General features: G+C 70.7%; 39 protein-coding genes, 2 tRNA genes and 1 pseudogene (1 of these 42 cut by a window edge). 7 read left to right on the plus strand and 35 right to left on the minus strand.

Going from position 1 to position 48660, the window contains the following annotated elements:
- The 5 genes from ACFY0T_RS05100 to leuS form a co-directional block, all read right to left on the minus strand.
- Nucleotides 1–1185: the 5' end (the start) of a ComEC/Rec2 family competence protein gene (locus tag ACFY0T_RS05100; RefSeq protein WP_388864757.1), read on the minus strand. Its footprint begins 1326 nt before the window's first position; the window shows 1185 of its 2511 coding nt (coding positions 1–1185); its start codon is at nt 1183–1185; its stop codon lies off the left edge, out of view.
- Between the two features lie 125 nt (nt 1186–1310).
- Nucleotides 1311–2225: a helix-hairpin-helix domain-containing protein gene (locus tag ACFY0T_RS05105; RefSeq protein WP_388864660.1), complete on the minus strand. Its 915-nt coding sequence runs from the start codon at nt 2223–2225 to the stop codon at nt 1311–1313.
- Between the two features lie 690 nt (nt 2226–2915).
- Complete coding sequence (locus ACFY0T_RS05110) at nt 2916–3761, minus strand: DegV family protein (protein ID WP_388864662.1); 846 nt, start codon at nt 3759–3761, stop codon at nt 2916–2918.
- Nucleotides 3762–3833: 72 nt separating this feature from the next.
- Entirely contained in the window at nt 3834–4565 is a 732-nt protein-coding gene (locus ACFY0T_RS05115) for a hypothetical protein (RefSeq protein WP_388864663.1), read from the minus strand.
- Between the two features lie 176 nt (nt 4566–4741).
- Nucleotides 4742–7633, minus strand: coding sequence for a leucine--tRNA ligase (gene leuS, locus ACFY0T_RS05120; protein ID WP_388864665.1), 2892 nt, complete (start codon nt 7631–7633; stop codon nt 4742–4744).
- 456 nt (nt 7634–8089) lie between these two features.
- Between leuS and ACFY0T_RS05125 the strand changes: the two genes are divergently transcribed.
- Both ACFY0T_RS05125 and ACFY0T_RS05130 read left to right on the plus strand, forming a co-directional pair.
- Nucleotides 8090–9400 carry a cytochrome b/b6 domain-containing protein gene (locus ACFY0T_RS05125; protein WP_388864667.1) on the plus strand — a complete coding sequence of 437 codons (1311 nt, stop codon included), beginning with the start codon at nt 8090–8092 and terminating at the stop codon, nt 9398–9400.
- A complete protein-coding gene (locus ACFY0T_RS05130; RefSeq protein WP_388864669.1) occupies nt 9401–11020 on the plus strand; it encodes an NADH-ubiquinone oxidoreductase-F iron-sulfur binding region domain-containing protein in 1620 nt (539 codons plus the stop codon).
- Between the two features lie 72 nt (nt 11021–11092).
- Here the strand turns inward: ACFY0T_RS05130 and ACFY0T_RS05135 are convergent.
- Nucleotides 11093–11165, minus strand: a tRNA-Ala gene (locus ACFY0T_RS05135).
- Between the two features lie 138 nt (nt 11166–11303).
- On the opposite strand from ACFY0T_RS05135, the gene ACFY0T_RS05140 reads away from it, so the two are divergent.
- On the plus strand, nt 11304–12488 hold the full coding sequence (locus ACFY0T_RS05140) for a glycosyltransferase 87 family protein (protein ID WP_388864671.1): 1185 nt from the start codon (nt 11304–11306) through the stop codon (nt 12486–12488).
- Here the strand turns inward: ACFY0T_RS05140 and ACFY0T_RS05145 are convergent.
- The 3 genes from ACFY0T_RS05145 to ACFY0T_RS05155 all read right to left on the minus strand — a co-directional run bounded on the left by ACFY0T_RS05145 (nt 12457) and on the right by ACFY0T_RS05155 (nt 14301).
- Nucleotides 12457–12690 carry a hypothetical protein gene (locus tag ACFY0T_RS05145; RefSeq protein ID WP_010986886.1) on the minus strand — a complete coding sequence of 78 codons (234 nt, stop codon included), beginning with the start codon at nt 12688–12690 and terminating at the stop codon, nt 12457–12459. The two genes, ACFY0T_RS05140 and ACFY0T_RS05145, sit on opposite strands and share 32 nt — an antisense overlap.
- A gap of 3 nt (nt 12691–12693) precedes the next feature.
- The gene (locus tag ACFY0T_RS05150; RefSeq protein ID WP_388864673.1) at nt 12694–12867 is read right to left on the minus strand and encodes a hypothetical protein; all 174 of its coding nucleotides are present in this window, start codon (nt 12865–12867) and stop codon (nt 12694–12696) included.
- 69 nt (nt 12868–12936) lie between these two features.
- The gene (locus ACFY0T_RS05155) at nt 12937–14301 is read right to left on the minus strand and encodes an MFS transporter (protein ID WP_388864759.1); all 1365 of its coding nucleotides are present in this window, start codon (nt 14299–14301) and stop codon (nt 12937–12939) included.
- A 224-nt stretch (nt 14302–14525) separates the two neighbouring features.
- Between ACFY0T_RS05155 and ACFY0T_RS05160 the strand changes: the two genes are divergently transcribed.
- Nucleotides 14526–15398 (plus strand): helix-turn-helix transcriptional regulator, encoded by an 873-nt coding sequence (locus ACFY0T_RS05160; RefSeq protein ID WP_388864675.1) that lies wholly within the window; start codon nt 14526–14528, stop codon nt 15396–15398.
- A gap of 55 nt (nt 15399–15453) precedes the next feature.
- On the opposite strand, the gene ACFY0T_RS05165 is transcribed toward ACFY0T_RS05160, so the two are convergent.
- The 7 genes from ACFY0T_RS05165 to ACFY0T_RS05195 all read right to left on the minus strand — a co-directional run bounded on the left by ACFY0T_RS05165 (nt 15454) and on the right by ACFY0T_RS05195 (nt 19948).
- Nucleotides 15454–15526, minus strand: a tRNA-Ala gene (locus tag ACFY0T_RS05165).
- A 119-nt stretch (nt 15527–15645) separates the two neighbouring features.
- A complete protein-coding gene (locus tag ACFY0T_RS05170) occupies nt 15646–16308 on the minus strand; it encodes a histidine phosphatase family protein (RefSeq protein WP_388864677.1) in 663 nt (220 codons plus the stop codon).
- Nucleotides 16305–16748: a ribosome silencing factor gene (gene rsfS, locus ACFY0T_RS05175; RefSeq protein WP_388864679.1), complete on the minus strand. Its 444-nt coding sequence runs from the start codon at nt 16746–16748 to the stop codon at nt 16305–16307. The genes ACFY0T_RS05170 and rsfS overlap by 4 nt, the downstream gene beginning before the upstream one ends.
- 176 nt (nt 16749–16924) lie before the next feature.
- Nucleotides 16925–18700, minus strand: a complete 1776-nt coding sequence (locus ACFY0T_RS05180) for an LCP family protein (RefSeq protein ID WP_388864681.1) — start codon at nt 18698–18700, stop codon at nt 16925–16927.
- A 16-nt stretch (nt 18701–18716) separates the two neighbouring features.
- Nucleotides 18717–19427 (minus strand): nicotinate-nucleotide adenylyltransferase, encoded by a 711-nt coding sequence (nadD, locus tag ACFY0T_RS05185; protein WP_388864683.1) that lies wholly within the window; start codon nt 19425–19427, stop codon nt 18717–18719.
- Nucleotides 19428–19496: 69 nt separating this feature from the next.
- Nucleotides 19497–19658 carry a hypothetical protein gene (locus tag ACFY0T_RS05190; RefSeq protein WP_327428662.1) on the minus strand — a complete coding sequence of 54 codons (162 nt, stop codon included), beginning with the start codon at nt 19656–19658 and terminating at the stop codon, nt 19497–19499.
- A gap of 131 nt (nt 19659–19789) precedes the next feature.
- Nucleotides 19790–19948 (minus strand): hypothetical protein, encoded by a 159-nt coding sequence (locus ACFY0T_RS05195; protein ID WP_189185108.1) that lies wholly within the window; start codon nt 19946–19948, stop codon nt 19790–19792.
- A gap of 103 nt (nt 19949–20051) precedes the next feature.
- Between ACFY0T_RS05195 and ACFY0T_RS05200 the strand changes: the two genes are divergently transcribed.
- Nucleotides 20052–21218 (plus strand): M48 family metallopeptidase, encoded by a 1167-nt coding sequence (locus ACFY0T_RS05200; RefSeq protein ID WP_388864685.1) that lies wholly within the window; start codon nt 20052–20054, stop codon nt 21216–21218.
- 49 nt (nt 21219–21267) lie between these two features.
- Here the strand turns inward: ACFY0T_RS05200 and ACFY0T_RS05205 are convergent, their stop codons facing one another.
- The 19 genes from ACFY0T_RS05205 to ACFY0T_RS05295 form a co-directional block, all read right to left on the minus strand.
- The gene (locus ACFY0T_RS05205) at nt 21268–22335 is read right to left on the minus strand and encodes a hypothetical protein (protein WP_388864687.1); all 1068 of its coding nucleotides are present in this window, start codon (nt 22333–22335) and stop codon (nt 21268–21270) included.
- Nucleotides 22336–22448: 113 nt separating this feature from the next.
- The gene (locus ACFY0T_RS05210) at nt 22449–23090 is read right to left on the minus strand and encodes a hypothetical protein (protein WP_388864688.1); all 642 of its coding nucleotides are present in this window, start codon (nt 23088–23090) and stop codon (nt 22449–22451) included.
- A gap of 93 nt (nt 23091–23183) precedes the next feature.
- Complete coding sequence (locus tag ACFY0T_RS05215; protein ID WP_388864690.1) at nt 23184–24470, minus strand: glutamate-5-semialdehyde dehydrogenase; 1287 nt, start codon at nt 24468–24470, stop codon at nt 23184–23186.
- 115 nt (nt 24471–24585) lie between these two features.
- Entirely contained in the window at nt 24586–25074 is a 489-nt protein-coding gene (locus ACFY0T_RS05220) for a hypothetical protein (RefSeq protein WP_388864692.1), read from the minus strand.
- Nucleotides 25075–25251: 177 nt separating this feature from the next.
- Entirely contained in the window at nt 25252–26403 is a 1152-nt protein-coding gene (gene proB / locus ACFY0T_RS05225) for a glutamate 5-kinase (RefSeq protein ID WP_388864694.1), read from the minus strand.
- 156 nt (nt 26404–26559) lie between these two features.
- Nucleotides 26560–27702 (minus strand): glycosyltransferase family 2 protein, encoded by a 1143-nt coding sequence (locus ACFY0T_RS05230; RefSeq protein ID WP_388864761.1) that lies wholly within the window; start codon nt 27700–27702, stop codon nt 26560–26562.
- 229 nt (nt 27703–27931) lie between these two features.
- Nucleotides 27932–30052 (minus strand): hypothetical protein, encoded by a 2121-nt coding sequence (locus ACFY0T_RS05235; RefSeq protein WP_388864695.1) that lies wholly within the window; start codon nt 30050–30052, stop codon nt 27932–27934.
- A 156-nt stretch (nt 30053–30208) separates the two neighbouring features.
- Entirely contained in the window at nt 30209–31708 is a 1500-nt protein-coding gene (locus ACFY0T_RS05240) for a D-ribitol-5-phosphate cytidylyltransferase (RefSeq protein WP_388864697.1), read from the minus strand.
- Between the two features lie 197 nt (nt 31709–31905).
- Nucleotides 31906–33093: a hypothetical protein gene (locus ACFY0T_RS05245; RefSeq protein ID WP_388864699.1), complete on the minus strand. Its 1188-nt coding sequence runs from the start codon at nt 33091–33093 to the stop codon at nt 31906–31908.
- Nucleotides 33094–33230: 137 nt separating this feature from the next.
- Nucleotides 33231–34781, minus strand: a complete 1551-nt coding sequence (locus ACFY0T_RS05250) for an alkaline phosphatase D family protein (protein ID WP_388864701.1) — start codon at nt 34779–34781, stop codon at nt 33231–33233.
- 264 nt (nt 34782–35045) lie between these two features.
- Complete coding sequence (locus ACFY0T_RS05255; RefSeq protein ID WP_388864702.1) at nt 35046–35792, minus strand: FG-GAP repeat protein; 747 nt, start codon at nt 35790–35792, stop codon at nt 35046–35048.
- Nucleotides 35793–35967: 175 nt separating this feature from the next.
- The gene (locus tag ACFY0T_RS05260; protein ID WP_388864704.1) at nt 35968–37401 is read right to left on the minus strand and encodes a VCBS repeat-containing protein; all 1434 of its coding nucleotides are present in this window, start codon (nt 37399–37401) and stop codon (nt 35968–35970) included.
- Nucleotides 37402–37632: 231 nt separating this feature from the next.
- The gene (gene obgE / locus ACFY0T_RS05265; RefSeq protein ID WP_388864705.1) at nt 37633–39069 is read right to left on the minus strand and encodes a GTPase ObgE; all 1437 of its coding nucleotides are present in this window, start codon (nt 39067–39069) and stop codon (nt 37633–37635) included.
- Between the two features lie 104 nt (nt 39070–39173).
- Nucleotides 39174–39428 (minus strand): 50S ribosomal protein L27, encoded by a 255-nt coding sequence (rpmA, locus tag ACFY0T_RS05270; protein WP_362508206.1) that lies wholly within the window; start codon nt 39426–39428, stop codon nt 39174–39176.
- 14 nt (nt 39429–39442) lie between these two features.
- Complete coding sequence (gene rplU, locus ACFY0T_RS05275) at nt 39443–39763, minus strand: 50S ribosomal protein L21 (RefSeq protein WP_028802589.1); 321 nt, start codon at nt 39761–39763, stop codon at nt 39443–39445.
- A gap of 287 nt (nt 39764–40050) precedes the next feature.
- Entirely contained in the window at nt 40051–44094 is a 4044-nt protein-coding gene (locus ACFY0T_RS05280; protein WP_388864708.1) for a ribonuclease E/G, read from the minus strand.
- A gap of 261 nt (nt 44095–44355) precedes the next feature.
- Nucleotides 44356–45171 carry a TIGR03936 family radical SAM-associated protein gene (locus tag ACFY0T_RS05285; protein ID WP_388864710.1) on the minus strand — a complete coding sequence of 272 codons (816 nt, stop codon included), beginning with the start codon at nt 45169–45171 and terminating at the stop codon, nt 44356–44358.
- Between the two features lie 48 nt (nt 45172–45219).
- Nucleotides 45220–46560, minus strand: a complete 1341-nt coding sequence (locus tag ACFY0T_RS05290) for a hypothetical protein (protein ID WP_388864711.1) — start codon at nt 46558–46560, stop codon at nt 45220–45222.
- A 15-nt stretch (nt 46561–46575) separates the two neighbouring features.
- Nucleotides 46576–47124, minus strand: coding sequence for a GNAT family N-acetyltransferase (locus tag ACFY0T_RS05295; RefSeq protein WP_388864713.1), 549 nt, complete (start codon nt 47122–47124; stop codon nt 46576–46578).
- A gap of 341 nt (nt 47125–47465) precedes the next feature.
- On the opposite strand from ACFY0T_RS05295, the gene ACFY0T_RS05300 reads away from it, so the two are divergent.
- Both ACFY0T_RS05300 and ACFY0T_RS05305 read left to right on the plus strand, forming a co-directional pair.
- Complete coding sequence (locus tag ACFY0T_RS05300; RefSeq protein ID WP_388864714.1) at nt 47466–48164, plus strand: RNA polymerase sigma factor; 699 nt, start codon at nt 47466–47468, stop codon at nt 48162–48164.
- Nucleotides 48161–48660: pseudogene (locus ACFY0T_RS05305) on the plus strand (hypothetical protein); the annotation flags it as partial. The gene ACFY0T_RS05300 and the pseudogene ACFY0T_RS05305, both read left to right, overlap by 4 nt.

Below are 48660 nucleotides of genomic sequence, written 5' to 3' on the forward strand. Positions count from 1 at the left end.
CGGGTCGTACAGCACCAGCAGCAGGACAGCCGTGGCCAGCGCGGGGATCAGCGATCTGCGGCGTCCGGTCGCGATGGCGAGCAGCGCGATCGATCCGCAGGCCGCGGCCCGCAGCACGCTCGGGTCCGGCCGGCACACGATCACGAAGGCGAGCGTGAGCGCTCCACCGAGCAGTGCGGTCGCCCGGAGCGGGACGCCGAGCCGCGGTGCGAGACCACGCCGCTCGGCACGCTGGGCGAGGCCCGGCGGTCCGATGAACAGGGCGAGCAGGATCGTGAAGTTGCCGCCGCTGACAGCGAGCAAATGTGTGAGATCGGTCGCCTTGAACGCATCGTCCAACTCCGCCGGGACGCGCGCCGTGTCCCCCACCACCAGCCCCGGCAGCAGCGCCCGCGCATCTGCCTCCAGCCCGTCGGTGGCCTGCCGCAGACCTTCACGCAGCCGACCGGCGAACCGCTGCGGCCCGGACGGCTCTCCCACCACTTCGGGCGGCCCGCTGCCCCGCACGCGCAAGACGGCCGCGATGTCGTCCCCACCCGACAGGGCGGGCACGAGCCGCGCCGACACACGCAGCCGTGTGGATGGCAGCAGCGACAGCCAGGGCGAGCCCGCACCTGAGAGCCGAGGCGAACCCCTCGGCGAACGTGCGTCGACGATCATCAGCACCGGCGCGCGCGTCGCCATGACCGTCCCGTCCGCGCGTGTCACCCGCGTGACCTCCGCGTCCAGCAGCACGGCTGTCGGAGCCATGTGATCCCCCTTGATCCGGGGCCGGGTGAGCCGTGGATCGGAGGTGATCTCCACCTCGGCGGTCACGTTGGCGAACTGCCGTGCCAGGGAAGGAACGGGCCCGCGCCGCAGATCCGCCCCGTGCAATCCGGCGGAGGCCGCCGCCGCGGCGACACAGAGCAGCACGGCGGCAACGGAGACCCACGGCCACGAGCGCGACCGCTCTGCCCCGTGTCCCTTCCCGCCGCCGCCTGTGCCTCTCCGCCCCGCCACCAGCAGCACGCCGGCCGTGATCAGTGAGGCCGCCACCACACCGGTGACCCAGCCCGGCGAGGCACCCACCGTCACGGCCGCCGTCACCCAGGCCGCCAGTGCGGGCGGCACGAGCCGGAGATCCGTCGGCCCTTCCTCCCGGGGATGCGAGGCCCCCAGCCGCTTGCCCGAGGCGGCATGCACGGCCCGTCGACTCGCGGCGCCGAGCACACTCGCAGGGTTCGACGCGGCCCCCGCCGCGCCCGCCGCTCCCTCCGAAACCTCTGGCCCCTCCTGCGCCTCGGGAATCTCCGGCGCCTCCGGTCCGCTCATGGCCGTACCAGATTCCGCAGGTCGGCGAACCGGCGATCCCCGATGCCATTCACCTCGCGGAGTTCGTCGACCGAGCGGAAACCGCCGTGCTGGGTGCGGTAGTCGATGATGTGCTGGGCCAGGACGGGGCCGACGCCCGGGAGGCTGTCGAGTTGGTCCACGGTGGCCGTGTTGAGGGCGACCGGGGCGGAGGGTGCCGCACCGGCGGCGGATCCACCCGTGCCGACCGGGCCCGTACCGCCCGTGCCCGGTCCCGCCGCGGACGCGGGAGTGCCGACCACGATCTGTTCGCCGTCCACAAGGAGACGCGCGCGGTTGAGGCCGTCGGTGTTCGTGCCGGGGCGTACCCCGCCCGCGGCGCGCAGTGCGTCCGCGACGCGTGAACCGGTCGGCAAGCGCTGAAGCCCTGGGCTGCGCACCTTGCCGCTGACGTCCACGACGATCGCCGTACCGGCCGCACCGACGGCGCTCGGCGCCCCGGCCGAGGCATCCGGTCCCACGTCCGACTGCTCCCCCTGCCCGGCCTTTTCGCCGTAGGGAGCCGCCGCCCTCACCACCTCGGGGGCTCGGACCGACTGAGTCCTGCCGGCCCAGAAGTGCTGCACGGCGAAGACCGCGGCGGCGACCAGTAGCACGGTGAGCGCTGCCACGCTCTTGCGTTCGAGACCGCACCTCGACTGCAGCCACAACGGCATCCGCTCCCGCATGGCAAGCCCGACCCGCTCCCGCCAGACCGCCCCCGACTCCGCAGCACTCGAAGCGACATCGGCGGACGCATCGGCGGACGCACCAACGGAGCCATCGACGGACGCGCCGACGTGAGCCTCGGCGTGAGCCGCGTCGACACACACTTCAGCGTGCGTTTCGGCGTGCGTTTCCGCGTGCGTTTCCGCGTGCGTTTCCGCGTGCATTTCGGCACCAGCAGCCACACCCGCGCCCGGTTCGAGGCGGTCCACGGCCCTGCTTGCCGGGGAGTCGGCGGAGCTCAGCAACCCGCGCGCCCAGGCCCCTTCACGGTCTAGTGCCCCTCGCGCCCGAGAGTCGGCAGAGGTGAGCGACCCGCGTACCAGGGCCCCTTCAGGCTTCAGTACCCCTTGCGCCCGGGAGCCGCCAAAGCTCAGCGACCCGCGTGCCCGGGCGCCGTCAGGGTGCAGGGTTCCCCCCGCTCGTGACCCGCCACGCGCCAAGCCCCCGCCGACCCGGTTCCCCAGTTCCCATACATCGGCAACACCCGTCACCACCGCAGTGCTCGCCCGCGGTCCGTCCCCGACATCCCGGTCCGCCCCCGGTGGCCCGTTCCCCAACTCCTGTCGCTCTCTTACTCGTTCGGCGAAGAGCGCCTCCGCGCGCAGCCGGAGGGCCTCGGCCGATGCCTCGTGGCGTCGGACACGGCTTCGCGGGTGCCGGCGGCGATGGCGGCTGCGGCCGTCGGAGACGGGACCACGGCCGGGGCCGCTGGTGGGTGTTGCTGTGCGTGAGCGTGATCGAAGTGCCATGCGACGAGGATGTGGCACCTGGCAGTCTCGCGATGATCTTGCTCAATTTCCGTGGACTACCGGCCAGTTGTGGATAACTCCATCACCCACAAGTGGTGCGCGCACTCACCGAGGTGAGACAACTGCCCCCAGCAGCCCGGGCCCCGTATGCGCCCCGATCACCGCACCGACCTCGCTGACGTGCAGATCGGCCAGACCGGGCACCCGCGCCCGCAACCGGTCCGCGAGGGCCGACGCCCGCTCAGGGGCGGCCAGATGGTGGACGGCGATGTCGACCTGGGCGCTGCCCGCCCGCTCGGCCACGATCTCCTCCAGCCGGGCGATCGCCTTGGACGCCGTCCGTACCTTCTCCAGGAGTTCGATGCGGCCGTCGTCCAGCTGCAGCAGCGGTTTCACCGCGAGCGCGGAGCCCAGCAGTGCCTGTGCGGCCCCGATCCGGCCGCCACGGCGCAGATAGTCGAGCGTGTCGACGTAGAAGTACGCGGAGGTGCCCGCAGCCCGCTTCTCCGCAGCCGTGACCGCCTCGTCGATCGTGCCGTCCGCCTCCGCGGACTCGGCCGCGGCCAGCGCGCAGAACCCGAGGGCCATCGCGACCATCCCGGTGTCCACCACCCGCACCGGCACCGGCGCCTCCCGTGCCGCGACGACGGCGGCGTCGTACGTCCCGGAGAACTCGGACGACAGGTGGAGGGAGACAATGCCGGTGGCGCCGGACTCGGCAACCTTGCGGTATGTCGCGGCGAAGACCTCGGGGCTGGGCCGGGACGTCGTGACGGGGCGCCGCTTCTGCAGCGCCTGGGCAAGGGAGCGGGCCGAGATCTCGGTGCCCTCTTCGAGCGCCTGGTCACCGAGCACCACGGTCAGGGGCACCGCTGTGATGCCGTGGCGCTCCATCGTCCGCGGCGGCAAGTAGGCCGTTGAATCGGTGACGATCGCGACATGGCGGGACATGAGCTGGAGGTTACCTGTCGGGGCGGGCGGGCGGCAGCCCGGCCCCTCCCACCTGCGGCTGGATCGGCCGGATCAAGTGGTGCTCTCGGGGCGGGGCTTCTTCTGCCAGGGGTAGGTGGGGCGTCGGCCCGGCGGGGTGATGGCAGAGCGCGTCGGCTCTTCGGCCACCTGGGACGCCGGGCTTTCCGGCCAGGTCTGCCCGTCGGAGGCGGACGCCTCCGACGCCGGCGCCTCTGGCCAGGAGGCCGCGGGCTTCGGCTCGGTCGTCCAGTGCCGCAGTGCGCCGGCCTCCACGTCTATCTGCGCGCTCAGCGCGTCCAAGTCGTCGTCCGCGAAGCGGCGGGCCCGGTCGCGCGCGGCCCAGCGCAGCGAGTCCGCCGACTGCGTGATCCGCTCGGTGCGCTCGCGCAGCCCGGGCAGTCGCGAGGCGAGCGCGCCCCGGTCGGGCTCGGTCTCCAGGCGCTTGAGCTCGTCGTCCAGTTCGTGCCCGTGCACGCTGAGCCGCTCGAAGAGGCCCAGGGACTCCTTGAGGGACTGGTCCTCCGCAACGCCCGCGTGCAGCGCGTCCTGGGTGGCCCGCATCGACGTGCGCAGCTTCAGGCGGAGCTGGGCCAACTCGCCCAGCGGGCCCGGCTGGGCAAGGGTCTTGGCGCGCAGCGTGGTGTCCTCGACCGTGCGGCGCGCCTGCGAGATCGTGCGGTCCACACCACGCTTGGCGGCCCCGACCACCTTCACCGTGGCATACGCGCCCAGCACCACGAACAGCAGGAAGAGCAGGGCGACAACTGTGATCACGGCTTCCATCACACTCCTCCTCCAACCGGTCGCGACAGCTGCCGCCGCGCTCTTCAACGGTAAACGCAACGGGCAGGTTCGGAGTTCCAGAAGAACCCCGAACCTGCCCGTAGGGGACTACCCCGAGGCGGCCCACCACACCGCCGCCAGCCTGACAAAGCAACGCGGAAACGGTGCCGAGACGGCTACGCGGTAACGATGTTCACCAGCTTCGGCGCGCGCACGATCACCTTGCGGATCCCCGCGCCACCCAGCGCCGCGACGACCTTCTCGTCCGCCAGCGCGACCTTCTCCAGCTCCTCGTCGGAGATCGACGGAGAGACCTCCAGGCGCGCCTTGACCTTGCCCTTGATCTGCACGACACAGGTCACGGCCTCGTCCACGACGTACGCCGGGTCGGCGACCGGGAAGTCCTGGTGGACGACCGAGTCGGTGTGGCCCAGCTTGCGCCACAGCTCCTCGGCGATGTGCGGGGCCAGCGGCGCGATCAGCAGCACCAGGGGCTCGGCAACGGTGCGCGACACCGGGCCGCCCGCCTTGGTCAGGTGGTTGTTCAACTCGGTGACCTTGGCGATGGCGGTGTTGAACCGCATGCCCTCCAGGTCCTGCCGTACACCGTCAATGGCCTTGTGCAGGGCACGCAGGGTGTCCTCATCGATGTCGGCGTCCTCGGTGTCGACGACCGTGACCTCACCGCTCGTCTCGTCGACGACGTTGCGCCACAGGCGCTGCAGCAGCCGGAACTGGCCCACCACCGCGCGCGTGTCCCACGGCCGGGACACGTCCAGGGGGCCCATCGCCATCTCGTACAGGCGCAGCGTGTCCGCACCGTACTCGGCGCAGATCTCGTCCGGAGTGACCGCGTTCTTCAGGGACTTGCCCATCTTGCCCAGCAGCCGGGACACCTTCTCGCCCTGGTAGTAGTAAGCGCCGTCGCGCTCCTCCACCTCGGCGGCGGGCACCGCGATACCGCGGCTGTCGCGGTACACGTAGGCCTGGATCATGCCCTGGTTGAACAGCTTGTGGAACGGCTCGGCCGACGAGACGTGGCCCAGGTCGAACAGGACCTTCGACCAGAAGCGCGCGTACAGCAGGTGCAGCACGGCATGCTCGGCGCCGCCGACGTACAGGTCGACACCGCCGTGCGGCTGGCCCTCGCGCGGCCCCATCCAGTACTGCTCGATGGCCGGGTCGACCAGCTTCTCCGAGTTGTGCGGGTCCAGGTACCGCAGCTCGTACCAGCAGGAACCGGCCCAGTTGGGCATGGTGTTGGTCTCGCGGCGGTACTTCTTGGGGCCGTCGCCCAGGTCCAGGGTGACGTTGACCCAGTCCTCGTTGCGGGACAGCGGCGTCTCCGGGGACGTGTTCGCGTCGTCCGGGTCGAAGGTGCGCGGCGAGTAGTCCTCGACCTCCGGCAGCTCCAGGGGCAGCATCGACTCGGGCAGCGCGTGCGCGACGCCGTCCTCGTCGTAGACGATCGGGAAGGGCTCGCCCCAGTAGCGCTGGCGGCTGAACAGCCAGTCACGCAGGCGGAAGTTGACGGTGCCCTCGCCGATGCCCTTGCGCTCCAGCCATTCGGTGATGCGCGCCTTGGCGTCGACGACTCCCAGCCCGTCCAGCGAGATGTCGTCGTTGGAGGAGTTGATGATCTTCGCGTCGTACGACCCGAAGGCGTCTTCCCACGTCGACGTGTCGGTGCCCCGGCCGTCGGTCGGCTCGACGATGCAGTGGATCGGCAGCTCGAAGGCGCGCGCGAACTCGAAGTCACGCTGGTCGCCCGCCGGGACGGCCATGATCGCGCCGGTGCCGTAGCCCATCAGGACGTAGTCGGCGATGAAGACGGGGACCTGCTCGCCGTTGACCGGGTTGGTCGCGTACGCGCCGATGAAGACACCGGTCTTGTCCTTGGCCTCGGCCTGCCGCTCGACATCCGACTTGGAGGCGGCCTGCGCGCGGTACGCGGCGACGGCCTCGGCCGGGGTCGCGTGCCCGCCCGTCCACGCGTCGTGGGTGCCCTCGGGCCAGGCGGCCGGGGTGAACTTCTCGACCAGCGGGTGCTCGGGCGCCAGCACCATGTAGGTCGCGCCGAACAGGGTGTCCGGGCGCGTGGTGAAGACCGTGATGCGCTCGCCGTCGATCGGGAAGTCGACCCGGGCGCCCTCGGAGCGGCCGATCCAGTTGCGCTGCTGCAGCTTGATGGCCTCGGGCCAGTCCAGCGCGTCCAGGTCGTCCAGCAGCCGGTCGGCGTACGCGGTGATGCGCATGTTCCACTGGCGCAGCTTGGCCTTGAAGACGGGGAAGTTGCCGCGCTCGGAACGGCCGTCGGCGGTGACCTCCTCGTTGGCCAGCACGGTGCCCAGTCCGGGACACCAGTTGACGGGCGCGTCGGAGGCGTACGCCAGGCGGTACTCACTCAGGACGTCGGCGCGCTCGGCGGCGCTCAGCTCGTTCCACGCGCGCGTGGAACCGTCGATGGCCGGAACGGCACGCTCACCGCTCTCGAACTGGGCGACCAGCTCGGAGATCGGGCGGGCCTTCTTGGCCTCGTCGTCGTACCAGGAGTTGAAGATCTGCAGGAAGATCCACTGGGTCCACTTGTAGTAGTCCGGGTCGATCGTGGCGAACGACCGGCGCTTGTCGTGGCCCAGGCCCAGCGCGCGCAGCTGGACCTTCATGTTCTCGATGTTGGCCTCGGTGGACACGCGCGGGTGCGTGCCGGTCTGCACGGCGTACTGCTCGGCGGGCAGACCGAAGGCGTCGAAGCCCAGGGTGTGCAGGACGTTGTGACCGGTCATCCGCTGGAACCGGGCGAACACATCGGTGGCGATGTAGCCCAGGGGGTGACCGACGTGCAGGCCCGCACCGGAGGGGTACGGGAACATGTCCATGATGAACTTCTTGGGCTTGGCGACCAGCTCGGGGTCCCCGGCCAGGTCACCGCTCGGATTCGGCGCCTCGTACGTGCCCTCGGCGTCCCAGAAGTCCTGCCAGCGTGCCTCGATCTCAGCGGCCAGGACGGCCGTGTAGCGGTGCGGCGCGGCCACCTCGGCGGTGGCAGCGGTATTCGTCTCGCTCATGATCCTCAAAGCTCCATCGATCGTCTCTGCCAGCGGCTGCGACATTCAAGAAACGAAAAATCCCCTCGCACAGGAGGGGACGCCGCGCCGATTCCGACCACGATTCTTCAGTGGTCGGGACTGATCAGCGCGGCTCGCTAAGCAGAAGGCGTACGGCACGCATGGCGTCAGGGTACCGCAGCCCCCGCGGGCGCCGCGACGAGCTTCCAGAGGTCGCTCGGCACCCCGTGCCACTCCCACGATCGCCGCGCGATCACCGCGCGATCACCGCGCGATCACCGGAAAAGCTGAACAAGATTCAAATATTACTTCGCGTAACGGACGGTAAGGGACAACACAAAGACCTCATTGCCCTTTGGTAACAACGCAATAACTCAAACCTCGTACTCCTCGGTATGTCTCGACCTAGAGTGCGGCTTCGGGACCGCTTCCCCGAACCGTTGGGAGTAACCCCCCATGAACCCTCGTCGCAACACCAGCTCGCTACCCCGCCCGGGCCGCTCGGCCTACGGGGCGCTGACGGCTGCCGCTCTGTTGCTCATACCCATGGTCGTGCTGGTCGGAGGTGACGGCCTGCGCGACTTCCTCAACTTCGGCGCCGGCGTGCTGTCGCTGGTCAGCCTCTCCTGCTCCGTGATCTGGGGGCTGGTCGCGACCGACCGGCTGTTCCTCAACACCCGCCAGCGGCTGGTGGCCCAGGCGGTGCACCGGACGACCGCGGTCTCCTCGGTCGCCTTCCTGCTGTTGCACATCACGGTCAAGCTGGCGCTCGACCACACCACCCTGATCGCCGCGCTGGTGCCCTTCGGGCTCGGCGTCACCGGAACGGCCGGGCTCATCGGCTTCGGTTCCCTGGCCGGCCTGCTCATGATCTTCACGGCCATCACCGGCGCACTGCGCAGCGCGTTCGCGTCCCCCGCGCCTGTCGCCGCACGCTGGCGCGCGGTGCACATGCTGGCCTACCCCGCCTGGTGCGCCGCCCTGATCCACGGCCTCTACGCGGGACGCCAGGCAAAGCCGATCTTCGTGATCCTGTACAGCCTGTGCCTGGTCGCGGTCATGGCGGCGCTCGCCCTGCGCTCGGCGCCCGCCCCGTTCAAGCGGAAGGTCGCCGACCGGATCCTGGCGATCATGGGGGAGGGCAACCCGCGCGGTGCCCGCCGCGAGGAGCGCGAGGCACCCCGTGCCGCCGCGACGGACTCCCCGCTGCCGGGCTTCGCGGCACGCTCGGCCGCGCCGCAGTCCCTGGGAGACACGTTCGTGCCCCCGCAGCGCACCCAGTCCCCTTCGTCGCTGTACGAGGCCGCGCCCGACCCCGCCACCACCAGCACTGGAATGTCCGGCTTCGCGGCCGCCTACCGCGCCGTGTCGGGCGCCGCTCCTGGCGGGGACGGCCTTGGCCCCACCCCGACCGAGCGCTTCCAGATGCCCCTGGACATGCAGCCGACGGAGTCGTTCCCGCGCGTCGACAACGGCAGCACGTCGGGCAGCTGGCCCATCCCCTCCCCGCCCCCCGTCGGCGAGGCGCCCCAGTCGGCGTACGACCCCCTCAACGACACGGGATACAACATCCCCGTCTACGACAATTCGGCCGCCAACGCCTACGGCACGAGTGACATGTACGACACCGGTGAGTCGAACCCGGCCTACGGCACGTACAACACCAACGACACGTACGACAGCGGTCCCACGACTGAAGTACTGCCGGGCGCCTTCGACGCTCCTGGCTCCGGTGAACCATGGAACGCCCCTTCCGGAGGCTTTTAAGTGAACGAGGCCCTGCCCGACGTCCCGGAGGTCCGCGTCGTCGGACTTCCGCAGCTCACGTCGGGTTTCGACCTGGTTGAACGGCTGGATCTCCCCATGCACCTCAAGGTGCACGGGCCGCTCGAACCGATGGGCGGTGAGCAGCTCGCGGGCCTCGCCGAGGCGATCTCCCTGAAGGGCCGCGGGGGCGCGGGCTTCCCCTTCGCCAAGAAGCTGCGCTCTGTCGCCGAGTCGGCCATCAAGAAGGGCATCCGCCCCGTGGTGGTCGTCAACGGAAGTGAGGACGAACCCGCCTGCCGCAAGGACACGGTGCTCATCAACCGTGCCCCGCACCTGATCCTGGACGGCGCCCTGCTGGCCGCGGAGGCCATGGGCGCTCGCACCCTGGTCATCGGCGTGACGCGTGCGTCCACGCAGGCCTCGATGGAAGCCGCGCTGGCCGAGCGCGGGCTGAGCAACCGGCGCGGATCGGCCCTCCGCGCGCGCGTGCAGCGCAATCCGGTGCGCATGGTGACCGGAGCGGCCGCCTCGCTGATCCGCTCCATCGACGGCGGCCCGGCGATCCCGCCCGGCCGCAAGATCAGCGCGTCGCAGAGCGGTGTCGGCGGCGCGCCCACGCTGCTGTCCAACGCCGAGACGTTCGCCCAGCTGGCCATCGCCGCGCGCATCGGCCCCGACCGCTACCGCAACACCGGCCTGTACGACGAGCCCGGCACCGTCATGCTCACCGTCTCCGGCGCGGTCGCCCGCCCCATGGTGATCGAGGTCCCGACCGGTGTGCCGCTGCGATACGTGCTCCAGCTGGCCGGCGCCCCGCCCATGCCGCAGGGCGTGCTGACCGGCGGCTACCACGGCAAGTGGCTGGACGCGGCGACGCTCAACGAGGCGATCGTCTCGCGCAACTCGCTGGACGCGGTGGGCGGCGCGCTCGGCGCCGGCGCGATCCTCCCGATCACCCAGCAGACGTGCCCGCTGGGCGAGTCGCTGCGGGTGGCGCAGTGGCTGGCCGAGGAGAGCGCGGGACAGTGCGGTCCCTGCTACCTCGGTCTGCCCGCCGCGGCGCGCGGACTGGAGGACATCCTCAACGGCGGCGGCCCGGCGGCCCTCGAGGCCGTGAAGCAGGTCGCCAAGGCCGTGAAGCGGCGCGGCGCCTGCTCGCACCCGGACGGCTCGGCGATGTTCATCGAGTCGACGATCAAGGCTTTCACGGACGACCTGGCCGCACACGTCCTCGGCAATGGCTGCGGAAGGCCCGTGGAGGGCGTTCTGCCGCTCTTCGAGGGCGGCCAGGCCCCGACGGGCATTCCGGGCGGCCAGGGGCAGCAGGAGGCCGGTCCCAGCCGTCAGAAGATCTACGTCGACTGGACGCTGTGCCGCGGGCACGGGCTGTGCGCGGACATCCTTCCGGAGGTCTTCGAGCTGGGCGCCGACGGCTTCCCGACCGTCGCGCAGGCGCCGGTGCCCCGGTACGCGGAGGCGAAGGCCATGCGTGCCGTACGCCGTTGCCCGGCGCTCGCGCTGCGCATCGAGGAGGACACCCGGTCCTCCGCTCCGGAGCGCAACAACCTGCCGGTCCTCTCCCAGGGGCGCGGCCGCCGCGCGCTCGGCAGCGGCCGCTGATGACGCGGAGCGGCGGCCACTGAACACGAAGAAGCGGGCCACCCTGATCGGGTGGCCCGCCATCAACGTCTGTGGAGCTAAGGAGAATTGAACTCCTGACCTCCTGCATGCCATGCAGGCGCTCTACCAACTGAGCTATAGCCCCTTGTGGCCACGCGGCGGAGCCGCATATTGACCGCGTCGCCCGGTTTCCCTGGCGGCGACGCCAACATTACACGGTCCCCCGGGTGCACCACCAAATCGTTTCCCTTCTGTACGGATTCGGGGGCTAGTGTCGGCCTTCGTGACCGTGATCGCGCTCCCCCGTGCCCGCAGTCGTGCGCCCGTCGCCCTGGGGGTGTGCCTGCTGTCGTTCGCGGCCTTCTGGTGCGCGCAGCGGGCCGCACACGTGTCGATGATCGACCTGATGGTGTACCGCGCGGAGGGTGAGACGGTCCGCGCGGGCGGCGACCTCTACGCGCTGCGCACGACCGAGGCCCATCTGCCCACCACGTACCCACCGTTCGCGGCGCTGCTGTTCACACCGCTGACGCTGCTGGACACGGCGGGCATGCGCACCCTGGCGACGGCCGGAAACCTGGCCCTTCTTGTGGTGTTCGTGGCCCTCTCGCTACGGCTCGTCGGCCACGCGCGCGTGGAGTGCGTCTGGTGGGTCGCCGCGGCCGCCGTGTGGTGCGAGCCGGTGTGGACGACGCTGCGGTACGGCCAGATCAATCTGCTGCTGGCCGTGCTGGTGCTGTGGGACCTGTCACGGCGGCCCGGGCACCGCTGGGCCGGGGTGGGCATCGGCATCGCGGCGGCGATCAAGCTGACGCCCGCGCTCTTCGCGTTGTTCCTGCTGGTCGCCGGTGTCGTGGAGCACACGAGGCGGGGCTCCGGAAGGCCGTATCTGCGGCACGCGCGGGGGGCCGCCGCCGCGTTCGCCGGGGCGACACTGCTGGCGGCGGCCGTCCTGCCGTACGACTCCTGGCGCTTTTGGACCCGCATGGTCTTCGAGGCGGGCCGGGTCGGGCTCGTCGAGGACACCGCGAACCAGTCGCTGCGCGGCGTCCTGGCCCGGCTGCTGCATACCACCGAGCCCGGCGCCCGGTGGGTCGCGGCGGCGGCCCTAGTGGGCGCCGGCGGACTGGTGGTCGCCGTGGCCGCCGAGATGCGCGGGCGGCGGGCCTGGGCGACGGTCGCCTGCGCGGTGACGGCGCTCCTGGTCAGCCCCGTGTCGTGGTCGCACCACTGGGTGTGGTGCGTGCCGATGGTGCTGGTCCTCGCAGCGACGAACCGGACGGCCGCCGTCTGCACGGCCCTGGCCTTCTGCACCTACGCGCTGTGGTGGGTGCCGCACGGACCGGGCAGGCTCGAACTGCACCAGACCGGCGCCGAGTTGACGTTGTCGGCCCTCTACGCAGGAGCCGGTTTCACCTTCCTGGTCCTCATCGGGGTCAGGCTGTGGCGAACGAGTAGAAGCGCTTGAGCGTGCAGTGCTCGTCGAGGAGCCGGCCGTAGATCGGCTCCCCCTCCAGCTCGCGGTACGTCTCGATCGGGTCGCCTTTTATGATCAGCGCCCGCGCGCATTCCTCACACCAGTACTGGTAGTCGTGGTTGACCGGTTCCATGTCGCGGACGATCGGCGTACCACTGCCGCACCAATCGCATTTCCGCCTGTGTGCACCCATCGATCAGCTCCAGCTGTGGCCGCAGGCCGTGCACACGTAGGAGATCCCGCCGTTGTCGCCGAGGACCTGGGCGACGTGGACCGATCCGCAGGAAGGGCAGTTGAGAAGAGTGGCTTTTCTCCGTTTCGGTGCCACTTCGAGGAGATGATCGACCTCCTCGAGGATGCTCGCAGGCATCGCTTCTCCCTCCCGTCGGGCCTCGCCCCCTTCCGGCCGTTTGATTCTGCCACGGCCGGAGCAATACGGTCAGCGACGCCTTCGTACCAGTCCGGACACAGCCCCCAGCGTGGCCGTCGCGGCCAGCGCATACGTGCACGCGAGGAGCGCGTCCGCAGAGGTATACGCCCCGGGGGCCCCAAGTGACTCAAGCCGGTTCAAGAAGAGTGTGCCGAAGGCCGCGACACCGATCAGCTGACCGAGTTGGGTGACCGTCGCGAGCAGCCCGCTGGCGTCCGCCGCGTCCTCGGGCCGCACTGTGGCGAGGGCCCGGGTGAGCGTGGGACTGAAGCCGAGCGCGAGCCCGGCGCCCACGCCCGCGAACGCGACGTACAGCCACAGGCCGCCGTCGCCCCCGTCCTTCAGTGCACCGCCGACCCCGGCAACCGAGACGGCGGCGAGCGCGAACCCGCCCGGTATCAGGGCACGTTGCCAGGAAGCCGGCCAGGTGCGCCAGGTCAGACCGACCAGGCCGAAGACCACCGCGGTCGGGGCGAAGGTGAGTCCCGCGCGCAGGGCGCTGTAGCCGAGGCCGCCCTGGATGTGCAGGGTGAGCGCGAACAGGAAGCCCGCGTTGACCGCCATCACGGCCAGCAGCCGGAAGACCGCAAGGCCGATGCCGGGATGGCGCAGCACCCTCGGCGCGATCAGCGGAGCCCCGCCGCGCCGGGCCAGCCGGGACTCGTACAGCCAGAACACGGCGAAGAGCACCGCGGCCGCGCCCAGCGACAGCCAGGACCACAGCGGCCAGTCCTCCTCCTGCCCGAGCACGAGCGGCACGGTGAAGAGGGAGACAGCGGCGGCGAGCAGCACGAGCCCGGGCAGGTCGAGGCCGCGCGAGCGTTCAAGGGCCTCGGCATCGTCGCGCGGCAGTACGCGGCGGCCGACGGTCAGGAGTACGACGCCCACCGGCACGTTGACCAGGAACACCGGCCGCCAGCCGGTGCCGAACAGATCGGCGCTGACCAGAACGCCGCCCAGCACCTGTCCGGCGGCGGCGCCGGTGGCGAGGACGGCCGCGTACGCGCCGAGGGCGCGGGCTCGTGCCTCACCGGTGAAGTTGCGCTGGATCAGGCTGAGCACCTGCGGGATCATCACCGCCGATCCGGCGCCCTGAATCAGGCGGAAGGCGATCAACTCCCCCGTTCCCTGGGCGAGTCCGCAGGCCAGCGAGGCGGCGGTGAACAGCGCGAGCCCTGCCAGATGGACCCGGCGGTGGCCTAGCCGGTCGCCCAGCCGTGCTCCGGTGATCAGCAACACGGCGTACGCGATGGAGTATCCGGCGACCACCAGCTGAAGTCCGGCGCCGGAGGCGTGGAGTTCGGAACCGATCGTGGGCAACGCCACGTTCACGATGAAGACGTCGAGCAGTGCCATGAACTGGGCCGCGAGCACGACCGCGAGCAGCCGTCCGGGCCGATTGTCAGTGCCGGGGTCTTTACTGGTCTCAGGACTTGGACCGCGTGCGGGACCTGTTCCCGCGGGGGTTGTCGTCGTCATGCCGTCGAGCGTGACGTCGGCCGGATACGGGTAACGAGAGCCCGCCGATGCTGGTACTGACAGCACCTGGCAGCGGACGGGTTCGGCACGGACGATGAGTGACGGGGGATGTGAAGCAGATGAACACGACACAGCGCCGCAGGCCGGAGCTGGCCGCTTTTCTGCGCAGCAGGCGGGCGCGGGTGACACCGACCGACGTGGGGATGCCGCCGGGCTTTCGGCGCCGCACGCCGGGACTACGCCGCGAGGAGGTCGCGCAACTCTCCGGCGTGGGCGTCACCTGGTACACGTGGCTCGAGCAGGGACGCCCGATCAACGCGTCCGCGCAGGTCCTGGACGCGGTGGCGCGCACGCTGCGTCTCGACCAGCCGGAGCGCGAGCATCTGTACCACCTGGCCGAGGTGCCGTACGAGCCGGATCCCCCGGTCACCGCGAGAGCCGTCGGCCCGGAAGTCCAGGGTGTCCTCGACGCCCTCGACCCGCATCCGGCGGTGGTCTACAACGCGCGGTTCGACATCCTCGCCACCAACCGCGCCTACCGCGACGTGTTCTTCACGTCCCGGACCCTCAACACAAGGGTGTACAACGCGCTGTGGACGCTGTTCACGGTGCCCGAGCCGGACTGCCCGCTGGTGTTCCGGGAGTGCGAGCTCCCGGTGATGGTGGCGACGCTGCGCTCGTCGTACGGGCTGCATGCCGGCGAGCCCGCCTGGGAGGACTTCATACGCAGGCTGTCGGAGGCGAGTCCGTTCTTCGCCCGGCTGTGGCGCAACGGCGATGTGGCGCCGCCGGGTCCGCGGGTGAAGACGTTCCGGCACGCGGCGGTCGGTGAGATGCGGATGACGTCGGTCTCACTGTCGATCCACGGCAGGCCGGAGTGCCGGATCGTCGTCTACCAGCCGGACGACGAGGAGACGTGCCTGCGGGTACAGAGATTGCGGGATCTGCGGGCAACGACAGCTACCGCCGCAACGAAAAATCCCGCTCCTTGACGGGAACGGGATCCTTCACCACTGATCTTTGACAACTCAAAAGAGAGTTAATCTGTGGAGCTAAGGAGAATTGAACTCCTGACCTCCTGCATGCCATGCAGGCGCTCTACCAACTGAGCTATAGCCCCTCGCGTTCTTCCCGCCCTGCGGGCCGAACAAGAAGAACTTTAGCCTGCGACCAGCCGGAAAGTGAAATCCGGTCCCGACGGGCCCACGGGACCGGACAGGGGTCCGCTCAGTCGTCGTCTCAGTCGTCGTCGCCCAGCACCGGCTCCGGCAACGTGCCGGCGTTGTGCTCCAGGAGCCGCCAGCCGCGGGCGCCCTCTCCGAGGACGGACCAGCAGCAGTTGGAGAGGCCGCCGAGGCTCTCCCAGTGCTGGGCCTCCAGGCCGATGAGACGGCCGATGGTGGTGCGGATCGTGCCGCCGTGACTGACGACCACGAGGGTGCCGTCCTCGGGGAGCTTGTCGGCGTGCCGCAGTACTACGGGGGCGGCGCGGTCGGCGACCTCGGTCTCCAGTTCGCCGCCGCCGCGGCGCACCGGCTCGCCGCGCTTCCAGGCGGCGTACTCGTCGCCGTACCGGGCGATGATCTCTTCGTGCGTCAGCCCCTGCCAGACGCCCGCATAGGTCTCGCGCAGGCCCTCGTCATGGGTGACATTGAGGCCGGTGAGGGCGGACAGCTCGGCGGCCGTGGTGGCAGCGCGCTTGAGGTCCGAGGCGACGATCGCGTCGGGCTTCAGCGAGGCGAGCAGCCGGGCGGCGCGGCGGGCCTGGCCCACGCCGGTCTCGGTGAGCTCGACGTCCGTGGAGCCCTGGAAGCGGCGCTCCACGTTCCAGGAGGTCTGGCCGTGCCGCCACAGGATGACGCGGCGGCCCCGGCCCGGCTTCTTCCCGGCCTCGGCGGTCACCGCAGCTCCCCCAGTTCGGCGGAGTCCTCCTCGGCCTGGAGCTTGGCGTGCTCGGCCGCCTTGCCGCGGGTGGCCTTGGCGTCGGCCGGCAGGTCCAGCTCCGGGCAGTCCTTCCACAGCCGCTCCAGGGCGTAGAAGACGCGCTCCTCGCTGTGCTGCACGTGCACCACGATGTCGACGTAGTCGAGCAGCACCCAACGGGCCTCGCGGTCGCCCTCGCGGCGCACCGGCTTGGCGCCGAGCTCCTTGTTCAGCCGCTCTTCGATCTCGTCGACGATCGACTTGACCTGGCGGTCGTTGGGCGCGGACGCCAGCAGGAAGGCGTCGGTGATGGAGAGCACGTCGCTGACGTCGTAGGCGATGATGTCGTGCGCGAGCTTGTCTGCGGCCGCCTGTGCGGCGGTGTTGATGAGCTCGATGGAGCGGTCCGTGGCGGTCACTACGCGGCTTTCCGTCGGCGGTCAGTAATGACTCAAGGGTCTCACGGACCGCCGAGGACCCCCCACGCGTTTCTTCGTACCCGTCCCGGGCGCCTCCTGGGCGGGCCGTCGATCACCGGGGGCGGGCCCCCAGTCACCGGGGCGGGTCGTCGCTCGCCCCGGTGACGTGGAGTCGGTCACCCCGTCGAGCCGCTGCTCGCCTCGTAGTCCTGGCCGAGGACCACGGACACGTCCGCGTTGGAGGTGACCGTGCCCTTCTTCACAGAGCTGGTGGGCAGACCCAGGGTCTTGGCGACCTCGAGGGCGTCGTTCTTCTTGGCGGCGTCGGCGTATGTGATCTGGGACACGCTCTGGGCGGCGGTGGCCGTACCGGAGTCGAGGAAGGTGTAGCCGCCGTTGACCAGGACGACGCGAGCCTGCTCGGTGGCGGCCTTCTTGCCGGTGGCGTTCTTGATGCCGACGCGGACGGCGGCGCTGGCATCGGGGCTCTTCGCGGTGCCGCCGAGCACGTCCTTGACCACGCTGTCGGAGGCACTCTCGCTCAGGGTGCCGTCCTGCTGCACCGGCAGCAGCGCGGTCTTGTAGTCGCCGCCCTTGGCGAGGTCGGCGAGCTTGGCGAGGAAGGCGCCGAGATCCTGGTCGGTCAGCGGCGGGTCGAGGATCTGCGCCAGGGTCTGCATGGTGGTCGTCGCGGCCTGCTTGTCGGAGGACAGCTTGCGCAGCACGCCCTGCATGACCTGTCCGAACCGCTCCAACTGCGCGTTCTGAGCCTCGCCGGAGGCCCGGTAGGTGGCGTAGGCGACGGCCATCTTGCCGCTGAGGGTCTGGTCCTCGCCCTTCTTCACGAGGGGCGGCTCGCCCTTCTTCTTCGCATCGGGGTCTGGCACATCGGCGTTGGTGGTGATGTCGATGTTCCCGACGAGCTCGACGAGGTTGTTGAGGTAGGGGGTGTCGAGGCGCCAGGTGCCTTGGATGTTGGTCCCGAGCACCGTGTCGATCGCGTCCTGGGTGCCGGAGGAGCCGTCCTCGTCGACGGACTTGGCGAGCGTGGTCGTCGAGCCGTTGTCGTCCGTCAGGGCAAGGGAGTTGGGCAGCAGGACGGTGGTGCCCTGCTTGGTGGTGGTGTTGTCGACGAGCAGCGCCGTGGAGGTGCCGCCGCCCTTCGTGTTGTGCAGGTGGACGACGATCACGTCGCGGTTCTGGGCGCCCACGGCGGTCGTCTTACCCGCCTTGCCCTCCGAGGACGTGCCGGGCAGCTTGCCCGCGTACCAGAGGTAGCCGGCGCCGCCGACCGCGACCAGGGCGAGCACCACGACCAGGGCGAGGACCCGGCTGCGGGCGCGGCGCCTGGCCTCCTCGCGGCGCTCGGTGCGGTTCTCGGTGAACTTCAGCCAGTCGATGACGTCTTCGGAGTCTTCTTCCGGCTCCTCGACGAAGGCGAACTGCTCAGTGCGGTAGTCCCGGTCGGCCCGGCGCTCGCCGCCCTCGGCGGGCCCGGCCTGCTGCGGGATGTAGGCGGTCTGCTCGGCGACTCGGGGCTGCTGACCGGTGCTCGCGGCGCCGGCCCTGCCCTGCTTCTGCCCGTAGGGGTTGTACGGGGTCGAGCTGGTCCCAGCGGCTCCGGGCGCGCCGGTGCCGTACGGGGCGTAGGAGTCGTACGGGGGCACGGGCGGCTGCTGACCGGTGTCATGGGACGACACCGCTTGCTGCTGACCGGTGTCATACGGCGACACAGGCGGCTGCTGGCCCGTGTCGTACGACTGGACAGGCTGCTGCTGGCCGGTCGCGTACGGGTCGTAGCCGTAGCCCTGCGGCTGGGCGCCGTAGGGGTCGTACCCCTGGCCCTGGGGAGGTTGCTGTGGCACCTGTCGGTACACAGGCTGCCCGAACTCGTCGTAGCCGACGAGCTCGTACTGGTCGCCCCCCGCGTATCCGTCGTATCGGTCGTTCACCGGTGCCCCTCTCGGCTCACTCGCCGCGGTACAGCTCGCGCTTGTCGATGTAGCGCACCACACCGTCCGGCACCAGATACCAGACGGGATCGCCCTTGGCGACTCTCGCACGGCAGTCTGTGGACGAGATGGCGAGCGCGGGGACCTCGACGAGCGAGACACCGCCCTCGGGAAGCCCCGGGTCGGTCAGAGTGTGGCCGGGCCGGGTGACCCCGATGAAGTGCGCGAGGGAGAACAGCTCTTCCGCGTACCGCCAGGTGAGGATCTGGCTGAGCGCGTCGGCGCCGGTGATGAAGAAGAGGTCCGTGTCGGGGTTGAGCTCGCGCAGGTCGCGCAGGGTGTCCGTGGTGTACGTCGGGCCGCCGCGGTCGATGTCGATGCGGCTCACCGAGAACTGGGGGTTCTCGGCGGTCGCGATGACCGTCATCAGGTAGCGGTCCTCGGCGGGGGTGACCTTGCGGTCGGTCTTCTGCCACGGCTGCCCGGTCGGCACGAACACCACCTCGTCGAGGTGGAACTGCGCGGCGACCTCGCTGGCCGCCACGAGGTGCCCGTGGTGGATCGGGTCGAAGGTTCCGCCCATGACACCGAGGCGGCGCTTGCCCGGATTCGAGGGGCCGTTTCCGGGGCCGGTCGTCAGACGCGTGGCCGCGTCGCCCGTGGCGGCGCCGGTGGCGCCGCTCTCCGTGTCACTCGCCGGACCGGTAGGCATGTCCTGCTCTCCCATGCGTGCAGACCCTACCGGCCCGGTCGACGGGCTCCGGCCGACAGGGGCCCCGAGCGGGCCCGGTAGGGCTCAGCGGTCCCGGTTGAATCGCGTGGTGATCCACAGCAGCAGAAGCAGGATGAAGAGGGCCCCGCCGCCGGTCAGGAACGGGCTGAGGCTCTCGTGGTTGCCGCCGTTCTCGCCCTCGGCGGCGACGGTGACCAACTGTGCAGCGGTGCTGTGGAAGCTCATCTCGGCAGGACCTATCCGGTGTGGGCGGGATAAAGACGTCGGCCCATCGTATGCGGGTGCCTCGGCCACGATCACGCCGACTCCGCCGTTGGGGACGCCGGTTGCCGCGGCCGCCCCGCCCGACGCGGCACTCAGTCGTCCCGCTTGTACCCCCGTAGCAGGAACCAGGCGGTCAGGGCCACCCCGACCACCATCACGATCAGCACGACGCGGAGCAGATTGCCCGGGCCCTGCTTGTCCGCCGCGTTCGCGGCCTCGGTGAGCCACGCGGCTGCGGGGATGTGCTCCATGGCGTACGACTCCTTCTCTGTACTGCCAGTCCACGGTATCTCCGCCTAGGCTGGGCGTTGCCTTGGGGGCACAGAGGGCACTCAGACGCACATGGGGGAACACATGTCCGACGGCAGCCACGAGCAGAACGGGCACGAGAACGTGCCGAGCAGGCAGCGCAGGCGCTTCGAGGGGATCTCCTCGCGGGCGTACGAACACCCGGCGGACCGCTCGGCCCTGGTGGCCCTGCGCAGGCTCAGCGGCTTCGACACGGTCTTCAAGGCACTCAGCGGTCTGCTGCCCGAGCGCAGCCTGCGGCTGCTGTTCCTGTCCGACTCGGTGCGCGTCTCGGACGCCCAGTTCGCGCACCTCAACGACATGCTGCGGGACGCCTGTTACATCCTGGACCTGGAGAAGGTCCCGCCGATGTACGTCACCCAGGACCCGCAGCCGAACGCGATGTGCATCGGTCTGGACGAGCCGATCATCGTCGTGACGACGGGGCTCGTCGAGCTCCTTGACGAGGAGGAGATGCGGGCCGTAGTCGGACACGAAGTCGGCCACGCGCTGTCCGGCCACGCCGTCTACCGCACGATCCTGCTGTTCCTCACCAGCCTCGCGCTCCGGGTCGCCTGGATCCCGCTCGGGAACCTCGCGATCATGGCGATCGTGACCGCGCTGCGCGAGTGGTTCCGCAAGTCGGAGCTGTCCGCGGACCGCGCCGGGCTCCTGGTCGGCCAGGACCTGCGGGCCTCGATGCGCGGCCTGATGAAGATCGCGGGCGGCAACCATCTGCACGAGATGAACGTGGACGCGTTCCTCGGGCAGGCCGAGGAGTACGAGGCCGGAGGTGACCTGCGGGACTCCGTGCTCAAGATCCTCAACGTGCTACCCCGCACCCATCCCTTCACCACGGTTCGCGCGGGCGAGCTGAAGAAGTGGGCCGAGTCCCGCGACTACCAGCGAATCATGGACGGTCACTACCCGCGGCGCAGCGAGGACAAGGACACCTCGGTCTCGGACTCCTTCCGGCAGTCGGCGGCCAGCTACGCCAGCGACGTGAAGAACTCCAAGGACCCGCTGATGAAGCTGGTCAGCGACATAGCCGGGGGCGCGGGCGACATCGGCGGCCGGGTACGACGCGGCTTCGGCGGCTTCGGCGGCTTCGCGAGCGGCTCACCCAAGGACCCGTCCGGATCGCCCAAGGACACGTCCGGCTCGCCCGAGGACGCGCCGCCGCGCGGCACCGACACGCACCCGGACGACGAGAGCCCCAACAGCAGCGGTTGATCAGAGCCCGGGCCGAGTGACCCGCGCAGCCCGGGGCGCGGGGCGCGGGTCACAGCTTCGGCTGCGCGCTCGTCGCCAGCGACCCGCACAGCGCCGTGGCGCTCCCGGTGGCGTACGGGTCGGTACCGGCCGGGCCGCCCGCCTTCGCCGTCTGTCCCGCGAGCAGCGGACGCAGCTGGCCGACCGAGTCCTCGGAGCAGGCGAGCGGCCCGGCCTGGACGTAGGAGACGACCAGCTCGGCCTGGTGCATGCGCAGGTCGTCGCGGTCGAAGCGGAAGTGCAGCTCGCGCCGGACGGTGAACAGCGAGGCCTCGGCCTTCGCATCCGAGCCGGTCGGCTTCAGCGCGTACACGAAGGTGTGGTCGGCGATGACCTCAAGGGTGTTCGAGTCGAACTCGGCGGCCTGGAGGGTGCCCTGCACGCGGATCTTCTGGTCGGCGAGCCGGGCGCGGGTCGCGTCGAAGCGGACCAGCCAGCCGGTGGACGCGTGCCGGCCATCGGCGGTCGGCCGGTCGAAGCTCTGGTCGAACTGGTCGAGCTGCTGCGGGTCGAGCAGTATCCGTACGGGCCGGGTGGCGCCGCCGGTGAGCACGTCCGGGTCGAGCGAGGACTCGACGAGGTAGTCCTTGGCGGTGGTCAGGGCGGTGACGACCTGGCTTTCGGAGAAGTGCGCGGTACGCCGGGTGGCCGGCATCGTGATGCCATCGGCGCCGATGCGGAACTGGGCGGCCGGGCTGCGCGCGTACAGCTCGTCGGCGCTCGTGGAACCGGGCACGGCGGTCTGCGGGGACAGCGGTATCACCGTCATCCGCAGCGGCTCGGGGGGCTGGGCGGTCGGGGTCTGGTACGGGTGGCGTACGCCCATGTAGATCGCGGTGCCGAAGGCTATGGCGATCAGCAGGACGAGGATCAGCGCCTGCCGGGAGAGCCCCCGATGGAGGGCGGGGCGACGGCGTACGGCCGGGGCATGGTCGGCCATGCGCTCCTGGGCGGAGAACTCCTGGAGGCGGGCAGCACGGACGAACGACTCGTCGAAGACGACGGATCGGTACTCGTCCTCTCCACCAGCGGGAGCGCCCTCGGGTGTCCCCTCAGGTGGGTCTCCAGGCCCGCCCATACATTCAGAGTAGGTCTCCCGGAGGTCCGGTAAACGCCCTGGTACACGACAAGTTCTGACAGCTTCTCACCAGTGTCGTCACCGTGTTCGAGGAGCCGTCCAGGGCGCTGGTGTCACGGTGTTCGGGGGTCCGCCGACACCGCTGGCTGGGAGTAGTCGGCCGAAGCGGAGGGGCCGGTGCCGGTGACCTTGTCCTGGCCCTGTTCCAGGCCCGTCGAGGCGGGTGGCGGCACCTGCTCCTGGCGGCCCGAGGACGCGCCTCGGTAGACCGCCGTGAAGGCGAGGGCGACCATGCCGATGCCCATCAAGAGGGCGAGGATCCAGGCGACGGGGCGGTGCCAGCGGGTCTGCTTTCCGTAGGCCCTGCCGTATGTCCCCGGTGCGCCGTAGCGGCCTTCCAGGACCTCGGTGTCGTCCAGATCGTCCAAGTCGGGATCATGGCCGAAATCACCGGGGTCGTCGGGTCCGAAGCCGTCCTCATAGCGCTCGTCGTCACCCCGTGCGCCCCGGGTGTGCGCCCGGCGTGCCTCGGCCTCGGAGGCCTCCGCGCGGGCCTGGGCGGCTGCCAGGAGTCTTTCCACTGCGGTCGGCTCGTGGATCACCGCCGCCCGTACGAAGGCCTCGTCGAAGACCACGGAGGCGAACTCTTCGTCCGCACCCCCGCGGTCGCGGTCGTCGTCGGGCTCCCAGCCGTCAGGGAACGGCGTGCCCCCCACGTCCTCCGGCACGGATCCAGAGTAGACCTGGGGGGTCAATTTGGGCAGACGGTATGGAAATTCATCCACCTGACGAGACGCGCCCCGCGCGGAGCGCGGGCCGCGCACCGCACGGCGCGCCCCCCCAGCGCGTCAGCGCCGGATGTGCCCGTCCCCCGTGACGATGTACTTCGTGCTCGTCAGCTCCGGCAGGCCCATCGGCCCCCGTGCGTGCAGCTTCTGCGTGGAGATGCCGATCTCGGCGCCGAAGCCGAACTGGCCGCCGTCGGTGAAGCGCGTCGAGGCGTTCACGGCGACCGTGGTGGAGTCGACCAGCTGGGTGAAGCGGCGGGCCGCCTGCTGGGACGTGGTGACGATGGCCTCGGTGTGGCCGGAGGTCCACAGCCGGATGTGCTCCACGGCCCTGTCGAGCGAGTCGACGACGGCGGCGGCGATGTCGTACGAGAGGTACTCGGTCTCCCAGTCCTCCGCCACCGCCTCGACGACGGTCGCCTTGGAGTCCTTGGCGTACGCCATCACGCGCTCGTCGGCGTGCACGGTGACCCCGGCGTCCGCGAGGGCGTCCAGGGCGCGCGGCAGGAACTCGGGGGCGATGTCCTGGTGGACCAGGAGCGTCTCTGCGGCGTTGCAGACGCTGGGCCGCTGGGCCTTGGAGTTGATCAGGATGTCGATCGCCATGTCGAGGTCGGCCTGCGCGTCGACGTACACATGGCAGTTGCCGGTGCCGGTCTCGATGACCGGGACGGTGGACTCCTGGACGACCGTGCGGATCAGCGAGGCGCCGCCGCGCGGGATCAGGACGTCGACCAGGCCGCGGGCGCGCATCAGCTCGCGAACCGACTCACGGCTCTCTCCGGGCACGAGCTGGACGGCGTCGGCGGGCAGCCCGGCGCCGCCCACGGCGTCGCGCAGGACCCGTACGAGGGCCGTGTTCGACTCGTACGCGGACGACGAGCCGCGCAGCAGCACCGCGTTCCCGGACTTCAGGCACAGCGCGGCCGCGTCGACCGTCACGTTCGGGCGGGCCTCGTAGATGATCCCGACGACGCCGAGCGGGACGCGGACCTGGCGCAGGTCGATGCCGTTCGGGAGGGTCGAACCGCGGACGACCTCGCCGACCGGATCGGGCAGCGCCACGACGTCGCGGACGTCTGAGGCGATGGCGCGCACACGCTCGGGTGTGAGCGTGAGCCGGTCGATGACGGTCTCGCTGGTCCCGGCCTCGCGGGCGCGCGCGATGTCCTTGGCGTTGGCTGCGACGATTTCGCTCGTACGGACTTCCAGGGCGTCCGCGATCGCGAGCAGCGCGTCGTCCTTCTCGGCCCGCGGCAGGGGAGCGAGATCGGCGGCGGCGGCCTTCGCGCGGTAGGCGGCCTGGGTGACCGGGGACATCGAGTCGTACGGCGAGAGCGTGGTCATGAGGGAAGGGTAGTGGGCCGAGCGGGCCGGTCCACCTGCTATCCCACACCGCGAGACGGGCCCAAAACGGGTGAACTCCGACGTGGGCTCAAAAGGCGTGAACCCCGGCGCGGGCTCAAAAGGGGTGAACCCCGACGGGCGTCGCCGGCAGCGGTCCGTAACCCTCCGCGATCCGCTGGTGGTACGTCTCGCGGTCGATGACCTCCAGGCCGACGATCTCCCAGGGCGGGAGCTTGGCGGTCTGGCGGTGCTCGCCCCACAGGCGCAGCGCGACCGCCGCCGCGTCGTGCAGGTCGCGGGCCTCTTCCCAGTAGCGGATCTCCGCGTGGTCGTTGGCGTACCGGCTGGTGAGCAGAAAGGGGTGGTCGTGGGCGAGCTGTTCGAGAGCGCGCCGGACCTCCTTGAGCGGGGCCTCACCGCCCGAGACGCTCAGGGTGACGTGCCACAGCCGGGGCTGGTCCGCGGGCTCCTCGCCCTCGTACGTGTCACCGGCCGCGACGCTCGTCAGGGCCCGTTCCTCGCCTCCCGTACGGGAGGCGGCACCTCCGGTACGGGAGGCGGCACCACCGCGGGACGCCGCCGCCCCAGGGCGCACTCGTCTCACGACGGCCTCCTTTACGCAATGGTCGTACCGAATACCGGGGTCCCTCTGCCACAAAGTTGAGCAGGTGGGGAGCCTTCGCGTGGCGGTTTTACGGAACGTCCCCCGCTGGAGGCAGGGGAATCGGCCGTTTACGGGTGTAGTGGACAGCTGTTTCGGGCGTGCCGTGGAACGGATGTCTTACGGATGCAGGATCACCAGGTCGTCCCTGTGCACGACCTCACGCTCGTACGAGGGTCCGAGCTCGCGGGCCAGCTCACGCGTCGAGCGGCCGATGAGCTGCGGAATCTCCTTGGCGTCGAAGTTCACCAGGCCGCGCGCGACCGCCCGGCCCGTGCTGTCGCGCAGCTCGACCGGGTCGCCCGCGGTGAACTCGCCCTCGACGGACGCGATGCCCGCCGGCAGCAGCGACTTGCGCCGCTCGACGACCGCGCGCACGGCCCCGTCGTCCAGGGTGAGCGAGCCCTGCGGGGTGGAGGCGTGCTGCAGCCACAGCAGCCGGTCGGCGGAGCGCTTGCCCGTGGGGTGGAAGTAGGTGCCCGTGTCCCGTCCCGCGAGGGCGTCGGCGGCGTGGATCGTGCTGGTCAGCACGACCGGGATGCCGGCGGCCGCCGCGATCCGGGCGGCCTCGACCTTGGTGGCCATGCCGCCGGTGCCGACGCCCGCCTTGCCCGCGCTGCCGATCTCGATGCCGTCGAGATCGGCGGGCCCGTGCACTTCCGCTATCCGCGAGGTGCCGGGCTTGCTGGGGTCGCCGTCGTACACGCCGTCCACGTCGGAGAGCAGCACGAGCAGATCGGCCCGCACGAGGTGGGCGACGAGCGCGGCGAGGCGGTCGTTGTCGCCGAAGCGGATCTCGTCCGTGGCGACGGTGTCGTTCTCGTTGACGACCGGCAGGGCGCCCATCGCAAGGAGTTTGTCGAGGGTGCGGGAGGCGTTGCGGTGGTGGGCGCGTCGGCTGGTGTCGTCGGAGGTGAGGAGCACCTGTCCCACGCGGATGCCGTGGCGGGCGCAGGAGGCGGTGTAGCGGGCGACCAGGAGGCCCTGGCCGACGCTGGCGGCGGCCTGCTGCCGGGCGAGGTCCTTGGGGCGGCGGCGCAGCCCCAGCGGCGCGAGACCGGCCGCGATGGCGCCGGACGAGACGAGGACGATCTCCCTCTCGCCGCCGCTGCGGGCCTTGGCGAGGACGTCGACGAGGGCGTCGACCCGGTCCGCGTCGAGGCCGCCCGAAGCGGTGGTCAGCGACGAGGAACCCACCTTGACGACGATCCTGTGGGCCTGCGCTACGGCGATCCTGTGGGTCTGCGCGACGGTCTGCCTTGCCCCTGCCACCTGCTGTGTGTCCCCTCGCGTCGGTCCGGGTGCCCCGCCTGGCAATCTACGCGAAGAGGGTGGGCCGACGCCCCTCGGTCCAGTACGCGGACGCGGCCCTGATGGAGCCGTTGACGTACGACGCTGGAGCCGTTGACGTACGACGCGCGCTCCGCGTCACGCCGCGCGCCGCGCCCCCAACACCCGTCGGGCCACCCGTCGCAGCCGCGGGAAGTGGGCGGTGCGTGGCTTGAAGCCCTCGATGGTGACCGTTTCCCGGGTCGTCGGGACGTAGCAGCTGTCCGGGATGCCCGCGCCCGGGTCGCGGAAGTGGGGGTAGGCGAGGTAGGCCTTGCGGCCGCGGGACTCCAGGAGGACCTCGGGGGTCTTCTTCGCCTTGATGAACTCCAGTACGTCGGCGAGGAGATCGCCCCGCCCCTGGGCCACGAGGTGCAGACGCAGGCGTTCGTGGACCTTGAGGCGCGCGGCGACGCCCTCGTGCCAGTAGGCGTCCAACAGCGGCTTGGCCAGCTCGAGTTTGTGGCGCCGGACCTTCTCGCCCTGTTTGAGGAAGCCCGGGCCGAACTGCGGGAGCAGGGTGATGAGTAATGGGCGGATCATCAGGGCGTCGCGGCGCGGTCCGGCGGGTGCGTGCTCGGCGATCAGGCTCATCAGGGCGCGGGCGGAGTCGAAGCGCAGGGCGTAACTGCCGCTCTTGGTCACGTGTTTGCCGTCGTCGCGGCCGACCAGGTAGTAGCACTCGTAGCCGGCGACCACGGAGACGCCGTTCGCGCGGAGGTAGGCCTCCATCGTGAACAGGGCGTCCTCACCGGTCTTCAGCGACTCGTCGAAGTGCATGCCGTGCCGCGTGAGCAGCTCGCGACGGAAGAGCTTCTGCGCGCTGAGGGTGAACTTGATGTTCGAGGAGAAGACGTCGGTACGGGGCTGATCCTTGCCCCACATCGACTTCGGGGCGTTTCTGTTGACCCCGACGACCTTGCCGAGCACCACGTCCGTGCCGTGCTCGTCGGCCATGGCGACCATCCGCTCCAGGGCCTCGGGGCCGAAGTAGTCGTCGGCGTCGAGGAAGAAGACGTAGCGTCCGCGGGCCTTGCCGAGGCCGACGTTGCGCGGGCCGCTGGGGCCTCCCGAGTTGGCCTGCCGGATCACCGTGACGGACATGGCCGCCCGCTCGGCGAACTTCTCCAGATACTCCCCCGTGCCGTCCGTCGAGCCGTCGTCGACGGCGATCACCTCGATCCGTGCGGGGTCGAGTGTCTGGTTCTCCACGGATTCCAGGCACTTGACCAGGTACGGCATCGCCTCGTACGCCCCGATGATCACGCTCACATCAGGCTGCGTCACGTTTCCCCCTTGTTGCGGGAAGTGTCCGAGAACATTTCCCTCTTATCACCTCAATCGCTACCTGGAAGACGACTGGAAGTACGTACTGGTTGCTCTAAGCGACTCATATCGTGACCCAGCTCACAGCAAAAGGGCCCGGACCCGAGGAAATCCTCGGGGCCGGGCCCTGTCGTGGATCGGCGGGTCAGCCTGTGACCGCCGCACCGTCCGTGTCGCCGGTCACCCGCTGGACAGGCACCGCGTGAGCCAGGTCCACGGCGGCGGCCGAAGTGCCGGTCTCCTGGCCGAGGTTGCGCCGCTCGGCCTTCTGCGCCAGCTGCGCCACCGCGGAGTTGAACTGGTCGATCGACGCCGGCTCGTCCGGGCCGAGCAGATACCGCTTTAGCTCCTGGCGGTCGGCGGCCTGCGCGTCGGCGGCGGGGTCGCTCACCGCGGCGAGCAACTCGCCCAGTTCGGCGGCCGAGTTGGACAGGATCACGGCGGCGCGCACCGCGGTGTTCTGCCGCTTGAACTCCTCGACGCCCAGCTCCGCGGAGTCCGTGACCGCGTACGGCTTGCCGCTCGCGATGAAGTCGGAGACCACGCTGGAGATGTCCGAGACCATCGCGTCGGAGACGTTGAAGCAGTCGTACAGGCGCGGCTCGGCGCCCGTGATGACGCGGTGCTCCCAGGCGCCGAAGGAGCGCCAGTACGCGTCGTTCCACTCGGCGCGCAGCCGGGCGACCTCGGCGTGCTTGGCCGTGTCGACCATGCCGTCGCGGGTGGCCTCGGCCTCGTCGCCCTTCTCGGCGGCGCCGGTCAGCGCCGCGATGCGGGCCTCGATACGGGCCAGCTCGGCCTTGGCCGCGCTCTGCGCCGCGGCGTCGGCGGCGAAGCGCGGGTCGGCGGCGCGCTCGGCGGCCGCCTTCTCCACCAGCGCGGTGATCCGCTGGTGCGCGGCCTTGGCCTGCGCGCTGCGGGTGCCGGTGAAGGGGTGCGGCTTGTAGAGCACGCGAACCGGCTGGTCGGCGGCGAGCAGCCGCTTCACGATGTTCTCGCCGGCCAGCAGGATGGAGGTGTTGCCGGGGTTGTCGTCCCAGCCCTCCCAAGTGGGGGCGTACAAAATGGTGGGGCAGCGTCCATCAGCGGCTCCGTCGCGGGGCCCCTCGGGCACGCCGCGCCACGGCTGGATCGGCGCCAGCTGCGGGCGGCCGACCTCCACGATGTCGTCGTCGCGGACGCCGACGTCGGCGATGGCGTAGCGGTCGCGGCCCGCGCGGCCGGCGGTCCACACCTCGTCGTACACCTTGCTGAACGGGTTGACGCTGGCGAGCTTGTCGCTGTCGCCGTGGCCTATGAAGACGTGCTTGATGGTCGGCACACGCAGCATGTGGATGTTCTTGCCGACGTTCGCCGCGTAGAGCGCGACCCGCACCGTGGACAGGTCCATGTTCATCAGGTGCACCCCTCCGGGCACGCAGATGACCGGCACGGTGGTGGGCGCCATGCGATCCAGGATGGCGCGCTCACGGAGGATGATCAGCGGCTTGGTGTCCAGCTGCTCCATCGTCTCCAGCCACATGTTGACCTGGTACGCGGAGTCCCTGGAGCCCGAGAAGTAGAGCACCGTCTCCGGGCGGTACTCGCGCAGCCAGTCGTCGACGGCCTCCAGGACCTTCTCGGCGTTCGGCGGGATCCTCTTCCCGCGCACGAACGGGACGAGCGCGGCGACATAGCCGAAGGCCAGCACCAGCGTGACCGCGACACCCACGAACCCGTAGAGGTCGTCCTCGGTCGCCGCGGTGACGAGCACGCCGGTGACCGCGACGAGGTCGAGGTGGAGCATCTTCTCGGCGGACCGGTGCAGCAGACGGCGCGGGGGCGCGTCCGGGATGCGGATGCGCGAGGCCAGGTCCACGTTGCGGGTGGCGACGGGCATCTTGCGGCGCAGCCGGATCAGCGTGATCAGCGCGCCGTGCGGGGCCTGGAAGCCGTAGAAGGCCAGGAAGCACGCGATGGCGGCGTAGAAGACCATGCTGTCGGACAGGTCCAGCCGTGCCAGCAGCAGCACAAGGAGCAGCTGCCGGATCAGGAACCTGATGGACAGACCGGCCCGCACCTTGCTGAGGCGGTTGACGAGATAGCTGCCGCGCCGGTGCAGATAGTGGTCCGCCAGGTACGTCACGGCGGCCGCGGCCGCGAAGGCAGCGACGCTCGGCAGGAGCGCGGCCAGCATCAGGCAGGGGAAGCCCAGCATCATGAGGGCCGCCGCGGCCAGCTCGGCCGCGCTGCCCACCCGGGCAACGCGAATAGCGGTGGAAATCACGGAGAAACCTGCTCTTGAGGGGTGAGTGCCGGTTTGGTACGGAAAGTGAAGATTTTGGTGCTAAAAGAGAACTTTACGGATTCAGGCCTCTGTGAATGCGCGGTAAATTCGCACACACAGAGGCCTGAATTCCGTAAGAAGACTATTCGTATTTGATTATGCCACGCCGTCCTGACGGTCCAGCACGCTGGCCAGCGCCGCCTCGAAACCGGACGCCTGGCCCGCGCCCGCCGTCGGGTCCTGCTGGCGGACGTCGATCACGTGACCGGTCAGCTCGGAGACGAGGACGTCGAGCGAGGTGCGCGCCACGGCCTCGGAGGACAGCAGCGAGCCCGCGGGCTCCTGGCCGAACGCCTTGGTGCGCATCGGGGTCGCGGTGCGCTCGGGGTTGATGCAGTTGACGCGGATGCCGTCGGCGGCCCACTCGTCGGACAGCGCCTGGGTGAGGTTCACCATGGCGGCCTTGGTCGAGGAGTAGAGGCTGTACTCGGCGCGGCCGCGGGTGTAGCTGCTGGAGGTGTAGAGCAGCAACTGGCCCTTGGTCTCGGCCAGGTACTTGTAGGAGGAGCGGGCGATCTGCACCGGGGCCAGGTAGTTGACCTTCAGCGCTTCCTCGATGGTCGCGTTGTCCGTCTCGGCGAGCTTGCCGATGCGCAGCACACCCGCGGTGTTGATGACGTAGTCGATGCGCCCGGTCTCGGCGTACGCCGTGGACAGCGCGTCGTCGACCTCCTCCGGGTTCTCGACGTGCGTGCCGGTGGTCGAGCGGCCCAGCGCGTACGTCTTCGCGCCATAGCCCTCGGCGAGTTCGGCTATGTCCTTGCCGATGCCGTACGAACCGCCGAAGACCACCACGGTCTTGCCGGTGAGCAGCTGGCGGTAGGCCTCCTCGCCGGCCTGCTCGGGCGCGGCGGTGGAGGCGAGCTGGAAGAGCTTGTCGGCGATGAAAACGTCGACGGGCTGCGTGACCTTCATGTTGTACTCGTCACCCGCGACGACGTGGATCGGCACGTCCGGCAGGTACTTGAGTACGACGGAGCAGTCGTCGGTGGCCTGGAAGTTGGGGTCACCGGCCGCGACCTCGTAGGCGCGGCGGATGGTGGACAGCTTGAACGCCTGGGGCGTCTGGCCGCGGCGCAGCCGGGAGCGGTCCGGGATCTCGGTGATGAACTCGCCGTCCTCGCCGTGGGTGCGCGTCACGATGATCGTGTCCGCGGACGGGATGGCGACGTCGACGGCCTGGTAGCGCTCCAGCGCGGTCACGCAGTCGTTGATGACGCGCTCGGACAGCAGCGGGCGCACGGCGTCGTGGAACAGGACGTTGCGGTCCTCGCCCTCGGCCAGCCCCTCGCCCAGGGCGGCGATGGCGCGCTCGGTGGTCTCGTTCCGCGTGGAGCCGCCCTCGATCACCTTGGTGACCTTCTTGAGGCCCGCCTTGGCGATGATCTTCTCGACGTCCGGCACATAGCCGGGAGCCATCAGCACGATGATGTCGTCGATCGAGTCGGCCTGCTCGAAGGTGGTCAGCGTGTGCTCGATGACCGCCTTGCCGGCGATCTTCAGCAGCTGCTTCGGAATCGACAGACCCACACGCTGACCGGTGCCGCCGGCCAGGATCACTGCGGTGGTACGGGGCTTGGCAATGCGCTCAGACACAGGTGACCTACCTTGGGGCGACAGGGAACCTGGGAATGGTCCCACTTACGGTTACTGCCATGCAAGGTGAGCGCCGCCTGCTGCATATGTGAGCGCAACCGGTTATTCACCTTGCACGCAGGCGACTTCCGAGAACTCGGACCGGATTGTCCGGATTTGCTGTGAGTAACTGCACACGTTTTTCGTACGTGTTCTCCTCAGGTGCGCTTGAGGCGCCTGAGCACACGGTGGCCGAGGACCCGGACGAGTTCCCTGGACGGCGTCTGGTGAACGGTGCGGGCGGTGGCGGGGCGCGCGGGGACCTCGGCCGCCACCGCGAGCGCCCCGTACAGCGCGTGGGCCGCCACCTCCGGGTCGATGCGGGCGGGGGCTGGCTCCGTGCCCGCCGACGGGGGCACGGCGGACAGCAGCGCCGGGTCGCCGAGGATCCGTACGCCCATGGTGCCGATCCGCTCGGCCATCTCCGCGCCGATTCCGGCGGCCGCCTCCAGGGCCCACGCCGGGGTGGTGATCCGCGCGTCGTCCGGCGCGGGGCGGCAGCTGTTCTTCATATGCATGACCGCGCCGCCCCGCACCAGCTTGGAATACAGCTCGTCAGGCAGGCCGTTTCCGCGGAATTCCATGTTGAGCTTCCGCAGCATTTCGGTCTCGGCGAGCGTGAGGGAGCGGTTCGCCGTGTCCGGCACCTCCGCGAGGAGACCGTCGGGCAGGCCGAGGAGGGATGCGAAGGTGCGCATCACACCGCCGCGGTCTCGGTCGTCGACCACGACGACGGTGACGTTCTCGGCGCCGACCACCCGTGCCCAGCGCTCGACGAGCCGGTCGTGACGGTGGCGGCGCCAGAAGCTCGGGTTCGGCTTCTCGTACGGGGCCTTGCGCAGCATGTGGTCGAGCCAGTCCTCGTACCCCATGCGCAGACCGTTCTGCACGTACTGCTGCCACTGCGAGGGCATGATCTTGGCCAGCGGGCGCAGCGTGACCAGGACGTGCACGCGGCCTTGGCCCAAATCGTCGACGATCCGCGCGATGGTCTCGTCGTCGGGAGCGTCCGCGAAGAACTCGCTGCTGATCACCGAGGTCTGCTTCCCGGTGGCGCGCACCGCCTCCAGGAGCCGCTGCCAGTGCCCCTCGGTGGGCCGGGTGGCGCCCATCATCCCGGGCCGGGCACACACCGCGAGGGCGGCTTCCATGGGGTGCCGGCTGTGTGCGGGGAAGGCGACGCCGTACTCGGCGATCGCGTCCTTCACGGCGAACAGCGCGCCCTGGATGGATGTGGTCCCGGTCTTGTGCGGGCCTATGTGTAGCAGCCGGGTACCGGAGGGCAGCGGCGCGGGGGCAGCCGTCTCAGCGGCTGTCGTGTGGTGTCTCGAACAGTCGGTCTCCATGGTAAGAGGACGTTAAGGACCCTTCCTGAGCGCAGACTGAGAAAAGCCCTGGGACTCCTGTGAGTCCCAGGGCGTCACTCACGGTTCAGCGGCGGTTCACCCGAGCCGGACGCCCGGCTCAGGTGCTCAAGTGGCCGTCATACGAGCCGTACGCCCGGCTCCCCCGCCTCGACCCGCAGCCGGGCCAGCGTGCTGGAGGCGGCGTCCGGCTGGAGCACCGTCTCCGGGACGCGCACCTGGGCGTCGATGCCGTCGCGGCGGATGTCGAAGAGGTGGTAGCCGCGGTGGGCATCGATGAGCTTCCAGTGCGGGTTGTCCGCCATCCGCGGGTCCCACTCCTTGTGGAAGGCCGCCTGGTCCTGGTCGCCGCCGCTGGAGATGGAGGTGCCGACGAACTCGGCGCCGACGACGTCGGAGTCCGGGTCGGCGAAGTCCTCCTTGAGATCGCTGATCATGGTGAGGTGCCGGTCGCCGGTCATCACGACCGGGTTGCGGATGCTCGCGAACTCCTCCATGAGGGCGTTGCGTTCGGCCTGGTAGCCGTCCCAGGCGTCGTAGTACCAGAGCTTGCCCTCGCCGACCTTGAGGTCGGTCTCGGCCATCATGATCTGCGAGGCGATCAGGTTCCAGCGGGTCGGCGACTTGTGCAGGCCGTCGAGCAGCCACTCCTTCTGCTCGGCGCCGAGCATGGTGAGCGAGGGGTCCTCGGCGCCTTCCTGGCTGGTCGCCTGGTTGCTGCGGAACTGCCGGGTGTCCAGCACGTTGAGGCGGGCCAGGCGTCCGAAGTCGAGCCGCCGGTACATCTGGATGTGCGGCCCGTTCGGGATCGCGGTGGCCCGGACCGGCATGTGCTCGTAGTACGCCTGGTAGGCCGCGGTCAGCCGGGCCACGAAGGCGTCGTGCGACTGCTTGTCGGGGTCCTGCGGGATCTCGCCGGCGAAGTCGTTGTCGACCTCGTGGTCGTCGAAGGTGACCACCCAGGGGGCGTTCGCGTGCATCGCCGCGAGGTGCGGATCGGTGCGGTACTGCGCGTAGCGGTTGCGGTACTGGACGAGGGTGTACGGCTCGTCGCTGCCCTCGTGCTTGCGTACGGCCGTCGCCGAGGGCTTGGACTCGTAGATGTAGTCACCGACGAAGAGGACGACGTCGGGGTCCTGGTCGAGCATGTCGGCGTACGGCGTGAAGTAGCCGTTCTGCCAGTTCTGGCAGGAGGCGAGGGCGACCCGCAGCGAGCCGCCCGAGCTGTACGGGGGCGGGGCGGTGCGGGTGCGGCCGGTCGGCGAGAGCTGCCCTTCGGCGCGGAAGCGGTACCAGTACGCATGGTCGGGGCGCAGCCCGCGGACGTCGACGTGCACGCTGTGCCCGAACTCGGGCCGTGCCTGCGCGGTGCCGCGGCGCACCGGCTTCCGGAAGCGGCCGTCCTCGGCGATCTCCCAGTCCACCGACACGGTGCGGTCGGGCATGCCGCCGCCGTTCAGCGGGTCGGGGGCGAGTCTGGTCCACAGCACGACGGCGTCGGGCAGCGGGTCTCCGGAGGCGACGCCGAGCGTGAACACGCCGTCGGGCAGCGGTGTTTCCGCCGCGCGGGCGGCGGTCGGCAGCCACAACTGGGCGGAGGCGGCGGCGCCGAGCACGGCGGCTCCCGCGGTGAGAAAGCGGCGTCGATCGCGTGAGATTGCTCCGGTCATCGGCGAACTCCCTTGCGTCGGTGGCCCCTTGGACACCTGAGAGCCCACACGGCGCAGCAGCCCGCTCGCTGAACGGTACGCATCCTAGGCATGACAAATGCACGAGCAACGAACGACCCGCTGCGACACGGCAACCTCCCCGCGTCGCAGCGGGCCTGACGGACGATCAGTAAGCGAAAACCCCGTACGTGGACGGCTGATCAGTAAGCGAGCCCCGTACGCGGACCGGCGATAAGTAAGCGAACCCCGTACCCGGACGGACGATCAGTAAGCGAACCCCGTGCCCAGACGGGCGCCCGCCGCCACCGTGCCGAGCGTGCCCGCGCCGAAGGTGTACGAGCCGGTCGGGGTCACACCGGAGGAGGCGGAGCGGAAGACCCACACGGAACCGGCGCCAGTGTTCTCACCGGGCGCTCCGACGGCGAGTTCGGCGCGCCCGTCGCGGTTGGCGTCGATCAGCCGGGTGGCCGAGCCGAAGACGTCCTGGTTCTCCGCGGTGCCGGGGACCCCGTCGGTGTCCTGGCTGAACACCTTGGCGCCGCTGCCGGTCAGGCCGCTCGCGGTGCCGCGCATCGTGACCACGGAACCGGCCCGCGTCTTGCCGTCGAAGTCCTCGCCCGGCACGCCGACGGACACGTCCGCGTAACCGTCGCCGTCGATGTCGCCGACGGAGATCGACCTGCCGAAGTAGTCGCTGCCACCGCTTCCGTCGGCTCCCTCGGCGACGCCCGGTACGCCGGGGCTGTCCTGGTTGAAGAACGTCGCCCCGGTGCCGTCGGGACCGCTCGCGCCGCCCGGGACGTAGGTGACCATGCCGCCCTTGGCGAGCGGCACGAAGACGTCGCCGTACAGCACGCTGACCGCACCGGCCTTCGACAGACCGCTGACCGCGGTGTTCGGCGCTCCGATCGCCAGATCCGGATAACCGTCACCGTTGAAGTCGTCGTGCAGCCGCTTGGCGCTGGGCGTGGTCACCGTCTCCGAGACGGTGGCGGCGTTGACGGCGGGCACCGCCAGCACGCCCGCGGCCAGGGCGACACCGACACGAGGACGAACGGTCTGCGGCCGGAGAGACGGGAACGGCGGTGGGACATGGATGTGTTCCTGACCTGGTAGCGAACCGGGGGGAAATGCGACGGGCGCTCGGAGCGGGCGAACCAGCGCCGGAGGTACGGGAGTTGAGGAATCAGTTCGGGAAGGTGACACCGAGGCCGGCGCCGCTCGCGACCGTGCCGAGGACGCGGGCGCCGAAGGCGAAGGAGCCCTTGGCGGTGGCTCCGGCGGAGGTGGAGCGGAACACCCAGACGGCGCCGGCTCCGGAGTCCTCCTGGGTCGCGGCGACGACCGGCTCCGCCCTGCCGTCGCCGTTGCCGTCCACGAGGTGGGTGTTGTCGCCGAAGTGGTCGCCCTGCTCGGCCGTGCCGGGCACGTCGGCCGTGTTCTGGCTGAAGACCTTGGTGCCGGCGCCGGTCGGCCCGTTCGGCCCGCCGGGTACAACAGCAAAGGTGCCCGCCTGCCGCAGACCGCTGAAGGTCTCGTCGCGGTTGCCCGCCAGGATGTCCCCGTACCCGTCGCCGTCGACGTCCCCGACCGAGAGCGCGCTGCCGAAACTGTCGTCCCGCTCCTGGACGCCCGGCACCCCCGGGGTGTCCTGGGTGATCACCTGCGGGGTGGCGGCGGCCGGGCCGCTCGCCGTGGCGTAGAGGACCTGGATCCTGGCGTCGCCCAGGACGATGTCCGCACGGTGGTCGCCGTTGACGTCACCGACCGCCAGCGCGGAGGTCGCCGGGTCGATCCAACGGCCCTGCGCGTCCTTGAGGATGGTGGGCGCCTGCAGGCCGTTCGCGCTGCCGTGGACGTAGTTCAACTGGTAGCCGTAGTTGCCCTCGTCGTCCCGGTCGTACGTGCGGGCCACCGAGACGAGGTCGGTGATGCCGTCGCCGTCCACGTCTCCGGCCACAGCGGCGTTCACCTCCATGTCGCCGTCGACGATCTCCGCGCCGTTCTGGGTGGCGGTGGGGACGCCGTCGCGGCCGAAGGGACCGAACTGCAGGCGGCCGCGCTGCAGCAGGTCCTGGTGGCCGTCGCCGTTGAAGTCGCCGGCGACGGTCGGACCGCCCTGGTACGGGCCGGTGGTCACGGCGGGCAGCACCTTCCCTGAGGTGAAGCCGCCGCGGCCGCCCCACAGCACGGTCCTGCTGCCCTGCCGGTCGATACCGCCCTGCTGCCAGCGTTCGCCGCCGGACTCGACCAGCAGGTCGGTGAACCCGTCGCCGTCCAGGTCGGCCGTGGCGAGCCGCTGCCCGAAGCGGTCGTCCATCTCCACCGTGCCGGGGACGCCGGAGGACGCCTGCGTGTACACCATCTTGTTGCCGGTGCCGAGCCCGCCGGCCGACCCGTACAGCACGGCTACGTAGCCGGCCCGCGTCCTGCCGTTCACCGTCGCGGACGGGGCGGCCACGGCGAGGTCCTCGTACCCGTCGCCGTTGAAGTCCTGCCGCGCGCTCGTCGCGGTGGCGGGGGCGGCGTGGGCGATCGGGAGGGCGGTGGTGGTCGCGCCGAGCAGGGCGATCGCTGTCACGACGGCTCGGCGCGGTCTCGGCAGGACGGACTCGGACACGTCGACTCCGGGCATTTGGAAGGCAGTTGAGCGCGGAGAGGAAGATCCTCATCCGCGCCCACTACGACTCCCGGCCCACCCGGTTGGTTGCCCTGCCTATGCCGCGACTTTCCCTGGCGTTCACAGGTTTTGGCCCGTCCGGCGTTTGAGGACGAGCGCGAAGCGCGATACGGGGGTCTGGGGGCGGAGCCCCCAGGTAGGGGACGGGTAGGGGCGGAGGGGGCGAAGAACCTAGAACGGCTCGAAGCCGTCGTACTCCTTCTCCGCCTCGTCCCGCTCCGCCTGCCGCTCCCGCCGCCGCTGCGCCGCAGGCCGAGGCGCCTCGAACCGATGGTCCTCACCACGCCGGCCCAGCATCTCCGCGCCGGCCATGACGGTGGGCTCCCAGTCGAAGACGACCGCGTTCTCCTCGGGCCCGATGGCGACGCCGTCACCCGCCCGGGCGCCCGCCTTCATCAGCTCTTCCTCGACGCCGAGACGGGCGAGCCGGTCGGCGAGGTAGCCGACGGCCTCGTCGTTGTTGAAGTCGGTCTGGCGGACCCAGCGCTCGGGCTTCTCGCCGCGCACGCGGAAGAGGCCGTCCTCCTCCTGGGCCACGGTGAAGCCGGCGTCGTCGACCGCCTTCGGGCGGATGACGATCCGGGTCGCTTCTTCCTTGGGCTTGGCGGCGCGCGCCCGCCCGACCAGGTCGGCGAGCGCGAAGGACAGCTCCTTGAGGCCCATGTGCGCGACCGCCGACACCTCGAAGACGCGGTAGCCGCGCGCCTCCAGGTCGGGGCGGACCATCTCGGCCAGGTCCATGCCGTCCGGTACGTCGATCTTGTTGAGGACGACGAGTCGCGGCCGGTTACCGAGGCCGCCGTACTGCTTCAGCTCCTCCTCGATGATGTCGAGGTCGGAGACGGGGTCACGGTCGGACTCCAGGGTCGCCGTGTCCAGCACGTGGACCAGCACGCTGCAGCGCTCCACATGGCGCAGGAATTCCAGGCCGAGGCCCTTGCCCTGGCTCGCGCCGGGAATGAGGCCCGGGACATCCGCGATCGTGTAGACGGTCTCGCCCGCCGTCACGACACCCAGATTCGGTACCAGCGTCGTAAACGGATAGTCCGCGATCTTCGGCTTGGCGGCCGACAGGACCGAGATCAGCGACGACTTGCCGGCGCTCGGGTAGCCGACGAGCGCCACGTCCGCGACCGTCTTCAGCTCCAGGACGATGTCCTGCAGGTCGCCGGGCACGCCGAGCAGCGCGAAGCCGGGCGCCTTGCGGCGGGCCGAGGCCAGCGCCGCGTTGCCGAGGCCGCCACGCCCGCCCTGTGCGGCGACGTACGACGTGCCGTGGCCGACGAGGTCGGCGAGCACATTGCCCGCCCTGTCGAGCACGACCGTGCCGTCCGGCACCGGCAGGATCAGGTCCTGGCCGTCCTTGCCGGAACGGTTGCCGCCCTCACCGGGCTTGCCGTTGGTGGCCTTGCGGTGCGGGGAGTGGTGGTAGTCGAGCAGCGTGGTGACGGACTGGTCGACGACCAGGATCACGTCACCGCCACGGCCGCCGTTGCCGCCATCGGGGCCGCCGAGCGGCTTGAACTTCTCCCGGTGTACGGAGGCACAGCCGTGGCCTCCGCTACCCGCGGCGACATGCAGCTCGACGCGGTCCACGAAGGTGGTCATGGTTCAGTGCCTCCAGAAACGTACGGGAATGTCTCTTCAGTAACACGCGAAAGGCGGACCCGCTTCCCATCCGGGAAGTGAGGTCCGCCTCGCGAAAGAACCGGTCAGGCGACCGGAACGATGTTCACGACCTTGCGGCCACGGTGGGTGCCGAACTCGACCGCACCGGCGTCCAGCGCGAACAGCGTGTCGTCCTTGCCACGGCCGACACCGGTGCCGGGGTGGAAGTGGGTGCCACGCTGGCGGACCAGGATCTCACCGGCGTTGACGACCTGACCGCCGAAGCGCTTCACGCCGAGCCGCTGAGCATTGGAGTCGCGACCGTTCCGAGTGGACGATGCGCCCTTCTTGTGTGCCATCTCTCCTCAGTCCCTTACTTCGCAGCCGCGGGGATCTCAGTGACCTTGATCGCCGTGTACTGCTGGCGGTGGCCCTGACGACGGCGGTAGCCGGTCTTGTTCTTGTAGCGAAGGATGTCGATCTTCGCGCCCTTGTGGTGGTCCACGACCTCGGCCTGGACCTTGATGCCGGCCAGCACCCACGGGTCGCTGGTCACGGCGTCGCCGTCGACAACGAGCAGGGTCGAGAGCTCGACCGTGTCGCCAACCTTGGCAGTGGAAATCTTGTCAACCTCAACGATGTCGCCGACAGCAACCTTGTGCTGGCGACCACCGCTGCGCACGATGGCGTACACGCGGATCTCTCTCTCGCTCGGAACGGAATCCCCGCAGTCCAGCCGCGCGCTCGCGCGAACGGCCTCTCCCGAAGCGCCGAGCGCCGGGAGGAAGAGGTTTACGGGAATGCGGCGCGTCTATGGACACGCCGACGGTCAAGGTTACGGGGCCGCGACCGAAAGGGTCAAACCAGGTCGGGCCCCGCGGCTGTGCCACCGGTCACGCCGACGCCCCCGGCCCGGCGGAATCGCCGGACAGGGGGCGTCGAACCGACCGGGCCCGCGGGGCGCCGAAGCGCCCCGGTGGCTCAGCTCTCGTCGGTCGAAGCCGTGACGGAGGACAGGGTCTGCTCCGCCGCCGCGGTCTTCTTGGCCGTCGTCTTGGCGGCCGCCTTCTTCGCGGTCGCCTTCTTGGCCGTGGCCTTCTTGGCGGCCGTCTTCTTGGCAGCGGTCTTCTTGGTGGCGGCCTTCTTCGCCGTCGCCTTCTTCGCCGTCTTGCGGGCGGCCGTCTTCTTGGCGGCGGCCGGAGCCTCGGACACGGCCGCCTCGGCAGCCTCCGCCGGCTTCTCCTCCACCGCCTTCTCCTCCGCCGGTGCCGAGGCCGACGGGACGACCACGACGGCCGCCTCCTCGGGCGCGGTCGGCGCGGTGGCCTTGCGGACGGCACGGCGGCGCGGACGGGCCGGGGCGGCGCTCTCGGCGGGCGCCTCGGCGACCTGCTCGGCGGCAGGCTCACCCACGGGCTCGACAACCTCCGAGGCGGCCTCCGAGGCAGCTTCCGGTGCGGCCACGGACTCGGCCACAGGCGCCGAAACCGGCTCCGTGACCGTCACCACGGCCTCCTCGGCCGCCTTCGGCGAACCAGCCGGGGCCGACACCTTGCGCGTCGCACGACGGCGCGTACGGCCCTTGGGAGCGGCCTCCTCCTGTACGGGGGCCTCCGCGACCGCGGGCGCCTCGGGCGCTTCGATCGCCTCGGGCATCTCGACGACCGGGTCCTCGACCGCGACGGGCTCGGACTCGGTGGCCTCACGGGACTTGGCGGCCCGCTCGGCGCGCTCCTCACGCTTCGTCGGAGGACGCCCCTCGGCCTTCGGCGCACCCGCCGGAGCCGACACGCGCCGGGTCGCCCGGCGCCGCGAACGGCCACGGGTGGCCGCGGCCTCCGCCTCGGCGGCGCTGCTGTACAGCTCCTCGTCCAGCGCGAACTCCGGCGCGGGCAGCGCGGCGGGCGCGGCGGCCTCGGCCGCCACCTCGGCCTCGCTCTCCACCTCGACGAGCTCGGCAGGCTCAGCCGCCTCGGTGATCTCCGCGGCCACGGCCTCGTGCTCGTGCTCGAGCGGCTGCTCGACACCGCCACGGCCGCGCTTCTTGCGCTTGCCGCCGCCACCGACAGACGTCGGCTGCTCCATGTGCACGATCACGCCGCGCCCGTTGCAGTGGACGCAGGTCTCGGAGAAGGACTCCAGGAGGCCCTGTCCGACGCGCTTGCGCGTCATCTGGACCAGGCCCAGCGACGTCACTTCCGCCACCTGGTGCTTCGTACGGTCGCGTCCCAGGCACTCCAGCAGGCGCCGCAGCACCAGGTCCCGGTTGGACTCCAGGACCATGTCGATGAAGTCGATGACGACGATGCCGCCCAGGTCGCGCAGCCGCAGCTGGCGCACGATCTCCTCGGCCGCCTCCAGGTTGTTCCTGGTCACGGTCTCTTCGAGGTTGCCGCCCTGACCGGTGAACTTGCCGGTGTTGACGTCGACCACGACCATGGCTTCGGTCTTGTCGATCACCAGCGAACCGCCACTGGGCAGCCAGACCTTGCGGTCCAGCGCCTTCATCAGCTGCTCGTCGATCCGGTACGTCGCGAAGGCGTCGACCTCGGAGGTCCACTTCGACAGGCGGTCGGCCAGGTCGGGCGCGACGTGCGAGACGTATCCGTGGATGGTCTCCCACGCCTCGTCGCCGCTGACGACGACCTTGGAGAAGTCCTCGTTGAAGATGTCGCGGACGACGCGGACGGTCATGTCCGGCTCGCCGTACAGCAGCGTCGGGGCGTTGCCGTTCTTCGCCTTCTTCTGGATGTCCTCCCACTGCGCCTGCAGTCGCTCGACGTCACGGCGCAGCTCGTCCTCGCTCGCGCCCTCGGCGGCGGTGCGCACGATGACGCCCGCGTCCTCGGGGACGATCTTCTTGAGGATGGTCTTCAGGCGCGCGCGCTCGGTGTCGGGCAGCTTGCGGCTGATGCCGGTCATCGAGCCCTCGGGCACGTAGACCAGGTAGCGGCCGGGGAGGGAGACCTGGCTGGTGAGGCGGGCGCCCTTGTGGCCGATCGGGTCCTTGGTGACCTGCACGAGGACGGACTGGCCGGACTTCAGCGCGGACTCGATACGGCGCGGCCCGTTGGCCATGCCCAGCGCCTCGAAGTTGACCTCACCGGCGTAGAGCACCGCGTTGCGGCCCTTGCCGATGTCGATGAAGGCGGCCTCCATCGACGGCAGGACGTTCTGCACCTTGCCGAGGTACACATTGCCGACGTACGAGGTCGCCTGCTCCTTGTTGACGTAGTGCTCGACGAGCACGTTGTCCTCGAGGACGCCGATCTGGGTGCGCTCGCCGCTCTGGCGGACCACCATCACGCGCTCGACGGCCTCGCGGCGGGCCAGGAACTCGGCCTCGGTGATGATCGGAACGCGACGGCGGCCCTGCTCACGGCCCTCGCGACGGCGCTGCTTCTTCGCCTCAAGGCGCGTCGAGCCCTTGATGGACTGCACCTCGTCGGAGGGGTGCTCGTCCTTCTTGCTGCGGGGCTCGCGGACCTTGACGACGGTGCGCTCGGGGTCGTTCTCAGTGGGCTCGACGTCGGTGCCGGAGTCACCGGCGCGACGACGGCGACGACGACGGCGACGGCTGCTGCTGGAGCCGGCACCGCCCGCCTCCTCGCGCTCCTCGGCCTCCTCGGCGTCTTCCTCGGCCTGCTCGGCGGTGTCCTCGGCGTCCTGCGCGGCCTGCTCGGCGGCGAACTCGTCCTCGCCCGCCTCGCTCTCCGACTCGGCGGACTCGCCACGGCGACGACGACGGCCGCCCCGACGGCGACGGCGACGGGAGCCCGCGGACTCCTCCTCGCCCTCCTCACCCTCGACGGCGTCCTCGGCGGGCTCCTCGGTCTCCTCGACCTCCTCGGCGGCCTCCGCGGTCGCGGCCGCGGGCTCCTCGTCGGCGGCCCGGCGACGACGCCGACGGCGCGGCCCGGCCTCCTCGACGACCTCGGGGGCCTCGACGGTCTCGACGGTCTCGGCGACCTCCTCGGCCTCCGCGGCCTCGGCCTCCTCCGCCGCCTCGGCGGCAGCCGCGGCGGCGGCCCGCTCGGGCGTCTGGAACATCGGCTCGGTGAACACGGGCGCCTGGAACACGGCGACGGCCGGACGCGCGGGCCGCTGCGCGGACTCGGCTTCCTTCGGCGCGGGCGCGGAGAAGGAGGCGACGGCGGCCTTGCGGGTGGCGCGGCGGCGGGTCCGACGCGGGGCGCCGTCCTCGGCGGTCTCGGCCTCGGCGGTCTCGGTGCTCTCGGCGGGCTTGCTCTCGCTGGTCACGGGCGCCTCCACACGCTCGTCGGCGGCGTCGCCCTCGGGTGCACCGGCGGGTGCGGAGACGCGCCGGGTGGCGCGACGACGGGTGGTACGGCGGGGTGCGGCTTCTTCGGCGGCGGGCGCCTCGGCCTCGGCGGACACGCCGGCGCTCACCGGCTCCTCGACCGCCTCGGTGACGTCGGCGACCGCGGGGGCCTCGACGATCTCGGCAGCCTTGGGCGCACCGGTCGGCGCGGAAGCGCGACGGGTCGCCCGACGACGCGTACGACCGGCGGGCGCGGCCTCTTCGACGGCGACGGCGGCGGGGGTCTCCGCGGGGGTCTCAGCCGGCGTCTCTTCGACCTCGGCCGGAACCGCGGGCACCACGGTCCCCGCGGCCTCGGCCGCCACCGGCGCACCGGCGGGGGCGGACACACGGCGCGTGGCACGACGACGCGTACGACGCGGGGCGGCGTCCTCGGTCTCGGCAGCGGGGGCCTCGGCCTCGGCCACCGCCTCCAGGGTCTCGTCGACCTCAGCCGTCTCCACGACCTCGGGAACCTCTTCGGTCACGACCGTCTCGACGGCCTCGGCGTTCACGGCCTCCGCGAGGTCGGCGGACGCCACAGCCGGTATGGCCGGCGCGGTGGTCTCGGCCGCGGCCTCGGAGGCGGCGGCCGGCGGACCGGCGGGGCGCGACGCCGCACGGCGGCGGCGCCGCGGCGGCAGGGTGTCGCTGGGAGTGTTGTTGTTTTCGGAACCCTCAGTGGGTTCGGTCGGCTCGAGCATGCGGGTGGATCTCCCGTCAGGCTCCCGGGCGCCGCGCCTGGTCCGGCGATGCCGGTGACGTCCGCGGCTCGCGCGATGCGCGGTGCCGCCGTCCGGGGCGCGGGCGCCGCTCGGGAGCTCTCTGTGTCCTGTCTCGCCGGTTCCGTACGCCATGTGTGCGTACGGCCTGGCGAAAGTCTTCTGGTCGGTGCGCTGCCCGACCCAGGTGGCTCCCGGATACGAGGGCGGCGTTACGACATCCGTCCTTACGCGGAACCTTCCTTACGCCGGCGCCTTCGCGGCGGCAGTTTCGGCGACCGCCTCTTCGTGAGAGGGCGGGACGGCCGTGACTGCCTCGCGGTCGGGCGCGAGCGGGTCGGTCACCGTGCCGGTCTCTTCATCGAACAGCCCCTGCGCCAGCCTGGTCACCGCTGCGGCGACCGGCGGCGCCAGGTCGGCCACGGCGCGAAGACCGGACAGGACGTCGTCGGGTCGTACGGCAGGCGTCACGTGCCGAACAACCAGCCGCAGTATCGCACAGGGCTGGTCGGTCGGCCTATCAGCCTGTGGACTATCCGTCTCACTGTGCGTCTCGCTGTGCGTCTTGCTGTGGGTCTCAAGGCTTGCTACGGCGCTGCGGGCGTCGAACGTCCGCATGCCGTTCTTCGTCTTGCGCTGCACCTCGACGACATCGGCCGCCTTGAAGGCCTCGACCGCGCGCTCGGCCTCCGCCGGGTCCACGCCGTCGAGGCGCAGCTCCCACACGGAAGCGGTGAGCCGGTCGGCGAGGCCCGAGGTACGGGCCTCGACCGCGTCGATGATGTCGAGCCCTGCGGGCAGCGACTCGTCGAGGAGCTCGCGCAGCTTCTCCGGATCACGCGTCTCGGTGAGCGCGATCTCCAGATACTCCGCCTCACTGCCCGTGCCGGTGGGTGCGGCATTGGCGTACGACACCTTCGGATGCGGCGTGAACCCCGCCGAGTACGCCATCGGCACCTCGGCACGGCGCAGCGCACGCTCGAAGGCGCGCTGGAAGTCACGGTGGCTGGTGAACCGGAGGCGGCCGCGCTTGGTGTAGCGCAGTCGGATGCGCTGCACCGCGGGTGCGGGCGGCGGGCCTTCGGGCTGTCGCTTGCCCAGTGTCGTTCAGTCCTTCGTGAGAGCGGTCGTACTGCTACCTAGAGTACGTGTCTCGCCGGGCTGTGGTTCCCGCCGGGACTTTGTCAAAGGCAACCGCTCCGGCTCGCGCGGGGTGCCGAAGAGCATCCGCCGGAAGTCGGCGCGGGCCTGCCGGGCGGACTCGCGGGCGGCGGCCAGGGCCTGCCGTGTCGCCCATCCCACGCTGCGCGCGACCTCGGCTGCGGGCTTGAGGATCGTGTCGCGGACGACGTGCCCGACGGGTGTCAGCACGGCCTGGTACACCCAGCGCACCGGCTCCACGAAGATCCACCGGCAGAGTCGTCCGAGCAACCGCCCGACGGCGAGCGAGATGTGTCCGGCGACGCGCCAGGCGTGCCCCAGGGCCTCGCCGATCTCCCTGCCGATGACGGCGAGGACGCGTCCGACCGGTGCGAGCACCCAGCGCCACACGGCGAGCGCGGGCAGCACCAGGAGGATGCGCAGCGTCCAGTAGACCGCGGCACCGATCCCGGTGAAGATCATCCGTACGAGCCACACCAAACCGCGCGCCAGCCAGGCGATCCCCCTGCCGACCGGCGCGAGAACCCACTCGTACAGCCAACGGGCCGGTACGACGAGGAGGTATCGCACCAGCCAGGCAACCGCCGTGTACACCCCGATCCCGACGGCCGCGAGCACCAGCCCCACGCCCTTGACCAGCCAGGCGATCGCGTGCCCGACGGGCGTGAGCAGCCGCGCGTACACCCACGCGAGCCCGGCCGCGATGCCACCGAACACCCAGGCGATCCCGGCCCCGATCCCTCGCGCCGCCCAGGCGAGAGCGGCCCGGACGCCCCGCGCCACCCATACGATGGCGTGCCCGACGGGCGTGAGCAGCCGCGCGTACACCCACGCGAGCCCGGCCGCGATGCCACCGAACACCCAGGCGATCCCGGCCCCGATCCCCCGCGCCGCCCAGGCGAGAGCGGCCCAGATGCCCTGCGCCGCCCATGCGATGGCGTGCCCGAGGGGCGTCAGCACGGTGCGGTACAGCCACACCGCGGGTACGACGAGCAGCACATGCCCGAGCCACGCCAGCGCCCTGCCGACCGGCGCGACGACGTACCGCCACAAGGTCAGCCACGGCCAGACGAAGACCGCCCACGCCACCCACGCCAGCGCTCGCCCCACCGGCCGCAGCACGGTGTCCCTCAGGAACCGTCCGCCGACGACCAGCGCGTCCCACACCATCCGCACCGGGACGACCAGCACGAGCACCACGATCCGCACGGGAATGCGGATCGCTACGGCGAGGCACCCCTCGGCCTGCGCCACGGGCCGCTCAGCGGGCGCCTTTTCCAGATCCATACCTGCGTAGACGCGTCAGCCGCCGTCATGGATGCGATCGGTGGGCACCCAGTACCGCAGCTTCCCGCCCCGCTCGTCCTCGAACTGCCCGCCGGCCGCCTCGATCACCTTGCGGGAGCCGATGTTCGTGGTGTCGCAGGTGACCAGCACCCGGCCGAGTCCGAGGGCACGGGCGTACGGCAGCACGTCCCGGAGCATCGCGGTGGCGTGCCCCTTCCGGCGGGCGCTCGGGCGTACGCCGTAGCCGATGTGCCCGCCGAGTTCGAGCAGCGAGGGCGTGAGCCGGTGTCGTATCTGAATGCGCCCGAGGTAGGAGTCCCCGTCCACGTACCAGTACCAGGTGGCCGGCACGAACCCCTGCGGGCGGCGCCCCTCCTCGAGCTCCTCCTCGCGGATCGCGGCCACGTACCGCGCGAAGCCGTCCGGCTCGTGCCAGGTGTCCCCGTACACGTTCAGCTCTCTTACGAGGGTGTCGCCGAAGAACTCACCCTCGGCGACGTTCTCCCGCACAGCCTCCAAGAAGGAGGCGCGGTACTGGACATGAGGTGGCGTCAGCTGTGGCATCGGCCCAGTGTGCCGGGGTGGCCGCGCCGCGCGCAGGCCTTATTTCCTGGTGGCCTTGGCCGCCCTCGCGACGTTGGAGATCTTGGCTGCCTTGCCGGCCCGAGAGGCCAGTCGCCCGTCTTCTCGGCCTTGAGCACGCCGACACGGATACCGTCGTCCGCCATGTCGGCCAGAAGGAAGAAGAAGCGCTCCGGCGCCTCGATCCTGGCCGAGTCGGGTTGGGCGGACTTGCAGTTCGCCGTGGGGCCCGTCGGGTTGGAGGGGGCATCAAGGCCGAGTGTGGCGCAGGTCACGGGAAGTCGGTGTGGGGTGCTGGACAGCTCATTGAGGTGAGCACTCATATGCGAACCCGGGTACGGGCCGGGGAATCGAGCGCGTTCGCGGAGCTCTACGACAGCTACGCCCGCGCGGTCTACAACCATGCCTTCCGGCTGACCGTCGACTGGTCGACGGCCGAGGACGTGATGGCCGCGACCTTCCTGGAGGCGTGGCGGCTGCGCGGCAAGGTCGACCCCGAGGGCGGCTCCCTGCGGCCCTGGCTGCTGGGCATCGCCACCAACACCGCGCGCAACCAGTACCGGAGCAACCGGCGCTACCGGGCGGCCGCCAACGCGGCCGCCGCGGCCGAGCTGTCGGTGCCCGACCACGCCGACGAGGTGGCCGACCGGGTCGACGACCGGCGGCGCCTCGCGACGGCCCTCACCGCCCTCGCCGCGCTGCGCAGACCGGAGCGTGAGGTCATCGCGCTCTGCCTGGGTGAGGGCCTGGACTACGAGGCCGCGGCGGAGGCGCTCGGGATTCCGGTGGGCACGGTCGCCTCCCGCCTCTCCCGGGCCCGCAAGAAGCTACGGGCGCTTGCCGAGGCCGAAGAGGCGCGCCCCTTCGCCGCAACAGTCCGCCCGGCAACCGAAACGTCGCGCCCCGCCACCGAAATGGCGCGTAGAAAAGTGCGCGAGAAACGGGAAGGCGGCCACTCCGGCCGACAGATAAGAGGCGATCACACCCACGCGATCCGGCCCGCACAGGAAGGAAACCGATGAACGCGAACACGTCCCGGCAGAACCCGGCCGAGTGGGATGAGAGCGCACAGCTCCTGTCCCGGACGGCGCGTGACCTGCCGACGGGCCGTCACCAGTTCCACAAGGAGCGTCTGATGGCCCAGATTCACGACGTGCAGCGGGAAGAGCGCTCGGCGACGGCAGCCCCGGTGAAGGCACGGCGTTTCCGGCTGCCGCGTCCGGCGATCGTGCTGCCCGTGATGGGGGCGGCCGTGGCGGCGGTCGTCGCCGGGAGCGCGATGTCCGGCGGTGGCGGAGTCAGGGACGGCGGCGTCGCCACCGGACCGGCCCTGACCACACAGGTCGGCGCCGCGACCACCAAGGGCGTGCCGCAGCTGCTCGACCAGATCTCGCTGGCGGCGGCCGAAGGCGACCATCCGACGGTCGAGCCCGGCCAGTACCTCTACATCGAGTCCAAGACGGCCGACACCTTCCTGAAGACCGTCGACGACAAGACCACCCTGGCCAGCCACGCGCT

Origin of the sequence: Streptomyces sp. NPDC001530, assembly GCF_042894545.1 — a bacterium.
Classification (GTDB): Bacteria; Actinomycetota; Actinomycetes; order Streptomycetales; family Streptomycetaceae; genus Streptomyces.

What these genes read in the sequence shown, in the direction of transcription:
- ACFY0T_RS05105 (WP_388864660.1), bottom strand. Translation starts at nt 2,225, where the DNA reads ATGCACGCGGAAACGCACGCGGAAACGCACGCGGAAACGCACGCCGAA.
- ACFY0T_RS05110 (WP_388864662.1), bottom strand. Translation starts at nt 3,761, where the DNA reads ATGTCCCGCCATGTCGCGATCGTCACCGATTCAACGGCCTACTTGCCG.
- ACFY0T_RS05115 (WP_388864663.1), bottom strand. Translation starts at nt 4,565, where the DNA reads ATGGAAGCCGTGATCACAGTTGTCGCCCTGCTCTTCCTGCTGTTCGTG.
- leuS (WP_388864665.1), bottom strand. Translation starts at nt 7,633, where the DNA reads ATGAGCGAGACGAATACCGCTGCCACCGCCGAGGTGGCCGCGCCGCAC.
- ACFY0T_RS05125 (WP_388864667.1), top strand. Translation starts at nt 8,090, where the DNA reads ATGAACCCTCGTCGCAACACCAGCTCGCTACCCCGCCCGGGCCGCTCG.
- ACFY0T_RS05145 (WP_010986886.1), bottom strand. Translation starts at nt 12,690, where the DNA reads ATGGGTGCACACAGGCGGAAATGCGATTGGTGCGGCAGTGGTACGCCG.
- ACFY0T_RS05150 (WP_388864673.1), bottom strand. Translation starts at nt 12,867, where the DNA reads ATGCCTGCGAGCATCCTCGAGGAGGTCGATCATCTCCTCGAAGTGGCA.
- ACFY0T_RS05160 (WP_388864675.1), top strand. Translation starts at nt 14,526, where the DNA reads ATGAACACGACACAGCGCCGCAGGCCGGAGCTGGCCGCTTTTCTGCGC.
- nadD (WP_388864683.1), bottom strand. Translation starts at nt 19,427, where the DNA reads ATGGGAGAGCAGGACATGCCTACCGGTCCGGCGAGTGACACGGAGAGC.
- ACFY0T_RS05190 (WP_327428662.1), bottom strand. Translation starts at nt 19,658, where the DNA reads ATGAGCTTCCACAGCACCGCTGCACAGTTGGTCACCGTCGCCGCCGAG.
- ACFY0T_RS05195 (WP_189185108.1), bottom strand. Translation starts at nt 19,948, where the DNA reads ATGGAGCACATCCCCGCAGCCGCGTGGCTCACCGAGGCCGCGAACGCG.
- ACFY0T_RS05200 (WP_388864685.1), top strand. Translation starts at nt 20,052, where the DNA reads ATGTCCGACGGCAGCCACGAGCAGAACGGGCACGAGAACGTGCCGAGC.
- ACFY0T_RS05205 (WP_388864687.1), bottom strand. Translation starts at nt 22,335, where the DNA reads ATGGGCGGGCCTGGAGACCCACCTGAGGGGACACCCGAGGGCGCTCCC.
- ACFY0T_RS05215 (WP_388864690.1), bottom strand. Translation starts at nt 24,470, where the DNA reads ATGACCACGCTCTCGCCGTACGACTCGATGTCCCCGGTCACCCAGGCC.
- ACFY0T_RS05230 (WP_388864761.1), bottom strand. Translation starts at nt 27,702, where the DNA reads ATGCCGTACCTGGTCAAGTGCCTGGAATCCGTGGAGAACCAGACACTC.
- ACFY0T_RS05245 (WP_388864699.1), bottom strand. Translation starts at nt 33,093, where the DNA reads ATGGAGACCGACTGTTCGAGACACCACACGACAGCCGCTGAGACGGCT.
- ACFY0T_RS05250 (WP_388864701.1), bottom strand. Translation starts at nt 34,781, where the DNA reads ATGACCGGAGCAATCTCACGCGATCGACGCCGCTTTCTCACCGCGGGA.
- obgE (WP_388864705.1), bottom strand. Translation starts at nt 39,069, where the DNA reads ATGACCACCTTCGTGGACCGCGTCGAGCTGCATGTCGCCGCGGGTAGC.
- rpmA (WP_362508206.1), bottom strand. Translation starts at nt 39,428, where the DNA reads ATGGCACACAAGAAGGGCGCATCGTCCACTCGGAACGGTCGCGACTCC.
- ACFY0T_RS05280 (WP_388864708.1), bottom strand. Translation starts at nt 44,094, where the DNA reads ATGCTCGAGCCGACCGAACCCACTGAGGGTTCCGAAAACAACAACACT.
- ACFY0T_RS05290 (WP_388864711.1), bottom strand. Translation starts at nt 46,560, where the DNA reads ATGGATCTGGAAAAGGCGCCCGCTGAGCGGCCCGTGGCGCAGGCCGAG.
- ACFY0T_RS05295 (WP_388864713.1), bottom strand. Translation starts at nt 47,124, where the DNA reads ATGCCACAGCTGACGCCACCTCATGTCCAGTACCGCGCCTCCTTCTTG.
- ACFY0T_RS05300 (WP_388864714.1), top strand. Translation starts at nt 47,466, where the DNA reads ATGCGAACCCGGGTACGGGCCGGGGAATCGAGCGCGTTCGCGGAGCTC.